Genomic DNA, 54,612 nt, shown 5'->3' with positions numbered 1-54,612 from the left:
TTTTTTGTATACGTAAGTGACTGTCTTAGTACCTTCTTCAACAGTTCCTTCCGCCGCATCTGAACTTACCAAGTGACCATCTTCTGTTGTTTCACCAACTGTGTGCGTACCTGCAACGACACGTTTGTAAGTCACGCCATCTTTTTCGATTGTTTCTGGATACTCATCTGCTGATTCTTTAGTGTTGTAAGTTGAACCAACTTCGCCGTCAGTTGTATCTTTAACAGTTGTCTTCAACTCAAGACCTTCTGTGTCAACGTAAGTGATAACAACGTTACCTGTCTTAACGACTGGTGTTTCAACTTTTTTGTATACGTAAGTGACTGTCTTAGTACCTTCTTCAACAGTTCCTTCTGCCGCATCTGAACTTACCAAGCGACCATCTTCTGTTGTTTCACCAACTGTGTGCGTACCTGCCACAACACGTTTGTAGGTTACACCATCTTTTTCGATTGTTTCTGGGTACTCATCTGCTGATTCTTTGGTGTTGTAAGTTGAACCAACTTCGCCGTCAGTTGTATCTTTAACAGTTGTCTTCAACTCAAGACCTTCTGTGTCAACGTAAGTGATGACAACGTTACCTGTCTTAGGTGTTTCAACTTTTTCTTTATAGACGTAAGTAATTTTTGTTACACCTTCAGCAACTTTACCTGTTACTGGCGCTACACCAAATGATGTTGACGTTTCAGTAAGGTTATTGTCTTCACCAACTGTACCAACTGTATAAGTACCTGCTGGAACGAGTTCATATGTTTTTCCGTTTTTTTCGATAACTGCTGGTTTTTCAGTTGTACCTGTGATTTCTTCAGTGTTATATGCCGTACCAACAGCGGTACCTTCCGGAGAATCAACATATTGTGTTTGAAGAACGTTTCCTTCTGTATCAACGTAGTCAACTACGACTGATCCAGTTTTAACTTCTTCATAGACATAAGTCACTTTCTTCGTACCTTCTGCAACTTCGCCTGATGCAGCATCAACACCCCAATCAGTAGTTGTCTCTGTCAAGTTTCCGTCCGTTCCAACAGTACCGACAGTGTAAGTACCTTGAGCAACCAACTTGTATGTCTTACCGTCTTTGGTAATGACTGATGGACGCTCAGAAGTTTCTGTTGAAGCTTTTGTTCCTGTATCGTTTGCTGTATTGTATGCTGTACCAAGCGATACGTTAGCAGTGTCAACAAATTGTGTACCAATTTTGTTTCCTTCAGTATCAACGTAATCAACGATAACAGAACCTTTCACTTCTTCATAAACATAAGTGATTGATTTAGTACCTTCAGCAACTGTACCAGAAACTGCATCTGTACCGAAGCTAAAGTTTGTACCATTTGTAGCCAAGCTACCGTCAGCGTTTACTGTACCAACTGTTGCTGTTGTTTCTTTAGCAACCAATTTGTACGTCTTACCGTCTTTGGTAATTACTGCTGGGCGCTCAGTTGTTGCATCTGATGCAGCTGTTCCTGTATCAACTGCAGTATTGTACTCAGTTCCAACAACTTGGTCAGTTGTATCTTTGTACTCAGTTCCGATTACATTACCTTCAGTATCAACATAGTTAACGATAACTGAACCATACTTGGTATTACTCAAACGAACTGAGAAACGAAGAAGGTCAGCGTTTGTTGTTGAATCACTTACATCTTGAACCTTTTCTGTCCAGAATTTGTTCAAACCATTAACACCATCTCCATAGCTAGTACTATTGAAGAATACTGGGTCAGTTTTGTAAGTTTCTGTTGAGTACTCTGTAAATGGAGTTGATTGGTGATAAAGCTTGAAGGTTACTTGTTTAAATGTACCTACCAATCGGATTGAACCAGTACCAGCCGGTACCAAGTTAGGAAGACGGTAATTCCATAGATACATATCATCGTTACCAACGACTGCTTTATCATAGGTGTTCTTTTCAGTTACATTAATAGTTGTATCTGTAACTGTCAAGTTTGTTCCTGTTAATTTTTCTAACTTAACATCAGGTGTGACAAGTTTAAAATTGGTGCTGTTAAACGATCCTCTAGCAAGGAATACTTGACCTGTATTGACGTCATCAACAATTGCCTTACCACTACCACCGATACCTGAAAGGTCGATGATTGGGTTAGTTACTTCTTCACTAAAAGTCAACGTCAACTCAGCATTCTCAACTTCACCGCTATAGTTCAGTTTTTCAGAAAGATCCGCAGCTGGAGTTGAAGGTGATGGCTGAAGGTAAATCCCCATCGCTGGAATAGATGCAGGTTCAGGAGTTCCTGCCAACATATCTGGTGTAGCGCTGTAAGCTGCTTGGTTCTCACCAGGCACTAGGTAGCTGACACCAACTTCATTACCATTTGTCGGTGTGATAGTTGCAGTTACAGTTACAGTTGAACCATCTTGTTCAGTAATAGTTGATTCAGCAGTTGTATGTGGTGTGTAGGCCCACTCTGTCATTTGTGGGTTCACATTTGGATTGTCTGATGGAATCGTATCTGTAAATGTCCAGTTTCCATTTGCAGAATAAGTTTCCTCCGCTGCATAAACAACTACTTGCGGTGCAATAAATGATTCCACCGCTGCGCCTGCCATAAATAGCGTCGCACCTACAGTAACAGAAGCAAGTCCACGCTTAAATTTGCGCAACGAGAAATACTCCTGCTTCTTGATCATCTTTTTTGATTGATCTTTAAACATATAAAAATTCCCCTATATTTTTTTAGACACACACCTGAGTTATGTCCATACTCAAAATTATAGCTACAATGTTTTCATTCGTCAACAAAAATGGCACGAAACTGTTTGTTTTTTCTGTGTATATTTTTGACAAAAAAACGGGTAAAATTTTCCTTTTTTGAACATTTGTATTTAAAATTGGAAATTATATTCGATTTTTCTGTTTTTTCATCCGATTTTTTTGAAAAGGAATTTTCTTATTTCACATATCTATATATTGTTTATTTATTGGATTTTTCAATACTTTTTTCCTATATATAAGTTTTTTTACAGTAAATATTAAGATTTTTTGCATATTTCCTGCATATTCCACATTTTGCTTTTTCTATCCTATATGAAGTAGCTCATGCTATAAGCTTGAATATCATGAACGTATTTCTTAGAAAAACTACAGATAAAAAACACATCTATATTTCCACTTTCTCGATTTTTCTATCTTTTATTCCAAAAGAAATCGTTCTCTAGATGGTCATTTTGGTCATTTTGTCTGGTAATTTGGTTTTTTCTCTAGATTTGCTTACACAAAAAATAGATTTACAAATAAAAAACTCCCTCAGTAGTATTGAGGAAGTCTGTTGAAAAGTTTTTTTCTATTAAAAATTTCTGCCGTTTTTGCCGTAGCCGTATTTTTCCATAAAGTCTTGACGGAACTCTAGCAAGTTATCATCCATGATGGCCTGACGGACATTTTTCATCAGGTTGATGAGGAAGAAGAGGTTGTGGTAGCTGGTCAAGCGGATACCAAAGGTTTCATCTGCCTTGAGCAAGTGACGGAGATAAGCACGAGTGTAGTTTTTACATGTGTAGCAATCACAGTTTGGATCAAGCGGTGTAAAGTCTTCTGCAAACTGGGCATTTTTCACTACCAAGCGACCTTGGCTAGTCATGCAGGTTCCGTTACGTGCGATACGGGTTGGCAAAACACAGTCAAACATATCGACACCACGGATGACGGCATCAATCAAACTGTCTGGTGCCCCAACCCCCATGAGGTAACGTGGCTTGTTCTCAGGCAAAAGCGGTGTTGTAAAGTCCAGGACGGCATTCATTTCGTCATGGGTTTCCCCAACAGCTAGACCGCCGATTGAATATCCTGGGAAATCCATGCTGACCAAATCATGGGCTGATTGGCGACGGAGATCTTCAAAACCTGCACCTTGCACGATACCAAATAATCCTTGGTCATGCGGACGTCGGTGGGCCTTGAGTCCACGTTCTGCCCAACGGCTAGTACGTTCGATGGATTTTTTTACATAATCATAAGGCTGATAGAACTGCGGACACTCATCAAAACTCATCATGATGTCTGAACCCAAATTGTTTTGAATAGAAATAGCCTTCTCAGGTGACAGGAACATCTTGCTACCGTTGAGGTGGTTCTTGAAGGTCACCCCTTCTTCTGAGATATTGCGGCTATCTGCTAAGGAATAAACCTGGAAACCACCTGAGTCTGTCAGGATTGGCTGGTCCCAGTTCATGAACTTGTGCAAGCCACCTGCCTGGGCAATCAATTCATCACCCGGACGGAGCCAGAGATGATAGGTATTGGACAGGATAATGCCTGAGCCCATTTCTTTCAATTCTTCAGGCGACATGGTTTTAACCGTTGCCTGAGTTCCTACGGGCATAAACATAGGGGTTGGGAAAGTCCCGTGGGGTGTGATAATCTCCCCTAAACGTGCACCTGTGTGCTTTTCTTTCTTAATCAAGCGGTACTTGATTGGAACATCTGTCATGGTTACCTCCAACTAGGAAAAACAGTCCTAGGAATTTTTTCTGCTGTTCACAGCAAGCATTTCCAGTCTATCAAAAAAAGCCTAGCTTGTCACTAAATTCTATGCTAAAATGTCAGAAGGAGGACTTCTATGCACAGTTTATTTTCCCTAACACGTATTCGTGCCAAGGCACGCCAAACTTTACAAGAGACGGCTGGTATCTTTTTCTTGCCTCTTATGGCTGTTTTCTTAGGTTTAACCATTCAATTTATCAGCTCACGTAGCCAGGATCCTGCAACGATTGTCGCGGTTGCCAATCAAGATGGTGCCACTTGGCAATACCTTTCGGCTTCCATTGGTTTTCCGATTTTCTCTGGAATCCTACTAAGCTTTCTCTACCTGTCCATCTCTTATACCCTTTTTCAGATCTTGTATAAGGGCAAGACTCAAACAGGCTTTAGGGATGGCTTGGCGATTTTTCAACATCCTGAGTTTGGCAAGATTGTCACAACCTATTTCACCAAGACCTTTTTCCTCTTTCTCTGGGGTCTGCCACTTTTGATTGGTAGCTTCTTATTGATAGGCGCATCGGTCTTTGTTGTCTTTTATATGGTGTCAAATAATATCAGTCAGCCAGAATTGATTCCTGACGCAGTCCTTGCGACCTTTGGTCTTGGATTTTTTGGTGGCCTCTTTCTCAGTTTGATTGGTTTTGCCCTGTATTTACCCCAATATTATGCCTATTCCTTGGTGGATATTCTACTCTTTCAGGCACTAGACCAAGGTCACTATACGGGTGCTAGAAAACTGCTTAAACAATCCCGTTTATTCATGCGTGGTTACAAGGTCAAACGCTTCTTGCTAGACCTTTCCTTTGTAGGCTGGTTTATCCTGATTTCCTTGACCCTTGGTATGGTGGGCGTTTATGTGCTACCTTACTATTATGCAAGTCAATGGCATTTCTACCAGACTATCCTTGAAACCAATAGCATCCTTTCTCAATTCATCGAAAAAAATACCTTGGCTTAGCCAAGGTATTTTTTTACCAACCAAATTCTTCGTAAAAAATTTGGCCTTTTGGTACACCATTTTTTTGCAGGTTTTTCATCCAATAACGGGCCATGGCAGGTGGTCCACTTACTAAGACAGTTAAACCGGTCAAGTCATTGGGAAGGCTAGATAGAATCTCTTTTTCTTCAAATGGACCAATTTTGCGATAAACCTTAAACTGTTCCCGTTCTTGACTCCATTTTTCAAATCGGTCTCCATAAATCAGAGCTGCTTCAGTTGTCGCACCTGAAATGGCATTGACATCTGCTGATTGAGATTCCAAAGCTTCTGCTTCATAGGTTGGGAGGGCATCGGCATTGATTGACTCTGAAGTTGGGTTATCACTTGGGTATTCCAAGATAGTGATATCCGTCATCACACCACCAGATACGGTGATTTGCACTTGGTAATCACCACGGTTGGTTGAAGTCACTGCACCCGTGTAGGTGCCGTCTGTCAGGCTACGAGTGCTTGTTGCTGAAGAACTGCTGGCTGCACTGCTACTTGCTGCTGATGTTGATGCAGTTGATGCAGTTGCTGTTGAAGAGCTTGTTTGCTGGCTGGTACTTGTTCCTGTAGCATCCTGGCTATTGGATTGGAAAAAGAGTAAAAATCCGCTATATGCTGCTGTGATGAATGCTACATGTGAGATAGCAAGGGCTGTGATTTTTTTCTTCATGTAAGACCTCATTTCTTTATTGAAAAACACCATTTCTTTCATTAAGTTTTCAAATAGTGATTTCCAATTATAGCATGCAGAAAGTTTCCAATGCATGTAATGTATCTTCAATTATCGCTAATTTAAATATGTTTTAAGAATTGATTAAGAAAGGGAGTGGGAAAGAACTCGATTGGTCTAAAAAAGAGTTCTCCTCACTTCCAAACAGTAGGTTCGGGCTAAAATAGTCCACTGGACTATTTTACTCCCACCCCCGCACAGCTCCAACAGTCAGAGTAGTGACTGTTGGAGCTTGGAAATGAAGCGAACTCTGTTCGCATCAGTCGTAGAGGTCAGATTTGGAGTGCAAAGCACGAATTGCTGAGATTTGCTTCGCAAATCTTATCTCCAACCTTTAACAGTCCACTGGACTGTTAAACCCAATCAACCACTGCGCTGAGATGTTGACACGAACTCTGAGAAGCGAGGCTGGACTTTCTGCCCAGCCTCTAATTATCTTACAAAGTGGAATTGGATACTTTCAGCATATCAAGGTACTCAATCTTAATACACTTATTCATGACAATGTCATTGCGACCAGCCTGACGCAAGAGTTCTTCTGCTTCTTGGCTTTCCAAACCAAGTTGCGCCCAAAAAACCTTGGCTTCTGTCTGGACAAACTCACGCGCCACATCTGCCAAAAACTCAGAGCGGCGGAAGACATCAACAATATCGATAGCTTGGTCAATATCCAAAAGGCTAGCATAAACTTTTTCTCCGAGAATGGTTTCACCTACTGCTCTTGGATTGACTGGGATAATCTGATATCCCGCTTCTTGCATAAGCTTAGACACGCGATAGGCAGCTGTTTCTTCACGGCTGGAAAGTCCTACTACGGCAATCGTTTTCGCTTCTTTCAGATAATCGAAAATAACTTCTTGACTGGGATTTTGAAATGAATAGGTCATAGTTTTCTCCTTTACGAACCTGTATTTACAAGTGAGGTGCTGTATATAAGAGACAGTTCTTCACTAATCAAGGCAGGTTTTTGTGGGAATACTGACTGTATTTTGAAAAAACTAACGATGAGTAGCTGAAAAACTAGTCTTAGATGGAAGTGCAGAATTGTGACTATCGGTTATATGATAAATCAAATCGAAATACAAATAGAAATAACAATAGAGCAAGGATGGCAACCAATCGAATGGTCTTTTCTTCTCTCTCTGTCAATCGTGTCCGATTGGGCATTTTTGGAAAAGCCAACATCAACATGGCATAAGAGGCACAGCCGAGGTTTGCCAAATAATTGATCTTAGTTAGCCAAGCTAGAATCATTCCTAACAAACAAGATGCAAAGCCCAACCACCACTGTTCTCCAAAGGTTCTTGTCTTCAACCAGCTCATCGTCTGCTTACTCCTTTTGGTTTTCAGGTCTTATTTTTTAGAAACTTGATAAAGAACATCCTTAAGTTGTCCGATTGTCTTCTTCAAGACAGCTCGATCGCTATCATAGACAGCTTCCAATGGATAGACAACCGTACCAACCACAACGGAATCATCGTATCCGCCAGTATTTTCCAAACGGTAGAAAGTGATTCGACCCACTTTCTTATCGGCTAGAATTTGACGCCCAACCTTCCATTCCTGTCCTTGAATAGTTACAGTGCCAGTCTCTGTAAAGGTATGGTTGGTTTCCGTCATACGAGCAGCCCACTGGTCGTCTGTCATAATGGTTCCACCATCTAAAGGAGAAGCCTGGAAGGCATTCAGAGTATAAAGCTGGATGATAAATTGGTTTTGACCATCCTTGACATCATAGACGGCTGCCAAAGTTTCATCTTCCGTATTTTCCTGACTAATTGTCCAGCTTGCAGGTACATCATAGTAACGGTAATGGTAGATAATCTCACCATTTTCATCTTTTTCTGCCACCCAGTTATTGGCTGAAAGAAGCTTATGCCCTTTTTGAGTCTCATCTGCAGGGGGATTTTCATTGACCACTTGGTATTCCGCATTGGCAAGGACATCAAAAGTTTCATTAGTTGTGTCTTTCTTTTCTTCCAAAATCGGCAAAGTCGTGGATAGGGCTTCGCTGCTTGAACTAGTTGTCGCATCTGGTGCTTTGTCTGTTGACCCACATGCAGCCAAGAGGAGACTAGTCAATCCTAGGGCTAAAATCGTTTTTTTCATGGAACTCCTTTCCTTTTCTTCCATTGTTCAGTGACTATTTTGCTTCATACCAGGTTTGGCCATCATTTTCATCGGCAATCAATGGGACTGACAAGGCGATGGCTGATTCCATGGTTTCTTTAACGAGGGCTTTTACTGTTTCCAATTCTGCTTTCGGCACTTCCAAGACAATTTCGTCATGGACTTGCAGGAGCAAGCGAGCTGTCAAACCTGCTTCTTCAATGGCCTTGTCCAAGTTAATCATGGCCACCTTGAGGATATCAGCAGCTGATCCTTGGATAGGAGAGTTGATGGCTGTTCGCTCGGCAAAATTTCGGACATTGAAATTGCGGGAATTGATTTCTGGCAATTCACGGCGACGTTTGTAAATAGTTTCTACAAAGCCCTTATCTCGTGCCTCACGGACGATGGTTTCCATGTAATTCTTGATACCTGGGAAACGTTCAAAATAGGTATCGATATAGTCCTTGGCTTCCTTACGGGTAATGCCCAAGTTATTGGACAAGCCAAAGTCAGAGATACCATAAACCACTCCAAAGTTTACTGCCTTGGCATTGCGGCGGTCATTTGCTGTCACATCTTCTGCTTTTTCAATGCCGAAGACCCGCATGGCTGTAGAGGTATGGATATCATCGCCTCGTTTGAAGGCTTCAATCAAATGCTCATCTTGAGAAATATGCGCCAAGACGCGCAATTCAATCTGTGAATAATCCGAAGCCAGAAGAACACTGTCTTCAAGCGAAGGTACAAAAGCCTTACGAATCAAGCGACCTTGTTCCAATCGGACAGGGATATTTTGCAGGTTAGGATCTGTAGAAGACAGACGACCTGTCTGAGTCAAATCCTGTACATAACGAGTATGGATTTTGCCGTCTTCTAAAATGGCATCCTGCAAGCCAATCACATAGGTTGATTGGAGCTTGGTAATCTGACGGTAGTCCAAAATCTTGGAGACGACTGGGGCAATTGGGGCCAAGCGTTCTAGAACATCCACTGCAGTTGAGTAGCCTGTTTTGGTTTTCTTGGTGTATTCCAAAGGCAAGCCCATGTCTTCAAAAAGAATAGTTCCCAGTTGTTTCGGCGAATTGATATTAAACTCCTGACCCGCCAATTCATAGATTTCCTTGGTCAACTGTTCGATCAAGACTTCATTTTCAGCCTGCATGGTCTGCAAGGTTTCTTTTTGAACCTTGATGCCTGTGATTTCCATCTTGGCTAGGACATTTGCTAGGGGCAATTCCATGTCAAAAAGAAGGGAAACTTGCTGGTTTTCTTCCAGTTTTTCTAGCATGACTGCTTCTGTTTCGATAAGAACCTGTAGCTTGTTGGCAAGATGTGGGAAGTATTCTGCTCGTTCTGGGAGAGCCAATTTTGCACCCTTGCCATAGACTACTTCGTCGGGAACTAAACGAGTTTGACCATAAAGGTTGGCAATAGTGGTGATGGCATTGTCTTCGACTGTTGACAGGAGGTACTTTGCCAGACGGCTGTCAAAGCTAGCCAATGGCAGATCCAAGCCGTGACGGGCTAGGAGGACTTTTCCACGCTTGAAGTCATAGGTCTTAATAGTCTGCTTCTCTAGGAAATCACGCAAGATTGGACTGTCCAGCAGCTCTGGACCTCCGACATAAATCTGTTCTTTGTCTCCCCAAGCTAGTCCTACCAAGTCTTCTCGGTGGTAGTTTTCACCCAAGATTTCAAAATAGAAAAATTGATCTGCCTGCAGCATGTCCTCAGTCAATTCGGTGACTGTTTGAAACTCGACTGCAGGAAGTTCTTCCTCAGCACTAGTTCCCAACTGAGCCCGCAACTGCTTGAAGCCCATGTCATCGTAGAATTGACCGAGTTCTTCTACCTTGGGACCTTCATAGATCAGGTCATCCAGTCCGATTTCAATAGGAGCATTGGTATCAATGGTGGCAAGAGTGCGCGATAGGAAGGCCTGTTCCCTATCCGCAATCAGGTTTTCTTTCATCTTGGACGCTTTCATGCTGTCGATGTTTTCGTAAATGCCGTCTAGTGACCCGTGTTCAATCAGGAGTTTGAGACCTGTCTTTTCACCGATTTTGGTCACGCCAGGGATGTTATCGGACTTATCGCCCATGAGGGCCTTGAGGTCGATAAACTGAGCAGGAGTGATACCCATTTTTTCCATGAGGTAGGCTGGGGTAAATTCTTCGAATTCGGCAACGCCTTTCTTGGAAATCTCGACAACGGTATTTTCGTCTGTCAGCTGAATCAAGTCCTTGTCACCGCTGACAATGGTCACATCGAAAGGAATGTCTGTCCGCTCTGCCATTTTGTCCAAGGTACCGATAATATCGTCTGCCTCGTACTGAGCTAGCTCATAGTACTTGACCCCCATAGCATCCAGCATCTGACGGATAAAAGGAAACTGTTCGCGGAACTCGTCGGGCGTCTTGGCACGGCCCGCCTTGTAATCGGCGTACATCTCGGTACGGAAGGTGGTCTTGCCGGCGTCAAAAGCCACGAGGATGTGGGTCGGCTCAATCCGCTTCATCATGTGGTCCAGCATGAGGTTGAAGCCGTAAATGGCGTTGGTATGGAGACCATTGGCATTCTTGAAGCGGTCAATTTGGTTATAAAGTGCAAAGAAGGCACGGAAGGCTACCGAAGAGCCATCGATAAGTAGTAATTTATTTTTTTTCATAGGTCTATTATAGCATGGATGGGTATAATCCAGCTGGCTTTGAATTGAAAATCACAAAAAAGCTTGCGAATTTGCATGGGTTTGTCTATGACAAAAACATCTCCTTGCGGAGATGCTCTTGCCTATTCAAAAATAGAGGTTCTGAAATCATTAGTCTGCCGTAGCAAGGCATTGTAAACACGTTCTTTGAGCAGGTTGACCCAGCTATGTTTTGGATCTGCTTCTACTTTTTCACGGTTTGCATAGTCATAATCTACTGCAGCATTCATCAGACTTTCTAGTTGTTCAAAGGTTTGAATGTGAACTCTTTCAGATGAATAACGGTCTCCCAACTTGTATTCGATTGTGATGTCGATGAGTTTATCTTTCTGATCGATTCGGCGTTGGTACATAGCTTTCTTGAAGGAAGCCCAGTCTTGGTAACCGTCCTTTTCAAAAACATGGTCAAAGACAATCTTATCCGTTACCAAACCAACTTCTCTTCCATACCAAGAGTCAAAATACTTGTAGCCCTTGTCAGCAGCCGTTTGACTCAATTGGTTACTTACATAAGGAATAAAGCCGTGTACATAGCCTTTTTCAGCCAGCAGTTCAAAGGCCATCCGTTTGAACATGATATCACCCGGTGCACCTGATTCGTTAGATAGGGCTGCATAAATCGGCGAGAATAGTTTGATAGTGTAGTAAGAATTCCGTGCCAATTTATCTTCTTGATTCCAATAGTCACGACGGTTAATGATATTGTTGTCAACCAAATCACTGATTGATTGCAAGCGATTTGCAACCTCATCTGTCAGTGGTTGAATGGAATTTCCAGCCAAAGCAGTTGTTTCTTTCTGATCCTTGTCTAGATCATACCAGTTTCCGATTTGGCGGTACCAATCCTGCTTGACTTTAGCATCCTTCTTAAGCACACTGTTAGCTTCCAGGTAATCCAAGAAGTAAACCGTATCCATCATACCACGCATGTATTGTTCCAAATCTTCTACCGACTTAAAGCGATTAGTTGGATCGGCGGTGTGGAAGCGGTCTGTCGCATTGGAATCACCTGTGAACATGGTATTAATTCCCAAGATAGCAGAGTTCAATGCGGTTGGGTTTTGCAACAAGCCTTCGGAGAAGACTTCCGCCCCTTCACCAACACGGCGACCGTGGCCCATTAGATAGATATTGCCATCAAAGTTGTGGACCATTTCGTGGGTGAAGATAGAACTACCATACTGGTCAAGAATTCGGTCCACTTCAAAGTGGGTAAAGATGCCTGTTGCATAAGCACCAGATCCCATGAAGTCATACCATTTTCCAACTGGTCCAAAGAAATCCTTGATAGACTTATGCTGGGTATCTTTCAATCTTGTCCAAGCAACACCTTTTCCGTTTGTTTGGAAGTTAAAGCCGTCATAGTTGATAAAGCTTTGGAAGAGTTTTTCTCTATTTTCCCTGTCTAAAACGCGGTACCAGAAGTCAAAGTAATTTGCCTGCCAACGGCCTGCCTGAGCGACTTTCTGATTCATGTATTCCTCAACGGTCATCTCCTTGTCCATAGAGTCATTGTGGTAGCGTTCAAAGGCTCCAAAGGAAAGGGTGGACATAGTTGATAGGACATAGACACTTGGGTCCTTCATGGTCAGAAGTGGGAGGACCATGTTTCGGTACTGCCATTTTGGATTGGTGATGCGGTCATATACACCAAGATTGTACTTGCTGTGTTTTTCCGCATTTCGTTGCAATTGAGCAACTTCATCAATGCCTGATTCCACTTCTTCAATCTTAGCTCGAGTAGTCTGTTTGAACCAATCATTATTGGACAAGCCTGGTAAGAAGAGTTGGCGATAGGATTCAAGGTAGGTAAAGAGGTCCAGCTGTGCTTTGGCGTCAGCCAAGAAACCTGCAAAGGTCGTCACGTTATTTTTAGGTCTCAGGTTATCATAGCCTGACTGTCCTAGGGCGATGATGGTATCGAGGGCAGAAGCTTCTGTATTTCCAAAGAAATCTAACTTAAAAATGGACAAATCTTTAATGTTGAGTTTGTCGTAATTGATGTCATACCAACGGTTTAGGTAGGCTAAGCCAAGCAAGAGAGCTTCTTTATTTCTAGAAATCTTATCCACCACATAATTTTCAACCGAGAGCCCGACAGAGTTTATGGCCTTGTCCGAACTCAAAAGCTTCCGCAATTGCTCTCCGATGCTGGACTGTACCTGGTTGAAGCTATCTTCCAAATACAAGGCCCATAGCGGTCGTTGTTCATCCGTCTGCTTGACACCCAAATCCATAGCCCAGCGTGAGGAATTGTCATCTTCTGGCTTGGTCGTCACGCTGACTGATGTCCGATCTGTTCCCAGCACTCTGCGTACTGCATCGGATTGGAAGCTAACACGGCTCAATTCGTTGATCAACTGGGAAAGTGGCTTGGTAAAGGCAGACAGGAAGGATTCCGGGGTATAGATGAGCCCTGTATTGCCTAGCTGGTATTCAGCAATCTGTCTATTGGCAAAATCTTGCTTAAAGCGTAGGGTTTCATAGGCTACACTCTTATCTGCAAAATGCAACATGAGGCGGTTGATAGCTGTTTTTTGACTGTTCAAATCGGTCACAACCTGTTCACCAACCATTGGCACCACATCCACCAATAGGCTACTATTGAGTTTGTGGTTGGCTGGCAGGTATTTTGCCATCTCAAGGATGTACTCCTTGTTGTAGAATGGCATGAGTTTTTCCAAGTTTGCATAAGCAACTGCCTTGTTGCTGTCAGCCTTGGACAAACGGCGGTAATCTACACTGTACTTGTTACCTTCATGCTTGACTTGGCTATCAGACGTTGTCGCAGAAATGCCATAGCTTGTCAAACGGTTCGTGAATTCTGAACCTTGTAAAATACTAGTCCATTGATCTGTACGACCCTTGGATTGGCTAGTCACTGCTGCTCTTGGAATGCTAGCTTGAACATGATTGGTATCCCCATGAACCAGGTTACCATTTGTCACGACTACATCTGCTAGCAGATCCTGGGCTCGACCATTGCTCCAGGTTGAGCCAATGATTCCTCCTGTTTGCCCACTATTGCCAAAATTGGTTACCTTGCCTTGAACAAAGGCTTTTTCAATGAGTGCCCGATCCGTCACCATACCGACCAAACCACCTGTTCTGTGGGATGGATTTGATGATGCAACTGTTAAATCAACTACAGCTTTAGACTGACGAATTTGGCTACTATTTCCTGTCAAATGACCGACAAGACCACCGACATTGGATAAGGCAACAGCTGGATTGGTGGCTGTAATACTTCCTTCGAAGCTGGTATTTTGAAGAGTGCTACCTGCACTTGCTTCATAGACCAAACCACCGATGTTGGCAGCCGCCGTAATCGACCCTTGAACTGCTACGTCAGTCAAACTTGTATTAACTGCTGATTTTGCCAGAGCTCCTACACGGTCTTGCTCTGACTTAATTTTCACATCTACTAGGTCCAATTTTTGAATAGTTGCTCCACTCAGGGTATCAAACAATGGATTGGTTAGATGATGGATGGCATATTTTTTACCATTATGTTCCGCTGTCAGACTACCTTTAAATTCTCCTGCCAGATAAGCTGTTGCACCTGCATCCAATTGCACTTCATCTGCAGTCAAATCTGCACCAATGATAAAATGCCCGTTGCGGTTGTTCTGCATGGCTGTCAACAAGGTCTTGAAGGAGGTGTAAATCCCTGCTTGACTAGTTGGTACCTTGTCAATAAAGAAGCTAAAGTTTTCTTGGTAGCCAGTTTGACTATCTTGAACCAACTGATCCAAATTGGCGGTTAGTTTGAATTTCTCCTGTCCATCAACTGTGACCTCTTCGATAGACGCGATTGGCAAGAGGATTTCCTTGAAGCGGTCGGACTTGATTTTCACAAAGTAATCTTCTGGCCGCTCTGGTCGATCAGAAAGTGACAAATAACGACGATAACGACGATCTTCTACACCGTATAATTCAACTGTATCGACATCTTTGATTTCAATTTTCTTGAGTTCAAGGATAAAGTTCTTGGTTGCTTCTTCTAGCTTGGTCTGATTACCTTGACCAATGTCATAGGTAATCTCTGTCCGCACTTGATAATCGGTAAAGTGTTCCAAGCCCATCACTGTAACAGCCTGACTCGGGTCTGTAATGACAACCTCTTTTACTTTTTGACCATTTTTATAGATGAAAGCCTTGGCAGAACGGAAGGTGGAACTACTGTCTGTCAGAGAAAAATGCAGGTCTGCATCTCTTCCAAGTGCATCTGGTCGAACTTCTGTAATGGTTAAACTTGGAACGGTCAAAACACCTGTTCCTACAAGGTCAATCTGCTTGGTTGGAGCGGTTACCAATTCTGGTGCTAGGTCTTGACGCTTGATTTCTTGACCATTTACGGTGTAAATTTTAGTGCGGATCCGTTGTTGACCGTTGACACCTTGACGTTGGGTCCGGCGTTGACCAGCTGGAAGGCTAGTATCCTGTACCAGCTCGATAGTGAATGGTACAGACTCCAAACGACTAGTTTCCGTTTCCACTATTTCAAGGCTCGGTTTCGAATGGTAAATCGACTTGTCCGGCTTGGAATAAACAGGTTCTGCTTCAGCAACTGGATTGGCAGGTTGACTCGGTGAAATTTCACCAACGACTGGCTGGTCTGGCTCAACTGGTTCAGTAACCGTTCCTGGATCCACTGGCTGAACTGGAGGAGTTTCTTCCTCTGGCGCTGGTTTTGGCACCTCTGGGACAGGTGGGGTCTCTGTCGTTTCTGGTTGAACAGGTTGAACAACCTCTCCTGGCACTGGAATTGGAGTCGTTGACTCTGGTTGACTCGGGCTAGTCTCTGTTGTAGCTGGTTGGCTAGGAGTTTCTTCCACCACATCCTCTACTTTGGATGGATCTGGTTCGATGCCCACAGGTTCATCAACTGGTTTTTCTACGGGCAGTTCTTGAGCTGTGTCTGGAGCCCCTTCCGTACCACTGGTGTCAGGACTTGTCTGGTCTCCTGCGACAGGAGGAAGCTGCTGATTCTCAGTGCCCACAGGTTGGGCAGGAATTTCCTCCACTACATCCTCTACCTTAGATGGATCTGGTTCGATGCCCACAGGCTCATCCGCTGGTTTTTCTACTGGTAAAACCGGTGGTACTGACGGAGTGGTTTCAGGCTTGGTTTCCTGTTTTTCTTCTGTCGGAGTCGTTGGTTGCTCCTCTTCAAGCACCACTTCCCCAGTCTCTTGACCAGGAGTTGAAGCTGTTTCTTGTGGTAGCACTGCTTCCTCAGTCTGACCCTCTTTTTCTGGTAGTACTACATCTTTTGCCGAGTTTTCCACAGACTGCCCAGTTGATGGTGACGCTACTTCCTCTTCTATGTAACCTAAATAGCTATATCCAGCAATCTCCAATGGTTTTGGCAATTCTTGACCCTGACTGACAGATAAAGTTTGGTTGTAATGGGAAAGAATCTGGTTAGTAATAGCAAGCCCAGATGGCGACACTGCTACCGCACCTGTCGCTGTTAAGATAAAGAAGCCTAACAAGGCCTTCTTGCCATTGCGCCCTGTTTTTACCGCATAGACCAAGAGGCTGGCTCCTGCCAGGACCAATCCGCTGGCAAGTAAACCATTCTGTCCAGTCTTTGGTAGGCTTTGGGCTGTTGGACGATAGATGAGGTAGTAAACCCTATCTCCTTCCTTAGCCAAGCCTGGTAAGGATTCTGTCACCAGTTTCTTCTCTTGACTGGTTAGCTCTGCTTCCGTTACATAGCGGTAGTCTACTTGAACCTCACTACCTTGGGCAGTGACGCTCGGGTGAGGTAGGAATGGACTTGCCATAAACAAGCAGGCAACCGTAGCAGAAACAAGGCCCCAAGACGACTTCCGAAACGAGAAGCGCTGGACCTTTTCTTTGGATGGATGTGGACCCATATTGTCCTCCTTTTTACAGTATATCATTATACTAATTTTACATGTTTTAACTTAAAAACTCAAGCAATTTCTTGAATTCTCAACAAAAAAATCACCCACATTTGGGGTGATTCTTCTTGGATCTAATGCTCAATTTGAATCTTGACTTGTAGACATTTCTAGGACCATTGGAAACTTATTCAGAACTTCTGATATCTATCGCTATGTTGATTAGTCAGCCCATCCCAAGGCTGCCTAACTTTCCCATTTCTAGGCTTGGGTTAAAACAGCCTATCCCCAGGCTGCCTCGCTTTCCCATTTCTAGGCTCGGGTTAAAACAGCCTATCCCCAGGCTGCCTCGCTTTCCCATTTCTAGGCTCGGGTTAAAACAGCCTATCCCCAGGCTGCCTCGCTTTCCCATTTCTAGGCTCGGGTTAAAACAGCCTATCCCCAGGCTGTTTTAATCAACTGACTTTAGGGCTTCAAGCATATCCACCTTGCGCAAGCTGCGGTTGACATACCAGCCCAGACCCGTCAGGATAGCTGCGATTGCTAGGATTGGAATCAGATAGACTTCCAGACTAACCTGGGGATTGAAGATAATAGAGTTGGAACCGATCATCTCCAGCAAGACTCGGTGGAGGAGGATGCCGCCGCCCAGTCCCAGCACTACGCCAATCAGCGACAGGACTATGGTTTCACGATAGATATAAAGGGTCACCTCGCGGTTATGGAAGCCCAGCACCTTAATGGTCGACAGCTCCCGAATCCGCTCCGCCACATTGATATTGGTCAGATTATAAAGAATGACCAAGCCCAGCAGAATGGACAGGACCACCAGAATAATCATAATAGACTGGAGGGAGCTGGCCACCGTCTCCAGCATGGCAATCAAGGAGCGATTTTGCACCAGGGCTGCGACGCCTTTTTGGGACAATAGCTGAGCTGCTAAGTCTTGACTCTGGCTGGTAGAAGACTGTAAGACCTTAACCAAGCTGGCATTGGCTTGATGGGCCTGCCCTGTTACTTCCTCATAATAAGCAGCAGTCATGTAGATAAAATGACCTGCGTAAAGTTCTGATACTCCTGCTACCTTGACCGTGACTGGCTGCTGGTCAATGGTCAAGGTCAGACTATCCCCTGCTCTGACACCATAAAGACTGGCTAATTTCTTAGACAGGATAATGCCTGTATCTGTCAGGCTTAAGAGGTCGCCACTCCCTGCCTGACGGAGTTGGATATAGTCGGACAGGTCCATTTTCTCGGTGACTAAAAGACTGATTGTTAAGGCTTGATTGAGCCCGTCTATCTCTTCTGTCAGCTGCTCATAGGCGATAGGGAGGTAGGAGGCAACTGACTGAGAAGTGAGAATGTCGTCAACTACTTTCTTTTCTGCCTCAGAAGCTCTGCTATTGTCCACCACAATCATATCGTACTGCATGATGTCGCCAAACTGCCTGTCCACCACGCCTGATATGGAGGAGCGAATGCCTAGACCGCCAAAGAGGAGGGCGACGGAACCCGCCACGCCAAAAATGGTCATGAACATCCGCTTCTTGTAGCGAAAGATGTTACGGGCGGTCACCTTGTGGGTGAAGCTGAGACGGTTCCAGATGAAGGGCAGTCTTTCCAAGAGAATAGTGGAGCCTTGAACGGGAGGTTTGGGAAGGAGGAGGCTGGCAGGCTTTTCTTTGAGTTCCTTGCGGGCGACCAGATAGGCTGGCAGGACCGCAGAGAGCAGGGCAAAGACCAGAGCCAGCAGAATCCAGATGGGATAAAAGTGAAGCTGGGCATCGCCGATAACGGTACTTTCAGTGATAATGGCAGCAATCATGGGCGAGAGGATGAAGTTCCCAGCCAGAATGCCTACCAGTGTCCCAGCTAGACCAGCCCCTAGTCCGTAGAGGACGAACTTGGTCATAATCTGGCGGTCGGTGTAGCCTAGAGCCTTGAAAAGACCTGCTCTAGTCCGTTCTTCGTCAACGAAGCGGGTCATGGTGGTGAAGGTGACGAGGGCTGCGACCAGATAGAGTACGACTGGAAAGATGTTGCCAACTGCTGCGATACTGCCAGTGGCATTCTTGTAGGTAGTGTAGCCTTCTCCACCTGGCAGGGTCGAGCGGGTGTAGGTCTGGTAGATAGGTTCTTCTAGACTCTTTAATTCAGACTGGGCTTGGCTGAGATCTGTTTGGGCTTGGGTAATTTCTGTTTCTGCTGTTGCTTTTTGCTTGTCAAAGTCTGACTGGGCCTGAGCTAGTTGGCTCTCCGCTTGGGAAATATGAGCCGATTCGACCTTTAACTGGTTTTTACCTGCTGTCAGCTGTTCTTGACCTGCTTGATATTGGGCTAAGCCTACTTCATATTGGGCAAGTCCTGCTTGGTATTGAGCTAAGCCTTCATCATATTTACTGCGACCTGTTTGGTAGTGAGTCAAACCTGTTTGATAATCTTGTAAACCTGTCTGGTACTTTGTTTCTTTTTCTTGCAGTAGCTTTCTTGCTGCCTGATAGTCCGACTGGGCCTGATTATAGGCTTGAAGTTCTTGGTCAATACCAGCCTTGACCTGGTCCAAGCTGGTCTGCTGGGCTAGTAAATCTGGATAGTCCGCTAAAGACTGACTTGGGCCCAATGTTTGGGAAATAATTTGCTTCAAACTTTCCTGTTTTTGGAACCAGTCTGCTTGCACTTGATTGATTTTGCTAGCCCATTGGTCAAGTTCAGTCTGTTTGGATGCCAGAATGGATTTGGCTTGCTCTAACTCGCTTGCTGCTTGATCGAGCTCTGCTTTGCTGGCTTCTAAGAAGGCCCTTGATCGCTCTAATTCAGCAAGGCTTGTATCTAATCGAGACTTGGTCTGGTTAAGACTTTCCTTTGTCTGGTCCAAGGTATACTTTGCCTGAGCTAATTCGACTTCTTTTTCTTGTAGCTGGATGCGAGCTTCTTCCAACTGCTCCTGGCCTGACTGGATGTCTGCTCTGCTTTTTTCCAACTGAGCAGCTCCAGCTGCTAGGTCATCCTTAACTGTGTCTAATTCCTCCTGACCTATCGCAATCTCTTCCTGTCCTTGGGCTTGGATACGAGCCAGACGATCTTGTCCATTATCCGCCAAGAACTTGTCCAGCTCCTGCTGATAGCTGGCGACCTTAGCTTCATAGCTGTCTTGGTAGTAGGCGAGGTCGTCCAAATCATCGTAGGACAGGCGGGCAATCATATAGACCTCGGAGTCAAAGACGGAAGGCTCTACTAAAGCATAGCCAGCCAGCTGACCATTGCCACTGGAAGCCAGCCCCATAGTGACATTGTCCCAGATTTCTGGCGAGGTGACGATACCGACCAGGGTAAAACTGGTCTTGGTCAAGACTGTCCCATTCCTATCTGGCTCGGTCAGCTTGACCTGATCCCCCAGTTTGTAGCCCTTAGCCAAAGAAGGTGAGAGGGCGATTTCATCATCTGATTGGGGAAGGTGACCTGACTGGACTTGGTAGAGGGAGATTGTACTTGGTTTTGAAAAAACTCGAACGGCTTGCTGGTCGCTGTCTAGGGTCACATCTTTGAAGAAGCCCATTTCTAGCTGAGCCCCCTCAATGGTTTCCAGCTCTGCTATGTCCGCCTCATCCAAGCCCATGTCTGACATGACCGCCAAATCCATGGTCTGAGCCTGTTCCAGATAGACCTGGGCCGTTTTTTCCATATTAGGCGAAGTGACTTTCAGTCCAATAAGAGCAATGGCTCCAATCATCATCAGATTGAAAATGGAGAGGAAACGTCCCTTGGAAGACAGGAGGGCCTGACCTACATCTTTCCAGTAGATTTTTTGCTTCATAGGCTCCTCCTAGTATTCCAGACTGGCAATGTCCTGCGGTGCTAGATTGAGCTCAACTGAATGCACACGGGCATCCCGCATCCGAATCACTCGGTCTGCAATGGGAGCCAGGGCGCTATTGTGGGTCACGATAATGACGGTAGCACCATTTTTTCTAGACATATCCTGCAGGATTTTCAAGACCTGCTTGCCAGTTTGGTAGTCCAAGGCACCTGTTGGCTCGTCGCAGAGGAGGATTTTAGGCTTTTTGGCAACTGCTCTGGCAATAGAAACCCGCTGCTGCTCTCCACCAGAAAGCTGGGCAGGGAAATTATGGAGGCGGTGACCAAGCCCGACTTGTTTCAAGACTTCTTCGGCATCCATGGCATCCTTGACGATTTCTGCTGCCAGTTCTACATTTTCCTTGGCAGTCAAATTGGCAACCAAATTATAAAACTGGAAAACAAAGCCCACATCGTCTCGGCGATAGTTGGTCAGTTCATTGCTGGACAGCTTAGCAATGTCCACACCTTCAACCCAGACTTCCCCCTCATCATTGCTGTCCATACCTCCCAAGATATTGAGTAGGGTGGACTTGCCCGCACCAGATGAGCCAAGAATGATGACCAGCTCCCCCTTTTCAATCTCAAAGGACACGCTGTCATTGGCCACAATGGTCGCATCACCCATGCGGTAATATTTCGAAGACTGATTGACTTGGATATAGGACATGGCACACCTCTCTTTTCTAGGATTATTATAGCATAAAAGAGGGTTTCTCACCCCCTCTTACATCTTTTATACTTGGGCAATAGCAGAGCCACCATAGAGCTTCAATTCTTCTCTGATCGTTTGGTAGTAGTAGCGATCAAAGGCCTTCCAAGCTTGTCGACATTCTTGGCTCAAACGCACATCACCTAGACCAACTAAAAAACTGGTCGCACGGTAGAATTTTTCAATCGCAATTAGTTCTTTATTGGTGACCGTCTCGATTCCCGACAAAATGCTTATCGTTTCCGTCAGATTATGCTGGAACCGCTGCTCATCTGCCGTTCCTATTTTTTCTGTTTGAAAGGCCCGATCCAATTCTTGAATGAGGGCCAAACTGTCTTGAATGATTTTTGTCTTTTCCATAAAAGACCCTCCTATTGTGTTAATGTACTCAGTATATCAAATTCACCAACAATATTCAAGCAAAATACAGTCTGCTTTTCTTGAAATTTCTAAGCCCCTATGATACAATGCCTTGGTTTGCAAACGTTAGCATAAGAAAGTCATTAAAAAGTGAAAAATTATCCCTATCTCCATTTGTTTGGAGTTCCATCTATCTGACTCTGTCTTGGTTGATTTTCTTCTTCCAAGTACCATTTTTAAACAAGCTTATTCAAGGCCTCTTCCAACTAGACCTAGAAAACATCAGCGATCTGATTCAAGACCAGCTAATCCAGGGATGGTTGCGTCGGGCAATCCTGCTCCTACTTGACATGGTCCTCATCTGCCTGGTCGAAATCATTCTCTTCTACTTCTTAACCGGCAAGCTCATCAAGGCCTTCAAGATCATGGATGGCAAGGTTAACAAGCTCATTCTTTGGGGATACCGCCTCTTGTTCTGGGGCTCAATCGGCTTAATTGTCTTTGGTTTTGTGACTAGTCTCTCGACTGGACTGGACTTATGGAAAAATGTCCTATCCCTACAAGAACTGGATGTTCAGGCGATTGGGACGGACATTCAGACCTTGGTCGCTGAAACTACTCTGACGAAAATTGGTGATGTGGAAACCTTACTTGACAGCATCAAAGACTACATTCGTGATAAGAGCATCCTTTTGGCAACCAAGGAATCACTGGTGCTCCAAGTCTCAAAACTCCATACACTTATCAGTGTCTGGTCAACTGCCTACCCAATCCTGCTTGCCCTGCTCAGCTATTTCCACATAAAAGACTGGTGAACTAAGCGGACGCCAGGCAAACCGATCGTCAAGATTAGCCTGACCATCGAGCGTCAGTAATACTCAATGAAAATCGAAAACAGACTAGCACCAAAGGTTTGGGGAACCTTTGGTGGTTGGAAATAAAGCGAACAAAGTTCGCTACAAAAGGTTTGGGGAACCTTTGGAGGTTGGAAATAGGCGAACGTAGTTCGTTTCTACTTATGCAGATAGAACCCTGTTACTATTTTGTTTCAAGGTAACAGGCTGAAAGGCTCCACTGGAGCCTTTCACTCATCAAATCAAGTCAACAACGTCTGATTTTGATTTTCGAAGAGTATAAATGTGTAGCCACTCTGAATAGGGTGGCTTTTTGAAAGCAAAAAAACGATACCTTTTCAGGCACCGTTCTATCTTTATTTAACAGCTTCTAAAGCCGCATCATAGTCGGGATGTTCGTTGACATTGTCCAGGTATTCTACATAGGTGATTTCATTGTCGGCATTGAGGACAAAGACCGCACGCGCCAGCAAATTCCACTCTCGCATGAGCAGACCATAGGATTTACCAAAGGCATGATCATAGTAATCAGACAGGGTGACAGCGTCTTCCAGACCTGCAGCACCGCACCAGCGTTTTTGGGCAAAAGGTAGGTCTGCTGAAATCGTCACGACAACTGTATTGTCACGGTCAGCCAGTTCCTGATTGAAACGACGGGTCTGGGTATCGCAAATCCCTGTGTCAATAGAAGGTACCACACTGATCACTTTGGTTTGCTTGCCAAAGTCCTTCAAACTTTTCAGGCTCAAGTCATTTGCCATGAGAACAAAATCAGGGGCCACATCACCCACCTGCAAACGTGGACCTACCAAGGTCACTGGTTTTCCAATAAAAGTTGTCATAAACATCTCCCTTGCACTTAATATATCTATTGTAAGCGTTTAGGAACAAAAATACCAGTTTTTTGACTGGTATTTCTAAATCGGTTTAATACTTTTCAATCGCAGAGCGTTTAAGAGGACGGATACTGAACTCAAGCTCATGGCTGCTCCTGCTAGCATAGGATTGAGCAGGGGACCGCCAAACAAGTGCAGTAGTCCCATGGCAACTGGAATGCCCAAAACATTGTAGGCAAAGGCCCAGAAGAGATTTTGTTTAATGGTCCGCATGGTTGCTCGACTAAGTGTCAAGGCTCGCGGTAGGTCCAACAAGTCACTCCGCATCAAGACCACATCTGCTGATTCAATAGCTACATCAGTACCAGAGCCAATGGCCAGTCCCAAGTCTGCCTGTGCCAAAGCTGGTGCGTCATTGATACCGTCACCAACCATAGCTACTCGCTTGCCTTCTGCCTGCAAGATTTGGACCTGACGGGCCTTGTCTTCTGGCAGGACATCGCTAATCACGCGGTCAATCCCGACTTCCTTGGCAATGGCTTGGGCCGTTTTTTCATTATCCCCTGTCAGCATGACCACTTCCACACCTTGCTGACGCAGTTTGGCGATAGCCTGGCCACTGGTTTCTTTTACGGTATCAGCTACGGCGATGAGGGCCAAAAGCTGACCTGCTTCTGCTAGATACATGGGAGTCTTGCCCTGACTGGCTAGTCGCTCTGCCTGCTGGCTGGCAACTGCCACATCGACACCTGCATCCTGCATCAGCTTGGCATTGCCAAAGTAAATGGTCCGCTCTGCTATGGTCACTGACAAGCCCTTACCGGCATGGGCCTGGAAGTTGGTCGTAGGCAAGAGTTCTAGACCAGCCTCCTTGGCGGCATCCAGAATGGCCTGACCCAGCGGATGCTCCGAATCCTGCTCACTGCTGGCTGCCAGCTGAAGCAGTTCCTGATCCGTCTGGTCAGTGAAAGCAATCAGGTCGGTCACCTGGGGCTGCCCTTGGGTAATGGTACCGGTCTTGTCAAAGACCATGACCTCAATCTTGGGCAGGATTTCCAGTGCCTGACCTGACTTGAAGAGGACGCCGTTCTCCGCCCCCTTGCCAGTCCCGACCATGATAGCCGTTGGCGTCGCCAAACCCAGTGCACAAGGACAGGCGATAACCAAGACCGAAATGGTAATGGAGAGGGAGAAAATCCAGGAGTGCTGACCTAGGACCAGCCAAGCCAGACCTGAGAGGGCCGCAAGCCCCATGACAATAGGCACAAAGACAGCTGACACTTGATCAGCTAGCTTGGCAATGGGTGCCTTGGAGCCTTGAGCCGCCTCGACCAGCTGGATAATCTGAGCCAGACTGGTATCCTGACCCACGCGGGTCACCTTGAAGCGAAAGGCACCGGTCTTATTGAGGGAGGCTCCGACCACCTGATCCCCGACGGACTTGCTGATGGGCAGACTCTCTCCTGTCAGCATGGACTCATCGACAGTCGATTGTCCCTCGACCACAACACCGTCCACCGCAATTTTTTCACCTGGTCGGACGACGACAATATCGCCCACCACCACATCTTCTAAGGCCACCTGGACTTCCTCCCCATTTCGCAGGACCTGAGCCGTCTTGGGTGCCAAGTCCATGAGGTGCTTAATGGCCTCGGACGTTCTCCCCTTAGACACTGCCTCCAGATACTTGCCCAGCGTAATCAGGGTCAGGATGACCGCCCCCGACTCAAAGTAAAGTTCGGGATGTCCACCATGCGTCATATCGACTGCATCTTGAGCGATAAGGACCAGCATGATGAGGCCTTGGGCAATAGCAGAGCTGGTACCCAGGGCAATCAGAGAGTCCATATTGGGATGACCTGCTAGCAGGGTCTGAAAGCCCTTGGTAAAGAAACTCCGTCCAAGATAAACAATCGGTAGGAGCAAGAATAGTTGAGCCAAGGCAAAAGTCATGGGCTCATGCAACCACTGGGGTAAAGGCAAATTCACCATAGGCCCCATAGCAATATAGAGCAGTGGAAGAGTAAAGACTGCCGACCAGATAAAGCGAGTCCAGAGGCTGGCAATCTTGTCCCCCTGCCTGTCTCTCAGGTCTGTTTCTGCCTTAACTTCTGGCTTGATAGCCTTGTAGCCTGACTTTTCAACTGCTGATAGGATTTCTCTTGCACTCAGGCGGTCCTTGTCATAGGTGAGGCTTGCCTTTTCTGTCGCCAGATTAACCGCTACTTCTTCTACACCGGCCAGTTTTCCCAGGGCCTTTTCAACCGTCATGGCACAGGAGGCACAGGTCATGCCTTCAATAGCATAGGTTTCCGTCACAAGATTGCGGACCATACTATATCCAGCCTTTTCCACCGCCGCCTCAATCTCTGCCAAGCTGAGAAGGTCTGGATTATAGCTGACACTTAGTTTTTCCGTTGCCAGATTGACACTGGCTTCTTCGATTCCTGTCAATTTCCCGACAGCTTTTTCAACTGTCATGGCACAGGAAGCACAGGTCATTCCTGCTATTCTGACACTTTCTTTTTGCATAGTTTCTCCTTTGACTACATCTGTAATCCTATTATACACATTTTGACTACATTTGTAAACGAATTTGTTTTTTAAAAAAGAGAGGTTTCCCTCTACTTCTTCCTTGCTAGCATGGTCGCAAACCGCATCTTGAGGAAATTACCATCTTCATCACGCTTATGGAGTTGACCAAAATCTTCATTATACTTGACCAATTCCCAGTCACGATAGTATTCCTTCAACTCACCTTCGCCGAAAGTAAAGGAAAAATTCATCGGACAGGGTGCATCTTCCGTATCCATAGCCGCCACAATCAAGTTATAGCCACCCGGCCGTGTCTGTTCCTGCATATTGCGGATAATGGCTGGCACCCGATCCCGCTCCAAGAACATAAAGACCACCGTTGAGATAATCCAATCGTAGTCCTGCTCTAGACTGGCTGAGTTGATGTCATAGGTCCCAGCTTGCAAGTCCAAATCCTCCATCTCCTTTATATGATGTAAGATTTGAAGACTTTGCTCATCCTTATCTACCGCAATCACCTCAAAACCTCTTTGGGCCAGATAGAGACTATTTCGCCCCCGACCAGAACCCAAGTCCAAGACCTTGCATGGCTCAATCATTGTCAAAGCTTCTAAAACCTCTGAGTGCGTTCGACTCAGGTTGTATTTTTTAGCAAAAAAATCCTCTGGTTGACAGAAAAATTCCAGGAAAAATTCCGTATCTTCTGTCAATAAGGCTACTCGATGCCAAACCTCTGGTTCCACAAAAGGGATATCATCTGCTGGACCATAGACAAAACTAGACAAAATCTCATCTAGCTCCGAAAGAAATTCAAAGCGAACCTGTCCTTTTACCACACGCAATTTGGCCCAGGTTGCAGGCTTAGTCGTGTGTCTGTTCAAAAATTCTTTGGGAACTGTCTTCTGGTTCCAATTCGGCATGCGTTTGTAAGGAACTAAAACTGTCATATTCTCTCCTCATCTTTCTACTCTCCTTAGTCTATCACAAAGAAATCTCCCAATCAAACCTATTTTTACTTGACTTGGAGTGAACTCTAAGGTGTATAATATTTCATATCAATCAGAAAGGATATTTACTTGCAAAGTAAAAATGTGTTAAATATGAAAGCAGCTATTTATGAAAAAGCCGGTAAGATGACCGTTACAGAAATCGAAAAACCAAGCCTTCAAGCTAAGGATGATGTCATTATCAAGGTCGTACGGGCCTGTGTCTGTGGCTCAGACCTCTGGCGTTATGATGAAAATGTTCCCCACGAACATGGTGATGTCAACTCCGGTCATGAAGCAATCGGAATCGTTGAGGCGGTCGGTGAAGACATTACAACCCTTGTTCCTGGTGACTTTGTGATTGTTCCCTTTACCCACGGTTGCGGTCATTGCGATGCCTGTCGTACAGGCTTTGACGGTACCTGTGACAACCACCCAGGCTACCAAAACTTTGGTAACAACTACCAATCACAGTACATCCGTTTCCACTATGGTAATTGGGCCCTAGTCAAAGTTCCTGGTCAGCCAAGCGACTACTCAGAAGGCATGATTAAATCTCTTCTAACATTGGCAGATGTTATGCCAACTGGCTACCACGCAGCACGCGTAGCAGATGTCAAACCAGGCGACAAGGTCGTCGTCATCGGTGACGGAGCGGTTGGTCAATGTGCCGTTATTGCTGCAAAAATGCGCGGAGCTTCTCAGATTATCATGATGAGCCGCCACGCAGACCGTCAGCAAATGGCTTTGGAATCTGGTGCTACTGCCATCGTAGCAGAACGTGGCGAGGAAGGCATTGCCAAAGTTCGTGAAATCCTAGGTGGTGGAGCGGATGCTGCTCTCGAATGTGTCGGAACAGAAGCATCTATCGACCAAGCCCTCGGCGTCCTTCACAATGGCGGTCGCATCGGTTTTGTCGGCGTACCGCATTACAGCAACCACGCCCTCGGCTCCACCTTCTCTACTAACATTATCATCGGTGGCGGAGCGGCCTCTGTCACAACCTATGTCAAAGACATTCTGCTCGATGCTGTTCTCAAAGGACAGATTAATCCAGGTCGAGTTTTCACCCAAACTTACAGCCTAGACAATATCGACCAAGCCTACAAAGACATGGCCAACCGTAAAACGATTAAAGCCATGGTGACGGTGGATTAAAATAAAAATAAACCCCAGACAGTCCATGAACCGCACCCCAAAAGTTAGAATGAAAAAATCTAACTTATGAGGTGCGGTTCATCAGACTGCTGGGATTTTGTTTTCCGATAACAGAAAAGACCAGGATTTCTCCCAGTCTTAGCGACTATTGATTGCCTTCATGGTCCGCTTAATATCGCGGTCTTGCTCACGGCGTTTGATGGACTCTCGCTTATCGTAATCGTGCTTCCCTTTAGCAAGTCCAATCAAAACCTTGGCAAAGCCGTCCTTGATATAGACCTTGAGGGGCACCAGAGTCATCCCTGTTCCCTTGACTTCATTGCCCAAGGACTCGATCTGCTTCTTCCGCAAGAGCAGTTTGCGGGTCCGCGTCGGCTCCTGGTTCCAGATATTGCCCTCATCATAGGGAGCGATATGGACATTGACCAACCAAGCCTCACCCTGCTTGATCTGGGCAAAGCCGTCCTTAAGGTTGATCCGCCCCGCACGAATAGACTTAATCTCCGTCCCCGTCAGGACCATCCCCGCCTCCACTGTATCGACAATGGTATAGTCGTGGCGGGCCTTTTTATTCTGTGCAATCACATTGCCCTCACCCTTGGCCATGCCTATCTCCTTTTCTTCTTGTTCTTTTTAGCCACTTCTTTGTAAAATGGTTTCTTTTTCTTGTCTTTTTTGCCACTTTTTGACTTGTGGTCTTTTCCAGACTTGTGACGTCCGCTGTCGCGACCAGCAGCTTCTTGTTTGTGGTGCTTGCCCCGTCCTCGCCCTGACCGATCATCGCGGTCACGGTTAGAGTGACTAGCAGTTCTCCGCTTGGCTTTCAAAGCCTTTTCTACGATATCCAGCTCGGACGGCACGTGGGCAAAATCGATTTCCCCTGTCATCTTGTCCGCCCGCGTTAGTTTGATACGGATTGGCTGACCGACACGGAAGACCCGACCAGATTTCTCACCCTGCAAGGTCAGAGTCCGCTCGTGGAACTGGTAGTATTCGTTGAGGTTGGTGACATGGATCAGACCTTCAACCGTATTTGGCAACTCTACAAAGAGTCCAAACTTGACCACGCTAGACACGACACCGTCAAACTCTTGCCCAACAAATTCTTGCATGAACTCTGCCTTCTTCATGGCTTCGACTTCCCGCTCTGCCTCAATGGCACGGCGTTCTAAACTGGACGAAGACTTGGCAAGCTCAGGAATGACCTGCTCAAAATGCTCTGCTTTTTCCGCAGGATTGTGACCATATTCCCGCACCATACGGTGAACCAGCAGGTCAGGATAGCGGCGGATAGGACTGGTGAAGTGGGTGTAAAACTCCGCACCCAGTCCGTAGTGGCCGTGGTTGTGCTCCGAGTAGCGTGCCTGCTGCATGGAACGGAGCAACATCATATTGAGGACATCCGCATAGGGTTCATCCTTGACCCGCTCCATGAGATCCTGAAGGGCATCCTGACTAATAGAGCTAGCCGTACCGTAGACCGTCAGACCAAAGCTGGTCGCATAGTCGATGAACTTCTGCAACTTGTCTGACTTAGGCTCCTCGTGGATCCGATAGATGAAAGGCAGTTCCAACTTGGCAAAATGCTCGGCAACGCACTCATTGGCCGCCAGCATGAAGGACTCAATCATCCGCTCGGCAATGCCTCGCTGGCGCAGTTGAATATCGACTGGCAGACCGTCCTTGTTGACGATGATTTTGGCTTCAGCTGTATCAAAGTTGAGAGCCCCACGCTTGTACCGCATGGTTTCCAGGGTTTTATGGAGTTTGACCATGAGGTCCACACTTGGCACGATTGCCTTGTATTTGTCCAACTTTTCCTGGTTGCCCGCAATCATATCATTGACATCGGAATAGGTCATACGGAAGGTGGTTTTGATGACCGTCTGGCCAATCCAGTGCTTGACGACCTTGCCCTTACGGTCAATTTCCATAATAGCCGACTGGGTCAGGCGATCCACATTTGGATTAAGGGAACAGATACCGTTTGACAGGCGTTCTGGCAGCATCGGCACCACACGGTCGGTCACATAGACAGAAGTCCCACGCTTGACAGCTTCCTGGTCCAAGGCAGAGCCTTCGGTCACATAATAGCTGACATCAGCGATATGAACACCCAGTTCCAGATTGCCATTCTTGAGTTGCTTGATATGGACCGCATCGTCCAAGTCCTTAGCATCAGCACCGTCAATAGTGAAGATGATTTCATCTCGCAGGTCCAAGCGTCCTTCAAAGTCCTTCTCAGACGGACTTTCTGGCACCCGATTGGCCTCCGCCAAGACTTCATCAGGGAATTCCGACACAATGTCCATGGATTCCAAAACTTCCAAGACATCGATGCCCACATCGTCCTTGTGGCCCACCACGTCCCGAATGGTCGCAACAAAGTGGTCCCGTTTCTTGTTGGGATAGGCTTCAATGTCGACTTTGAGGATTTCCGTTCCGGTCAATACCAGAGGTGACTTCTTGATGTAAATCTTCTGAGCGATTTTCTGATTTTTAGACTTGATATAGCCTGCATATTCTGGTTTATCTTCGTCAAAAATGATCAAGCCTACCGCAGTTTTCAGGCTATGTTCCAAAATATCAATGACTTCCGCTTCCGCAGCCGTCCCCTTGAGCCTGTCCGCTACTTTCTTGATAGCCACTTCCACTCGGTCGCCCTCAATGGCAAAATTAACATCGTCACGACTGACAAAGAGATCATCTTCCTCCTCGTCAATGGTGACAAAGCCAAAGCCTGACTTGTGGGCACGAAAAATGCCCTGCAAGGTCACCTTGTTTTTGGAGATTTTTGGAGCTGGAAGAGCAATCCGCCCAGCATTGTCAAAGACAAGTTGACGACTGCCTTCCATGCTAGAAACCAGCTTGACCAAGTCTGTGAAGCTCTTAGCAGAACTGGCTCCAAACTGATCTGCCAGCTGGTCCATGGTCACAGGACCAACTTCTTTAATATAGTTAATAATTTCGTTTTTCATGTTGTAATTACCAGAGTGCAGGATAAAAACCTAGCACTATTTCTCTTAGTTTGCGTCATCATCAAGACGCAGTGGTTGATTGACAGATTTGTACGTGTTTCACACTCCAAATCTGATCTAATCAACTGTGCGGGGGTGGGCAGACGAACTCCTTTGCATTTGTCGAGTTCTGGCCCACTCCCAAAAAAATAGACCAAGAACAAGTTCCCAGTCTTTTTTTATCTTACATACCTGTACTTGAAATAACAACCAAGGCTAGGGCAACTAACATCCAAATTGCTACCAGAATAGCGGTAATACGTTGCATCACTGCTTCGAAACCACGCGCCTTAGAACGTTCAAATAGTGCACCTGTCCCAGCATCAAAAACGTTGCTAGACTGGTTTTTTGCTGGCTGAATAAAAATCACCGCAATCAAAATAACAGATAAAATCAAAAGAATGGCTAATAATACTTGATACATATTTTTTTCTCTTTCTTCAATAACTTCTGCCATTATACCATAAAAACTATTTAGTTTCAATATGAAGGGTTACTTTTCTCTCCTTTGGGCAGTATTTAAGGACTTCTATCTTTCCTGGATGGGTTTTGGAGTTCTTACTAGTCAGGTAATTTTTACTACCACACTCCGAACATTGCAAATTGATTTTAACTCTCACTAGATCTCCCTTACTTTCAAATAGTTTCTAAAATTGATGACAGACCAAACCAGATTGAAGAGGACAAGGCCACTGGACAAATAAAATACCCAATCATAACCCAGTTGAGCTGCTACACTTGATCCAAGCATGGGCCCGATAACAGACCCCATATTGTTAAAAATCTGATTATAAGAAAATATCCTGGAAATCCCCTCCTTAGGCGTCAGCTTTGTCAAAAGGGAATTGACCGAAGGCAATAGGGCCCCTGTTCCAAATCCATAGAGGAACCGCAAAAGACCAAGTTGGAAGGGATTTTGAGCAAAAACACAGAGGACGTTGATGAGCAGGCTATAGACCAAGGCCATTAGCAATAGTCTATGATTACCAATCTTATCACCTATTTTCCCAAGATATCCTGATGTCACTAGCGATGCCATACCAGGCAAGGAAATGATAAATCCAGCTACAAAAAGGAGATTGTCCGTCTGTCCCAAATGCCGTACATAGAGGGTCAAAATTGGCACCACAGCCTGAGCCGCTGCGATGATGACCATCGAGGTCACAAAGAGTCCAACCAACATCTGCCTATCTTTGACCTGTGCAAAGACCTCCTTGACCGACAGGGCCTCTTCTTTCTTGACAGGAGTGAAATCCTCTCGAATGTAGAAAACAGTCAGCACAACCACTAAGGCATAGAGCAAGCCGACTAAAAGAAAGACCGTATGCACACCAACCATTTCCGCCAGAATCCCTCCCAGCGTTGGGCCAATCAAGTTTCCAGCAACCGCACCCGTTGACAAGGTTCCCAGAGCATAGCCTGTCTTGTCCTTAGGTACCTGACTGGCAATCAAGGCCGTTGCATTAGGAATATAACCTGTAAACATTCCGTTCAGAACACGCAGCACAATCAACCAAAAAACATTGGGCACAAAGGCCATACCACCCATGGTAAAAATCATGGCAAAGGCCGCTCTTACCATCATGGGCTTACGTCCATAGCGGTCTGCCAAACTTCCCCAGATTGGTGCCATGACTGCTGCTGCCAAGGCATTGGCCGACACCGCCAGCCCTGCATAGTATTCCACCTGACCTGCTCCCACTCCCAACTCCTCGACAAAGACCGAGATAAAGGGCATGACCAAGGTAAAGCTGACACCCGTTAAGAAGTTGCCCAACCAAGCTACCTTCAAATTTCGCTGCCAGTAATGACTAGCCTCGTCCATCTTTCATTTCCTCCAAAAGTTGCGCAACCTGTGCTAAGGTCGCCTCAACCGCACCGCTATTGTCAATAACCACCTGGGCTTGCGACCGTTTTTCCTCTAAAGAAAGCTGAGCTTCCAGCCGATTTTCCGCATCTTGAACAGCTAAGCTATTTCGTTTCATGAGCCGTTCCAACTGCTGCGCTCTATCGACATAGACCAGCCAGACTTCATCCACCTCTCCGCTATAATCAGCCTCGTAGAGCAGGGGGATATCCATGAAAACCACTGGATCAGTCTGCTTGAGGGCGTCCCTTCTGGCCAGCAATTCTTGCCTGATAATCTGGTCCTGTAGGTCAGACAGACGAGCCCGCAGTTTGCTATCCGCAAAAACAGCCTGACCCAGCTTGGCTCTATCCAAGTTCCCGTCTGCTGACAAGATGTCCTGACCGAACTCTTCCAGTAGGATTTGGTAGAGTTTACCGCCCTTGGCCTGCAATTCATGCACGACCGCATCCGCATCGATGACTGGATAGCCCTGTTCTCGCAAAAAAGCTGTAACCGTTGATTTTCCTGAAGCGATACCGCCTGTTAATCCGATAACTTTAGTCATGTTTCACCTGACACTGAGGACAGAAATGTGTCCCCCGGCCGCCCAGCTGGATTTTGACAATCTCTGTCTGGCAACGGGGACAGGCCTGCCCTGTCTTTCCATAAACTTGTAAATAATCCTGCATGGTCCCGTCCATGCCCAAAGCATTTTTGTAGGTCCGAATGGTTGAGCCACCTTTTTCGATACCCAGTTGCAGGACTTCTATGGTGGCTTGACGGAGGTCTGCCACCTGCTCTGCCGATAGCTGATTACTTGCTTGAGCAGGATGAACTTGTGCTCTAAACAGAGCCTCATCGACATAGATATTTCCCAAACCAGCCACCAAAGACTGGTCCAAAAGATGTGACTTAATAGGTTTTTTCGACTTAGCTAACTTTTTGGCAAATTCTTCTAAGTCAAAATCTTCCTCCGTCGGCTCAGGTCCAATTTTTCGACTGATAAAATAGGCATCCACATCTGCCATTCCCAGCAGTTCCATTGTGCCAAACTTGCGGACATCCTGATAAACCAAGGTCGAGCCGTCCGTGAAAGTAAAAAAGGCATGGAAATGTTTGTTGGCAGGCACCTGGTCAGGAAAGAAATTGTACTTACCTTCCATCCGCAAATGAGAAATGAGGACATGGTCCGTCAGGTAAATCAAGAGATACTTGCCACGCCGATCCACATCTAAAATCTCCTGACCAATCAAGTCCTGACAGAAGGTATCCATACCAGTCTTAACCATAGGAGCATAGGTCACCTCGACCTTTTCGATGACCTTTCCCTTGACCAACCGATTCAAACCACGACGAACCGTCTCAACCTCAGGCAATTCGGGCATACTAAGATACTGAGCCGTTAAGCGACTCACAGAAAAATAGTAACCTGACCGACGGTGCTTCGACACCTAGGTCACGGTTGTCTTTTTTCAAAGAGTCGTAGGCGTGTTCAATTCCATCACCTAATCGGCTTTCCTTTCTAAATAATGATAACAAGATAAAAGGAGAGCGACGCTGTGTGACTTGCACACAAGGAGCTCTATCTATTTTCCGAGCTTTTAGCTCGGGTTCAAGTACGCTAACACTCGTCCTTTCTAATAAAATTACAAAGCAAATAGTAACCTGACCGACGGTGCTTCGGCACCTAGGTCACGGTTATCTTTTTTCAAAGAGTCGTAGGCGAGTTCAATTACAACACCTAACCGGCTTTCCTTTCTAAATAATGATAACAAGATAAAAGGAGAGCGACGCTGTGTGACTTGCATACAAGGAGCTCTATCTATTTGGGAGAGGGAAAGAACTTGAACAATCCTAGAAGAACTTACCTCATATCCTTAAATCTAAGTTCGGGCTAAAATAGTCCACTGGACTATTTTACTCCCACCCCCACACAGCTCCAAAGGTTTGGGGAACCTTTGGAGGTTGGAAATAGTGCGAACAGGGTTCGCTTCCTTAGTATAGGCCAGATTTGGAGTGTGAGCACGAACAAATCTGCCAATCAACCACTGTGCTGAGATGTTGACACTAGCCTTAAATAGTGCAACAAACCACCTTTTCAAGTACGCTAACACTCGTCCTTTCTAATAAAATTACAAAGCAAATAGAAACCTGACCGACGGTGCTTAGGCACCTAGGTCACGGTTGTCTTTTTTCAAAGAGTCGTAGGCGTGTTCAATTCCATCACCTAACCGGCTTTCCTTTCTTGTTTACTAAAAAGATTTCTCCATAACGCAGTAAAAGCCTTTCGGCTTTTCTGCTAACTATTTCTAAGTGATTGACTTAGACAGCCTATCCCCCGGACTACCTCGCTTTTCAATTTCTTGGCTCGGGTTTTCAAATGGTCACTTTCACATTTCTAGGTGACCAGCTGAAACAGTCTATTCACAGACTGTTTCACTCCCCCGGACCTTCCTCGCTCTCTAATTTCTAGGCTCGGGTTCAACTCGCCAAAGTTGAGTGCTTTGAAAAGCTACTCAACTTACGGCAATTCTCAGCAGAATTGCCTAGGCGACTTACTAGTTTCTCACATCATTATGGTCGAATGATGTGAGAAACGTCGAACACGTCCCCTGGACGTTGTACCGCCTCTTTCTTGTTTTTAGATCGGCGGGCTATTAGAGCCTATCCCCAGGCTCTAATACTCTTTCTCATTATAGCCAAAGTCGGCGAGGTCGAGTTTTTTGTCTCGCCAGTTTTTCTTGACCTTGACCCAGGTTTCGAGGAAGACTTTGTCGCCCAACATCAATTCAATATCACGACGGGCCATGGAGCCAATTTTCTTGAGCATGGCTCCTTGCTTGCCTATGATGATGCCTTTCTGGCTATCACGCTCAACCATAATCGTCGCTCGGATATGGACCTTTTCGGTAAATTCATCGCGTTTCATGGACTCGATGACAACGGCAACAGAGTGCGGAATTTCCTCACGAGTCAGGTGCAAAACCTTCTCCCGAATCATCTCAGATACCAAGAAACGTTCTGGGTGGTCAGTGATTTGGTCCGCAGGGAAATATTGGAAACCTTCATCTAGATTTTCTTTAAGAATTTCCATGAGTCGGTTGACATTGTTCCCTTGGGTAGCAGAAATTGGCACAATTTCCTTGAAGTCCATCTGTTGACGGAAATCATCAATCTGTTCCAAAAGCTGGTCTGGATGGACCTTGTCAATCTTGTTAACCACTAAAATGACTGGAACCTTGGCCTGTTTAAGGCGTTCCATAATCATGTCGTCACCCTTGCCTCGCTTCTCATCGGCTGGCACCATAAAGAGGACCGTATCCACTTCACGAAGAGTGCTGTAAGCAGACTCCACCATGAAATCCCCCAAAGCTGTCTTTGGCTTGTGGATTCCTGGTGTGTCAATGAAGACAATCTGCTCTTCTTCAGTCGTATAAATCCCCATAATCTTGTTACGGGTTGTTTGAGCCTTATCGCTCATGATGGCAATTTTTTGCCCCATTACATAGTTGAGAAAGGTTGATTTCCCAACGTTTGGACGACCTAAAATCGCCACAAATCCTGACTTAAATGCCATGATTTCTCCTTAACTCTTTAAAAAATCAATTCCCAAATTTTGGGAAGAAAAATCAACAATCCAACTATAACAGCAAAACCTGACACAAACAAAACAGCCCCAGCCGCCATGTCCTTAGCATTTTTTGCCAACATGGAAAAATGATAGTCCGAAGCCAAGTCCACTACATTTTCAATGGCGGAGTTGACGATTTCAAATGCGATAACCAGGCAGACACTGAGGAGTAAAAAGAGCCACTCCGTAATGGAAACCTGGAAAATCAGACCGGCAAGGATGACCAAAACAGCGGACACAAGATGTTTGCGCATGTTTCTTTCTTCCTTGAATGCCGTAAACAGACCGGTTGTAGCGAATTCTAAACTGGCCACCAAGTCCCGATTCTTCCATTTTTTCTGTGATTTATTCTCTTGTAAGTCCATAAGCTGTTAAAATTTCTTCTTGCAAACCAAACATTTCTGCTTCTTCTTCTGGCGTATAGTGATCATAGCCATTGATATGCAGAAAACCATGTACTGCCAAAAAGCCCATTTCCCGCTCAAAACTATGGCCGTAATCAGCAGCCTGTTCTTGCGCCTTTTCAATGGAAATGAATAACTCACCGATATAAGCATCAAAGTCTTCCATCATTTCAGCCAAATCAGGATCATCCAATAAGTCTTCTTCATCGAAGAAAATCTCATTTTCAGGCTTATACTCAAGGCTGACCACATCAGTTGGGCGATCAATCCCACGGTATTCCAAGTTGACCTCATGAACACGCGCGTTATCCACAAAAGTCACAGCCATTTCCTTATTTTCTTTTCCGATTTTTTTAGCGGCGTATTGGAGCAAGTCTTGAATCTGTTCTTGCATCTCAGCGGATACTTGACCCGTCTCATCCGTCATTTCGATAAACATTGCGTCACCCTACTTTCTGGCTCTATTATAACACAAATTACCAAAAAGAGGCGAAATGCTCCACCAGCACATAGGCAATCCTCGAAATTTATGGTAGACTTTTAGTATACTAACAGAAGGAGTTGAGGGATTTGTCCAACCACCAGCACATCAGTTCATTAATTGAAAGCAAACTCGACAGCATGACCAAGCTTGAAAAGATGATTGCTTCCTATTTTATCAGCCTCGAAGAAAGCCCTGATCTTTCCTTGGAAAAAGTCCGTAGGGACCTTCATGTCTCTGCTTCTGCCCTAACCCGCTTTGCAAAAAAATGCGGTTTTTCAGGCTACCGTGAATTCGTCTTTGAATACCAAAACAATCAGCAATACCTTGTGGAAAACTTTGAACATATCCAACGAAGCCTCACCAAGCGAGTCTTGATAGACTATGAGGAAATCCTCCACCTCACCAATAGCCTGGTAGATGAGGACCGATTGGAAGAAATTGCGACTCTGATTGACAAGAGCAAACGGGTTTATTTTTACGGAATCGGTAGCTCTGGCTTGGTTGCTATGGAAACCAAGACACGTTTTATGCGCTTGGGAGTGGTTTGTGATGCTGTGACAGATAGCAACAATCTCAAATGGACTACCAATATTTTAGACCCATCTTGTCTAGTGATTGGCTTGTCCCTTTCTGGTCAAACAGATGAAATCATTGACAATCTCCGGATTGCTGCCCAAAAAGGAGTCCCCACTGCCCTCCTTACCTCCCAGGCAGTCAAGATGGATCCTCCTATCGAACAAATTCCGGTTGCTTCCGTTCGGCACCTTAATTACGGCAACCGTATTTCCCCCCAAGTTCCGCTCCTCATCATGCTTGACATCCTCTATGCCTACTTTCATGCTATGGACAAGGATAAAAAAGAAACCATTTTCCAGCATACGATTGTTGAATAAAAAAATCCCCGACTCATCATCTGATGAGCCGGGAATTTTTTTAGGAGAAGTTGGCTAATCTGTAAAAAACTGCGTTCCAAGTAAGTAATCAAAGACATAGTCATTGACTTTCACATGCATGGCATCATGACCATAGTCAGGCATGATTTTCATTTCTCTTGGACCTGCAAGTCGGTTGTAAATGGCAAATTGAGTAGAAGGTGGGCAGACACTGTCCTCCAAGCCTGTCACCATAGCAACAGGACAGGAAATCAAATGCGCCAAGTTTTTCACATCGATATAAGACAAGGTCTGTAAAACTGCATCTTCTGTCTCGTGAAATGGATCAGAAAACTTGAAATATCGGAAGAGTTCATCATAGGCCTCGCTAGTGTTTCCTAGTTCCAACACCCGTTTAAAATCGGAAAGGAATGGGTAGATAGCCACCGTTTTTCCAATCCGTTGGTTGAGAGCTGCCGCAACCAAGGCCAAGGCTCCGCCTTGGGATCCTCCGTAAGAAACCAGACGCTTCTTGTCCACAAAGTCAAGGCTGGCAATAATTTCCACCAGTTGATAAACATCCAAGTAAACATCCTTGTAAAAGAGGTGGTCAGGACCCTGCAACATCCCACGAATAACCTGGCCTTTGACAGTCATCCCATCAAAGCGACCGTGGTCTTGAGAATGCCCCGCCTGACCTCGAACATCCATGGCAACAACTCCAAATCCCGCTGCGACAAACTTGAGTAACTCTGTCCAATCAGGACCTTGTCCTTGGTAACCATGAAAGTAAAAGAGAACGGGAACAGACTGATTAGACTTGGGAAAGAGGCATTTAGCAAATACCTTGGAACCATTGGTCCCTTCAAACCATAAGCTAGAACAAGTTACCTGATCCAGGCCACACTCCTTGTCCACAAATTGATGAACAGGCAAGCCTTCTAGCTTTTCTTTTTCAGCCCGCCAAAATTGATCAAAATCTTCTGGCACCTCATGGCGACCTCGGTAGTCCTGCATCTCCTGCAGAGACATTGTATCAATCATAGCTCCACCTATCTCAGACCTTGTTTTTGTTGGAAGTGATAAAATGCACCCAGCATGCCAGCTGCATTCTCATGCTCTGCAAAGGCAAGTCTGGTCTTGTCTGCTAGGCTAGAAACCAAGTTTTCTTTAAGGGCTGCCTGGATTTTCTCAAAGAGATAATCCTTTTGCGCCATAATGCCACCACCAAGAATAACTACTTCTGGATTGGCTACATAGCAGATGTTGGCAATGCCTTGGCCGAGATAGTTGACCATGCGGTCAATAGCCGCAATACAGTGGGCATCTCCAGCCTTGGCTTCTTGGAAAATCTTATAGCCGTTCCAGTCTGCCGGATTCTGACCATGCAGGCGAGCCACTTCTTGGACAAGAGCCGTCGTTGAAGCCAGGTCTTGGAAGGCGCCATCAGAAAGATGAAGGTAGCCGACCTCACAGGCCGAATTGCTAAATCCGTGGAAGATTTGACCGTCCACCAGCAAGCAGCCACCAATGCCCGTTCCAATGGTCAAGCAAATGGAAATCCGACTACCTTGACCAGCGCCTGAAATCCCTTCTGCCAATCCTGCACAGTTAACATCATTTTCAATCTCACAAGGAAGTCCGAAACTTGTTTCAATTTCAGACTTGAATTGGGTTCCAGCATAGTTTGGAATCTGCGGTCCCGAATAGAAAATCTCTCCCTTATCAGGATCGACCATCCCTGCTGAGGAAATGGCTACACCTGAAAGTGGGGATTGGGCATGAAAGTTTGCTACTAGATTTTTGACTGTCGCAAGGATATGGGCACCGCCCTTGTGAGCTTCCGTATCCATCTTGTAACTTTCTAGAATCTGACCTGCTGCATCTAGGCGGCCATATTTTATCTGGGTTCCGCCGATATCAATAGCAAGATAGGTTTTCATAGACACCTCCTAGGCACCAAATCTTTCCTTGGCATCCCGAATCAACTGAGCTGCTTCTTGAGCGATGGAAAGGTCTGCTTCTGTTAAGGCAGTTAGAGGTTCCCGAACAGAGCCAATGTCCAAGCCATCATTGATACGGATAACTTCCTTGATGACAGCATACATATGACCATGACCAGACACCAATTTACCAATGATAGTATTAATGGTTGCCTGTAATTGACGGGCTGTTTCCAAGTCCTTGTCAGCGATCAACTGATTGAGCCGTAGGAAGAGTTCTGGCATTGAGCCATAGGTACCACCAATTCCTCCTTTAGCCCCCATGAGGCGACCGCCGAGAAATTGCTCATCTGGACCATTGAAGACCACATAATCTTCACCACCTAGACTAACAAAGGTATCAATATCCTGAACTGGCATAGAAGAATTCTTCACCCCTACCACTCGTGGATTTTTCAACATTTCCTTGTACAGACTAGGCGTCAAAGCCACACCTGCCAGTTGCGGAATGTTGTAGATGATGAAATCTGTATTTGGTGCAGCTGCACTAATGCCGTTCCAATAAGCAGCGATGCTGTACTCAGGCAAACGGAAATAGATCGGTGGAATAGCTGCAATAGCATCGACACCCAATTCTTCCGAATGGCGCGCTAGTTCCAAACTGTCCTTCAAATTATTGCAGGCCACATGGTTAATGATGGTCAATTTGCCCTTGGCAACCTCCATAACCGCTTCAAGAATTTGCTTGCGATCTGCCACACTTTGGTAAATGCATTCACCAGACGAACCATTGACATAAAGCCCTTGAACTCCCTTGTCAATGAAATACTGAGTCAAAGCCCGAACACGTTCCGAAGAGATTTCTCCATTTTCATCATAACAAGCATAAAACGCTGGGATGATTCCATGATATTTTTCTAAGTTTTTCATTCAAAAACCTTTCATTCAACTATTTTTTATGCAAAGCAAGTAAGAAGAGATATAGTAAACCAGCATAGCCAATGGTTGCCAATAAGGATAGGACCAGCAAGAGACTAAATCCAGACCACAAAGCCAGAAGGACCAGAATAACTTGAACCAGAACAACTAACAGAGTCAAGGATAGACGGACCCCAACCAGCAAGCCAGCATGCACCAAGATTTCTTTCAGAGACCGATTCATTTCCACAGCCAAAGGATAGGCATAGAGAAAGAGCAGGCGACTGAAAACAAACACTGCAACACAGATGACTTTAAAGACTTCGAAAACTGGTGCTTGCATGTCCCGAACCAGATAGAAATCACCGAGACTAAAGAAAAGCAAAGCCAGGTCCATCCCACCAAGCAATAACCCTTGTTTCCACTTGGTTTTGGCATGGCTCATAAATGTCTGGACAGCAGCAATCTTCCCCTCCAGTCTCAACTGATTGAGACTGGCAACTAGGCTGATTTGGGCAATCCCAAAGGTAACAATTGGAAGAGCCGTCAGGACAAACAGCAGGTTCAAGACTAGAACAGTCCATACCTTTTCAGCCAACTGCCAGACTGGATGTTCCACATCAAATAAAGATTTCCATGCTGTTTGAACCTGTTTGTGCATGACCGAGCTCCTTTTACTTACTTCATTAAAATTTTAAACACTAATTTTTTGACCTCTTGGCCCTGACCCATAAATTGATTGGGTTGATGTAGTTCCTGTGGAAAACACAGGAGAAAATGATGACCATTCAAGATGAAATCCACCCTGTCTTCAACAACAGTAAAACCGATATCTCCCTCTTCTTTAAAGGTTGGATCAAGCGCTTCTTCAGAAGAATAAGATATTTTTTCACTCCCCTCCAAAATCACATGCAAATCTGCATAGCGCTTGTGGTATTCAAAAATCGGGCTAGATTCTAAGGCTAACTGATTGTCCTGAAGAAAGAAAAACACCTGGTCTCCTTGACAATCATGCCGCCCTGCTACTAATTGGTCAAAACCACCTTCCGCCAATCGCTCCAAGGCCATATCCAAATTTGGATCTAATCCTTTGTAGCGCAGGGCTTGATCGATTCGATCATAAATCATAGGCTTTCTCCATTCACTCTTCGGTTTTCCTAACCCTTCACCGCACCCATGGTAATACCTTGCGTAAAGGATTTCTGGAAGACAAGGAAGACTGTAACAATTGGCACCGCAGCAAGGGCTGCACCCGCCATGATGACTCCATAGTTGGTCGCCATCTCAGCCTGCATGGTTGCAACACCCAGCGAAATGGTCAAATTCTGACGTGATGTCAACATAACCAACTGCATGAAGTAGTCATTCCAAGAGTTGATAAACGTAAAGATGGCCAGGGCTGCAAAACCAGGTTTTACGATTGGGAAAGCAACATTCCAGAAGGTTGATACTTCACCACAACCGTCAATCTTCGCAGATTCCAAGAGCTCTGTTGGGATATTTTCAGAGAATTGTTTCATCAAGAAAACACCGAATGGCCAACCAACTAGTGGCAGGATAACCGCTGCCAAGGTATCGTGAATGCCCATGAAGTTGATAATCCGTACCAGCGGAACCAAGACAACCTGTTTAGGCAAAGCCATGGCTGCAATAAAGATTGAGAATAAAATCCGCTGGCCATAGAATCGTTTCTTAGCTAAGACATAACCTGCTAGAGAAGATGTTGAACAAACTAAGACCATGGTTGCTAGTGAAATAAAGACTGAGTTCCCCAACCACTGCCAAGCAGGGTTTTGAACGGTCAATTTGGTGAAGTTTTCAAGCGTTGGCTGAGTTGGCCACCATTGCGGTGGAATGACAATTGTATGCGGTTGGGATTTGAATGCCCCCGTCATAATCCAATAAAATGGGAAAATGAATAGAATGGTCAAGAGGAGCAAGATGATGGTTGTCAAAATCGAAAAGATAGAAATTGGTTTCTTCTTCATAGCCTCCTCCTTTCTAATATTCTACATCGTTGCCCAAAATCTTAAACTGGGCAAAGGAAATCAATGCAATCATGACTGCCAAGAAGACACCCATGGTATTGGCATAACCATACTCCGATAGTTTAAAGGCCTTTTCATACAAGTAGTACATGAGGGTTGACGTTGAATAGTTTGGCCCACCAGAGGTCAAGAGCTGAATCAAGGCAAAACATTGGAAGGAGTTGATGGTTGTAATAATCGCAATGTAAAGGGTTGTTGGCAAGAGACTAGGCCACTTGATTTTCCAGAAGACCTGGTTCTCTGTCGCCCCATCTACACGCGCTGCTTCCACTAGGGAATTATCAATATTTCCCATAGCTGCTATATATAGAATAATCGGCTGACCAACTGATGTTGTCAACAAGATGATAATAATGGCTAACAAGGCCCACTGTTTGTCCCCAAGCCAGCTGATGTTTTGCTCGATAACACCACCTGATTTCAGGACAAAGTTCAAGATACCAGATAGGGGATCATAGATCCATTTCCACACGACTGTAACGGCAACCGAACCTGTAACTACTGGGAGGAAGAAGACCGCCCGATAGAAGGAACGCGCAATCACATTTTTCTCATAGGTTTGAGAAGCGATAAAAACAGAGAACAAGACCACGACTGGCACTGAGCCAACTACAATGATGACTGTATTGATCAGGGACTTGATGAAAATCGGATCATTGAACATCCGAATGTAGTTATCCAATCCAACGAAGGTGAAATCTGTCATAGTGTAGTTGAAGAAACTAGTGACGAATCCCATGATCATTGGTGCTAGGACAAAGATAGTAAAGAAGACCAGAATTGGGGCCAAAAATGTGTAGGACACAATGGTCTCCCGCATTCTAATTTTATTAATCCTCACGATGAACACCTCTAATTCTGAACAGAAAATGCTCCCTTTCGACATCCATTATTTTGACGGTGAAAAGGAGCATCAAATTCTTTAATTATTTAATGGTTGCATTTGCTTGCTCTGTAAATTCTTTCAAAGCAGGCTCAGCTTCTTTTTCGCCATTTGATACAGCTTGCAACATTGGGAACCAAAGTGTTCTCATTTCAGCAAAACCGTCAATGGTGTTGTAGTATGGAGAGTAGTATTGAGTCCACTCTTCAATCATTGCCATACGCTCATCATCATAGAGTGCTCCAAATGATGTGCGAACTGGGAAGGCACCTGTACGAACAACGTTCTTAGGACCCCATTCAGTATCATCTGCAATGAACTGGATGAATTTCTTAGCTGCCGCTACGCGTGCTTCGTCGCCATTGTTGAAGACTGCAAATCCGTTTACAAGGTACTCAAGGGCTGCTTTACCATCTTCAGATGGGAATGGTACTTCAAGCACTTCTACTTTAGATGCTTCTAACAATTGTCCTTGGATACCATTTTGCGCAGGGCCCCAAAGGATGGTGTAAGATGTTTGGCCATTTGCAAAGTTTTGGATGTCGTCGCCACCTGCATATTGTGAACCATTCATCATGTAGCCGTCTTTAATCCAGCCAGCTGCCTTATCCAAGGCTTTGATCATTTGCTCTGAATCAGTTGTATATTTGGTTACACCTTCATCGGTGATGCTTCCGCTGTAGAGGTTTGCCAAGAAGGCACGAGTACCTTGGTCGCCACCTTGACCGTTAGAGAAGAGGGAACCAGGGTTATAACCCTTGTCTTTCAAAGCTTTGATAACTTTTTCAAAGTCGTCAGTTGTCCAGCCATCTTTGACAAGATCAAGAACACCTGCATCTTTCAACATCGCTTTGTTAAAGGCCATGTAGAAAGGTGCAGAGCTGAGTGGGTACATATAGGCAGTATCACCAGCTTTAGATGCTTGGATAATGTTTTGGTTGGCTACATCTTTGACAAAATCATCTGTGAAGAGGTCATTCAACTCAGCCAATTTACCATTTTTTCCGTAAGTGATGATACGGCCTGGTGCGTCAAAGAGGACATCTGGAGCAGTTCCTGCTTCAATAGCGGTTGTAATTTTTTCAGGACCAGATGTAAAGTCGATGGTTTCGAGTTTTACAGTGATATCTGGGTTTGCTTCCTCAAAAGCAGCAATAATTTTTTGCTCATAGGTACCAACACCATCTTCTGTATTTTCTTGAGTGAAGACTGGGAAGGCCCACCATGTAATCTCTGTCTTCTCTGTGCTTGCAGCCTCAGATGAAGACGTTGCAGTCGAGTCACTAGAGCTTGATCCACAAGCTGCCAGCGATAGAACTGCAGCACCTGCCAACAATGAATGGATGATTTTTTTCATCATTCTTCTCCTTTTTCTTTTTTTGTTTCCCGATTGGGAATGATTTGATACCACATTAAAGTAGGGATAACTGTTGATCAATCGAGGGCACGAATGAAACGCTCAGCGATTTCTTTAGGACGGGTGATCGCACCACCGACGACAATCCCAGCCACCCCTAAATCATTGATAAGTCTTGCTTCTGCTGGATAATGAATCTTCCCTTCCGCAATGACATCAATTCCTTTTTTAACGAGCTGGTCAATCAGCTCAACATCTGGACCTGCTTCCTGACGGCTGTATGAGGTGTAGCCTGACAAGGTCGTCCCAACAAAATCAATTCCAGCTTCATGGGCTACTAAGCCTTCTTCATAGGTAGAGATGTCTGCCATGAAAAGTTGGTCTGGATATTTTTCTCGAATTTGATGAATGAAGTCTTGAATCTCCAAGCCATCATAGCGCTCACGTTTGGTACAATCCAAGGCGATAACCGCAATGTCTAGGGCTGCCAGTTCATCGATTTCCTTCATCGTTGCGGTGATAAAAGGCTCCTGAGGCGGATAGTCCCGCTTGATAATGCCAATAATCGGCAACTGGGTTACTTCTTTTATCTCCTGGATATCTCGCACACTGTTGGCCCGAATACCAACCGCACCTGCTTCTTCTGCTGCTCGTACCAAGAGGGGGATGACACCACCTTCTTCTCGATAGAGAGGCTCGCCTGGCAAGGCTTGACAGGAAACAATAATACCGTTTTTAATTTGTTTCTTTAATTCTTCCTTGCTGATCTTTGTCATTCTTTCACTCCTTTTTATTTGTGTTGCAACAGTCAAAGATAGCGCTTACATTAATTATTATATTGTATTATCTAATTTTTTCAAGACTTATTTTCAATTTAGAATGTAATTTCCAAAAAACTTTATATACTAACTTTTCTGAAACTAGTTTCAGAATTCAGACGATTTTTCGGAACTAGTTTTACAGCAATAAAAAATCAGTCAGAGCTAAGTCTAACTGATTTTTTTTCAATACAGTACCTTATAACGCATATGGTTGCAATTCTGGATTAATCGGTGTATTAATTAAATTATTGGCATAATTACACAAAGTCGCTAGGCTCACACCAAGTACCACATCCAAGGCACTCTCAGCTGTATAGCCAGCTTGGAAGAATTCCTCGAGCAACTGGTCCCCAACCTTACCTTTTTCTTGAATTACCGCTAGTGTAAAATGAGCTAGGGTATCCAATTTTTCATCCGTGTCAATCGGCGTCCCTTGACGGAGAGCCTGTAAAATCTCATCAGGCATTTTAATTTGCTTGATAGAGATGGCTGTATGCCCCGCTACACAGAAGCCACATCCATTAGCAACCGCTGCTGTGATTTGCACAACTTCACGTTCAGTCGGTGTCAGGCTGTTGCGGCGGTTAATTCCTCCGACAGTCTGATAAGTTTCCAAAGCGGCTGGAGAATTAGCCAGAAGTCCAATTAGGTTTGGAATGTAGCCGCCATTATTTTTCTTGACCGTTTCCAAATTTTCTCTCAAATCAGGTCTAACAGTGTCCAAGGTATGAATAGGGAAAATTGCTTGTGTCATAGGAAACTCCATTTCATGCTTTTTTACATCAAGTCATCAATCATGACTTCCATGATATAGCACTATCCTATCATACCTCTAAAAGGTTTGCTAATATATTTTAACTATCATTCCAATAAAGAAAAACTATAATTTATTGTTTCCTAAACCCTAGATTGTATGTCATGCATCTGGGCATAGACACCGCCCTGCTCAATCAGGTCCTCATGTCTGCCACGTTCGATGATGCGTCCTTGGTCCAAGACCAAAATCTGATCTGCGTTTTGAATGGTAGAGAGGCGGTGGGCGATGATAAAGGTGGTCCGCCCTTCCTTGACCACTTCCATAGCGTGTTGGATGATCTCTTCTGTCTCCGTATCGATATGAGAAGTCGCCTCATCCAGTATCAAGATTTTTGGATCGGAGTAAAGGGTGCGGGCAAAGGCAATCAACTGCCGCTCACCGCTAGAGAAGGATGCACCTTTTTCGACAACGGGCTCATCCATGCCTTTTTCTAATCGAGCCAGCATGGGTCCTGCACCAACTTTTTCAAGCGACTGGGCAATCTTCTCCCTATCCGCTTCTTCCTCGTTCATGGCTACGTTGCTGGCGATTGTGCCGGTGAAGAGATACGGATCTTGTAGGACAATCCCCATGTGACTACGCAGGCTTTCCCTTGAATAGTCACGGATGTTTTTCCCGTCAATCAAAACCCGACCTTCTTGGGGATCGTAGAAACGATAGAGCAGGTTCATAATGGACGACTTGCCAGAGCCTGTGTGGCCGACCAGGGCAATGGTTTCCCCCTTGTCTGCCTGAATGACAATGTCCTTGAGAATAGGCTTACCAACTTCATAGGCAAAGGTGACCTGGTCAAAGACCACCTGACCGTCTGTCACTGTCAGCTCAGCACTGCTATCTGTCTCTGTTGCTTCTTCCAAGAGGCCCTTGACCCGCTTACCTGTTTCTAAGGAACGCAGGAGGTTGGGGAATTGCTGAACGAGGGCACCGAGGGCGATAAAGACCCCTTCAATATAGTTGATATAAACGAAGAGACGACCAGGCGACAGGTCCAACTGACCCTTGAGGAATTGGTAGCCCACAATGGTCAAAATCCCTGTGATGACCAGATATTTCAAGAACTCGGTCAAGTTCCAAGTCGCAATGGACTGGGCCCAGATAATCTTGTTGTCCGCCCGCCGCATCTTGTCTGCCGTCGCTTCAAACTCCTCCATAACCCGCTGTTCCTGACCAAAAAGCTGAATCAGGCTGGCACCGTTCATGGTTTCATTGACCTGGGTATTGACATCACTTCTGGCATCATAGAAGTCCTTCATCGGCTTGTCGGTCATCTTCTTATAGGCATACTGAATCCCGATATAGAGGGGAATCAGCACGAGAAGGACAAAGCCCAAGGTCGCATTCATATAGAAAAGAATGCCATAGGTGAAGATCAGGCGGACAATGTTGTTAAAAGCATAGACCAAGGTCCCATAAAACTGGGTCCGCAAGGTCTCCGTATCATTGACAATCCGTGTGGCAATCTTACCCGCTGGCTTGTCATCAAAGTAGGAAATCGGCAGCCGCTGCATGACATCATAGGCCCGATTCCGTAACTGCTCCGCAATACCGTTGGCACAGAACATGAGCAGACGCATAGAAGCATAAAAACCAAGGGCACCAAAGGCATTCATGAGCATATATACGCCCAATTCCCTCAGAAAGACAGCCTGATCCAAGGTCGTTCCCTTACTGATTGCTGTCAGAGGCCCGTCAATCAAGCCCTGCAAGATCAGGGGAGCAAAGCGGACCAGGGTAGAGGCTAGCAGATAGACAGCCACCGCCGCCAGAAAGAGCCACTTGACCCGCTTGATTTCTTTTAATAAATAACCGATAACGCTCATTCTTCCCCTCCTTCCTGACTTTGTTGGCGTTGGTATTGTTCATAGTACCAGCCCTCTTGTGCAAGCAAGTCGGCCGGCCGCCCTTCCTCGACGATCCGCCCCTCATCTAAAACCAGCACCCAGTCCGCATGGTTGACAGCAGACAGGCGGTGAGTCACGATGACATTAGTCTTGCCCGCACGCTCTTTTTGAATGTTTTGGATAATCTGGCGTTCTGTCCGAGCATCGACTGCCGACAGAGAATCGTCTAGGATCAGCAAGTCTGGCTCTCGCAGGAAAGCACGGGCAATGGAAATCCGTTGCTTCTGACCGCCAGAAATGGACACCCCCCGCTCACCAATCATGGTATCCAGTCCGTCACTCATCCGCTCCAAGTCCTTGGTAAAGGCTGCTGTGGCAATGGCTTGCTGGATTTCCTCAGGACTGCTATCCAGCTTGCCCAAAGCAATGTTTTCGCCCACAGACTTGGAAAAGAGGATATGCTCTTGGGGAACGTAGCCGATTTTTTCCTCGATTGAAGCACGTTCTATCTCTAAAATAGGTTGACCGTTGATGACAAATTCTCCCTGGCCGACTGGATACTGACGGAGCAGCTGACGGACCAAGGTGGTCTTGCCTGAGCCGGTCTTTCCAACGATACCAACTGTCTGACCTGCCGTCAGGGTCCAGTTAATGTCTGAAATGCTAGCCCGTTCTGCCTGTGGATAGCTAAAGCTATAATTCTTGAAGGAAATGCTAGCCAGCTCTGCTATTGAACTAGAGCCGTCCACCTCCAAGTCGTCCCCTGTGTCGATGAGTTCCTGCAACTTCTCAAAGGAGGTCTTGCCTGTCTGATAAACCAGGATGAAGTCGGCCAGGGTCCAGAAGGGCTCAAGGAGAGAGCTGACATAGAGCTGGAGGGCGATGACCTGACCAAGACTGAGGTCTCCATTTTGCAGGGCCTGGGCTCCTAAGAGGAGGACCGCCGCATTGGACAGGGCCAGAAAGACCGTGGCTAGCGGATTGTAGAGGGACTGGAGGGAGGTGATGCGGTTACCACCTTGGGCCAGTCGTCTAGTCTTTTCTTGGAACTTAGCCTCCTGACTAGCCTTTTTGCTATAAGCTCTGGTCACGCGAATGCCCTCGACTACTTCCAAGACTTCGGTATTGAGGGCCGCAACAGCCTCACGGTTTTCCTCAATAGCCTGGTCCTGTTTGCGACCGATAAAGAAGATACAAACCGTCATGGCCAGCATGGGCAAAATCGCCCAGAAGGAAATCTTCCAGTCAATCAAGAACATGGTCGGGATGATGAAGGCCAGCATACCACCTGCATAGACCACAATCATGAGGCCGTAGCCCACCATTTCCATAAGGCCGTCCACGTCCGTTGAAAAGCGGGTCATGATGTCGCCTGAGCGGAATTTTTCATAGAAAGGGGTCCGCATAACCACCATTTTACGAAAGGCCCGCTGCTGCATCTCAAACTTGAAATTGACCGAAGCCTGAAAGAGCTTGAGGTGCCAGATAAAAGCCATAGCATAGTTGAGCAAGGTCACCAAGAAAAGCAGGGTCATATCTTGGACCAAGCGGGACTCTGTCAAGCCCTGACTGGTCAAGGTATCCACCATACGCTGAATAATCTGAGTCGGCACCAAAAGCGTGGCATCGTAAATAATCAAAGTCACAGCAACCAGCAAGTAGAGCCACTTGTGCTGCTTGACATAGTCAAAAATTAGTCGAAACATATAATCTCCTTCTCCTTTTATCCTTTCTTCACCAAGAATGTCCTAGTCCCAAGCCTTGCAACCCTCAAATAAATAAGCCCAAGACACACAAAAAAGCCGAGACAGAATACACTCCGTCCCGGGCCCCTCAAGTCCACAAAAAGAAACTAAGGTCTTGGCTTAGAAAGGAGAGTCTGGTAATGTAATACAGTAGTTGTCAAACTTACGAATGTATTCATGATGTTCTCCTTTCATTTCTAGTTATTACCTTGCCCCTATTCTAACATACTGAAACCATCTGTCAAGCTATTTTTCCATTTTTAGAAAACTTTGTTTTATCAAACTATCTCAACACTCATTCGCTCACATCCGACCAACTTTCTGCCTTTGCTAAATAGGAACCATCCATCAGCTACATCAAGAGGAATATTTTTTTAAATTTCTGGAAAACTGCTTGGTAAAATAAAAACAAAACCCCTTGTTTAGCAAGGGGTTTTGACGTTATACTATGCTAGTTGCCGGGATTGAACCGGCGACCTCATCCTTACCATGGATGCGCTCTACCGACTGAGCTAAACCAGCAGTACTTTTATATTCTAACAAATCATATTCAGACTTGTCAATACCCAATTCAGATATTTTCAATAGAAAGTTGCCAGTTTATCCTAGAATTTTCTGACATTTTTAATGGTTTGTGATATAATGAACATAGTTTAGTGACAGAAAAGGAATGAAACGATGGATTTTACAGACTTACAAGTTGGCTCATCCTATCGGCTAGTGGGCATGCATTTCCCGGATAGCCTCAGTAAACACCTGCAACAACTGGGTTTTCTAGTGGGACAGGATATTCGGATTATTTCCAAGACTAAGGCCAATATCATTGTGCAAGTCAAGGCTAGCCGTTTGGCTTTGGACAAGGATTTGATGGAGGGGATGGACTTGGTGGCCAGCCCCAGCCAAAAAAAACTCATCCCTCTCTCTCAGGTTGCCATAGGTAGTCAGGTTGTTTTGGAGCAAATCTGTGCAACTGGTGCCCTTAAGAGACGCTTGATGGACATGGGATTGACCAAAGGAACAGCAATCTATCTTAAAAAACTGGCGCCTTTAGGGGACCCTCTTGAAATTACCATTCGTGGTTATCAACTCAGTCTGCGTAAGTCAGAAGCCCAGCTTCTCTTTGTCTCCCTACAAGATGAGGTTTTTGAATGAAAAAAGAAATCGCCTTAATCGGCAATCCAAACAGCGGTAAAACCAGTCTCTTCAACCAATTGACTGGCTCTAACCAACGGGTGGGGAATTGGCCTGGTGTCACGGTTGAAAAAAAATCGGGCTGGCTCAAACAAGATAAGGAAATCCTCCTCCAAGATTTACCAGGCATTTACTCCCTTTCTCCTTACAGTCCTGATGAAACTGTGGCACGCCACTATCTCTTACAAGACCAGCCTGATATGATCTTAAATGTTCTGGATGCGACCAATCTCGAGCGCAATCTCTACCTCACTCTTCAATTAGTAGAGTTGGGACTGCCTATGGTCATTGCCCTAAATATGAACGATCAGCTAGTGGCAGCTGGAAAAAGCATCCAAATTGACCACCTTTCTCACCTCCTGGGACACCCAGTGGTGGCTATTTCTGCCCTGAAAAAAACGGGGCTTACACAGCTAGTCAAGGCCCTCCGTCAGCCAATATCTGCCCAATCCTCTCTCTTTTTCCCAGAATATGATCCTCAGCTAGAAGCTGCTGTGGTTCAAGTCCAAGAGGTGCTACCTGATTCGCTCTCGGAGCGCCACAAACGCTTCTACGCCCTGCGTTGCCTTGAAGGTGATGCGCTGGTCATGGACCAATTGGACTTACCAGAAGAGGCTGTCACCATTATCCAAGAAATTGCCTCCATCCTCGAAAAAATCTATCAGGATGAAATCGATGCTATCGTAATCAATCAACGCTATCAGGCTATTGAAAGGATGGCTACTGCCGTTCAAAGCCAGGGTGAAACTATTGCAGCTCTTTCTGATCGCATCGACCAAGTCGTGACCAACCGCTGGTTGGGACTGCCTATCTTCGCCTTGGTCATGTGGCTAGTTTACTTTTTCTCAATCCAAACCATTGGTACTATGGGAACCGACTGGGTCAACGATATTCTCTTTGGTGAACTTGTCCCCAACTGGGTGCAGGCTGGTCTAACAACTTGGGGAATTGAGGAGTGGCTTCAAGCCTTGGTTTTGGATGGGATAGTGGCAGGCTGCGGGGCCATTCTGGGCTTTGTCCCACAGATTTTCGTCCTCTTCTTCTGTCTGGGCTTGTTAGAAGACATAGGCTACATGAGTCGTGTTGCCTTTGTCATGGACCGATTGTTTCGACGCTTTGGTCTTTCAGGCAAATCCTTCATTCCCATGCTCATTTCTACCGGGTGCGGGGTGCCAGGGGTCATGGCAAGTCGGACCATAGAAAATGAGGCTGACCGAAAAATCACCATCATGACCGCAACCTTTATGCCCTGCTCTGCCAAACTACCTATTATTTCACTAGTAGCAGGTGCCTTCTTTCCAAACAATCCATGGATTGCACCATCTGCCTATTTTCTTGGAATGGGAGCGATTATTCTCTCAGGAATCGGTCTCAAAAAGACCAAACAGTTGAGCGGTCAAGCTAGTCCTTTTATCATGGAGCTTCCCAACTACCATCTGCCTGTCCTGCTCAATACTGTACGCTATGCTTCTTCAAAAGCATGGAGTTTTATCAAGCGTGCAGGAAGTATTATTTTTGTGACCAATCTCTTCATCTGGTTTACCAGTTCCTATAATTGGTCCTTAGAATCAGTAGAGACAGAAGCCAGCATCTTAGCTAGTCTTGGCAATCTGCTCGCTCCGCTATTTTCCCCTTTGGGCTTTGGAAATTGGCGAGCCAGCATCGCCGCTCTAACAGGGTTGCTTGCCAAAGAGACTGTGATTTCTACCTTTGGTGTTCTGTACCGACTTGGTGAAACCAGCGAATCTAATCCTGATTTGTGGACCAATTTACAGGCGGACTACACAGCCCTTTCCGCCTACTCCTTCCTTGTCTTCAACCTCCTATGTGCTCCCTGTTTTGCAGCAATTGGTGCCATCCATCGTGAAATGGGCCAGGCAAAATGGACCTGGATTGCCATCGGTTATCAAACAGGGTTGGCATACTTAATCAGCTTTGTTATCTTTCAGTTTGGGCAGGTTCTACTCTATCAAGAGCCTCTTAGTCTGGCTAGCTACCTCGCCCTTGCCATCCTTGCACTTCTATTATTCTTCCTCTTTCGAAGACCACAAGAACAAGTTCCCCATCTTACTGTTCATTCCATGCCGAAAGGAGATGCTTCATGCCGACACTTATCTTAGCTAGTCTAATTTTCCTACTATTCGTGGTCTCCCTTATCAGTATTTTCAGAAAAAAAGGCGCGTGTTCGGACTGCTCTTGTAGCTGCTCCATCAAAGAAGCCATGAAAGAGTCGAAACCTCATTCCCAAGACTAAGGCTATCTCTGCTTTTAGTTCAGCAAGCCTGTAGATGTTTCGTAACTTCTGCTAGTTGCTAGATTATCAAGCATTTACCAAGCAAAAACCTCTCTGAATCCATTCAGAGAGGTTTGTTTTTTTCAAGCTAGGAAATTCCTAAAGCTTATTTTTTGCGTCGGCGTCCGACTAGACCTAGACTAGAAAGAAGCGTCATGCCACCAATCATCGAAAGGGCAACTGAGCTGTAACTTCCTGTGTTTGGAAGTGTTTTGCTATCAGACTTACTGCTTTCTTTTTGACTGGTTGGTAAGCTAGCTGCTGGCAAGGCTACCTGTTTAGGCGCTTGGTTTG

The 54,612-nt window shown here is 45.5% G+C and carries 43 protein-coding genes and 1 tRNA gene; 6 read left to right on the top strand and 38 right to left on the bottom strand.

All coding sequences use genetic code 11. The features are described from left to right. Positions 1–2,673: MucBP domain-containing protein (locus JNG37_RS08940; RefSeq protein WP_202848290.1), on the bottom strand; the 2,673-nt coding region annotated here is incomplete at its 3' end. 632 nt (positions 2,674–3,305) lie between these two features. Beyond that, positions 3,306–4,448 (bottom strand): tRNA guanosine(34) transglycosylase Tgt, encoded by a 1,143-nt coding sequence (tgt, locus tag JNG37_RS08935; protein WP_202848289.1) that lies wholly within the window; start codon positions 4,446–4,448, stop codon positions 3,306–3,308. Between the two features lie 129 nt (positions 4,449–4,577). Here tgt and JNG37_RS08930 point away from each other — a divergent pair, with 129 nt between their 5' ends. Continuing rightward, positions 4,578–5,456 (top strand): DUF975 family protein, encoded by an 879-nt coding sequence (locus JNG37_RS08930; RefSeq protein WP_202848288.1) that lies wholly within the window; start codon positions 4,578–4,580, stop codon positions 5,454–5,456. A gap of 13 nt (positions 5,457–5,469) precedes the next feature. Here JNG37_RS08930 and JNG37_RS08925 read toward each other — a convergent pair whose 3' ends face one another. The 9 genes from JNG37_RS08925 to JNG37_RS08885 all read right to left on the bottom strand — a co-directional run bounded on the left by JNG37_RS08925 (position 5,470) and on the right by JNG37_RS08885 (position 21,835). Beyond that, complete coding sequence (locus tag JNG37_RS08925) at positions 5,470–6,156, bottom strand: hypothetical protein (protein WP_202848287.1); 687 nt, start codon at positions 6,154–6,156, stop codon at positions 5,470–5,472. A 497-nt stretch (positions 6,157–6,653) separates the two neighbouring features. Further along, a complete protein-coding gene (locus JNG37_RS08920) occupies positions 6,654–7,103 on the bottom strand; it encodes a CoA-binding protein (RefSeq protein WP_202848286.1) in 450 nt (149 codons plus the stop codon). Positions 7,104–7,266: 163 nt separating this feature from the next. Continuing rightward, positions 7,267–7,539, bottom strand: coding sequence for a hypothetical protein (locus tag JNG37_RS08915; RefSeq protein WP_202848285.1), 273 nt, complete (start codon positions 7,537–7,539; stop codon positions 7,267–7,269). Positions 7,540–7,569: 30 nt separating this feature from the next. Further along, positions 7,570–8,325, bottom strand: coding sequence for a glucose-6-phosphate isomerase (locus tag JNG37_RS08910; protein ID WP_238336313.1), 756 nt, complete (start codon positions 8,323–8,325; stop codon positions 7,570–7,572). A 34-nt stretch (positions 8,326–8,359) separates the two neighbouring features. Beyond that, a complete protein-coding gene (polA, locus tag JNG37_RS08905) occupies positions 8,360–10,996 on the bottom strand; it encodes a DNA polymerase I (RefSeq protein ID WP_202848283.1) in 2,637 nt (878 codons plus the stop codon). A gap of 122 nt (positions 10,997–11,118) precedes the next feature. Then, positions 11,119–16,920, bottom strand: a complete 5,802-nt coding sequence (locus JNG37_RS08900; RefSeq protein ID WP_202848282.1) for a ZmpA/ZmpB/ZmpC family metallo-endopeptidase — start codon at positions 16,918–16,920, stop codon at positions 11,119–11,121. Between the two features lie 439 nt (positions 16,921–17,359). Next, positions 17,360–20,722 carry an FtsX-like permease family protein gene (locus JNG37_RS08895; RefSeq protein ID WP_202848281.1) on the bottom strand — a complete coding sequence of 1,121 codons (3,363 nt, stop codon included), beginning with the start codon at positions 20,720–20,722 and terminating at the stop codon, positions 17,360–17,362. Between the two features lie 9 nt (positions 20,723–20,731). Next, entirely contained in the window at positions 20,732–21,433 is a 702-nt protein-coding gene (locus JNG37_RS08890) for an ABC transporter ATP-binding protein (RefSeq protein WP_202848280.1), read from the bottom strand. A gap of 66 nt (positions 21,434–21,499) precedes the next feature. Continuing rightward, positions 21,500–21,835, bottom strand: coding sequence for a helicase BlpT (locus JNG37_RS08885; protein WP_202848279.1), 336 nt, complete (start codon positions 21,833–21,835; stop codon positions 21,500–21,502). A gap of 80 nt (positions 21,836–21,915) precedes the next feature. Here JNG37_RS08885 and JNG37_RS08880 point away from each other — a divergent pair, with 80 nt between their 5' ends. After that, positions 21,916–22,650 (top strand): hypothetical protein, encoded by a 735-nt coding sequence (locus JNG37_RS08880; protein WP_202848278.1) that lies wholly within the window; start codon positions 21,916–21,918, stop codon positions 22,648–22,650. Positions 22,651–23,045: 395 nt separating this feature from the next. On the opposite strand, the gene tpx is transcribed toward JNG37_RS08880, so the two are convergent. The 3 genes from tpx to tehB form a co-directional block, all read right to left on the bottom strand. Beyond that, on the bottom strand, positions 23,046–23,531 hold the full coding sequence (gene tpx, locus JNG37_RS08875) for a thiol peroxidase (protein WP_202848277.1): 486 nt from the start codon (positions 23,529–23,531) through the stop codon (positions 23,046–23,048). A gap of 75 nt (positions 23,532–23,606) precedes the next feature. Further along, a complete protein-coding gene (locus JNG37_RS08870; protein ID WP_202848276.1) occupies positions 23,607–26,057 on the bottom strand; it encodes a heavy metal translocating P-type ATPase in 2,451 nt (816 codons plus the stop codon). A gap of 92 nt (positions 26,058–26,149) precedes the next feature. Further along, positions 26,150–27,007: an SAM-dependent methyltransferase TehB gene (tehB, locus tag JNG37_RS08865; RefSeq protein WP_202848275.1), complete on the bottom strand. Its 858-nt coding sequence runs from the start codon at positions 27,005–27,007 to the stop codon at positions 26,150–26,152. A 153-nt stretch (positions 27,008–27,160) separates the two neighbouring features. Between tehB and JNG37_RS08860 the strand changes: the two genes are divergently transcribed. Further along, positions 27,161–28,204 carry a zinc-binding dehydrogenase gene (locus tag JNG37_RS08860; RefSeq protein ID WP_202848274.1) on the top strand — a complete coding sequence of 348 codons (1,044 nt, stop codon included), beginning with the start codon at positions 27,161–27,163 and terminating at the stop codon, positions 28,202–28,204. A gap of 138 nt (positions 28,205–28,342) precedes the next feature. Here the strand turns inward: JNG37_RS08860 and smpB are convergent, their stop codons facing one another. From smpB to ybeY, 10 genes are all read right to left on the bottom strand, one after another. After that, on the bottom strand, positions 28,343–28,810 hold the full coding sequence (smpB, locus tag JNG37_RS08855) for an SsrA-binding protein SmpB (RefSeq protein ID WP_002935771.1): 468 nt from the start codon (positions 28,808–28,810) through the stop codon (positions 28,343–28,345). A 2-nt stretch (positions 28,811–28,812) separates the two neighbouring features. After that, a complete protein-coding gene (gene rnr, locus JNG37_RS08850; protein WP_202848273.1) occupies positions 28,813–31,182 on the bottom strand; it encodes a ribonuclease R in 2,370 nt (789 codons plus the stop codon). A 223-nt stretch (positions 31,183–31,405) separates the two neighbouring features. Continuing rightward, entirely contained in the window at positions 31,406–31,645 is a 240-nt protein-coding gene (secG, locus tag JNG37_RS08845) for a preprotein translocase subunit SecG (protein ID WP_172043893.1), read from the bottom strand. 46 nt (positions 31,646–31,691) lie between these two features. After that, positions 31,692–31,841: a 50S ribosomal protein L33 gene (gene rpmG, locus JNG37_RS08840; protein WP_172043894.1), complete on the bottom strand. Its 150-nt coding sequence runs from the start codon at positions 31,839–31,841 to the stop codon at positions 31,692–31,694. Beyond that, positions 31,841–33,046, bottom strand: coding sequence for a multidrug efflux MFS transporter (locus JNG37_RS08835; RefSeq protein WP_202848272.1), 1,206 nt, complete (start codon positions 33,044–33,046; stop codon positions 31,841–31,843). The genes rpmG and JNG37_RS08835 overlap by 1 nt, the downstream gene beginning before the upstream one ends. Beyond that, positions 33,033–33,635, bottom strand: coding sequence for a dephospho-CoA kinase (gene coaE, locus JNG37_RS08830; RefSeq protein WP_202848271.1), 603 nt, complete (start codon positions 33,633–33,635; stop codon positions 33,033–33,035). Before coaE ends, JNG37_RS08835 begins: the two co-directional genes overlap by 14 nt. Then, a complete protein-coding gene (gene mutM / locus JNG37_RS08825; protein WP_202848270.1) occupies positions 33,628–34,455 on the bottom strand; it encodes a DNA-formamidopyrimidine glycosylase in 828 nt (275 codons plus the stop codon). The genes coaE and mutM overlap by 8 nt, the downstream gene beginning before the upstream one ends. A 1,292-nt stretch (positions 34,456–35,747) precedes the next feature. Next, on the bottom strand, positions 35,748–36,647 hold the full coding sequence (era, locus tag JNG37_RS08820) for a GTPase Era (protein WP_202848269.1): 900 nt from the start codon (positions 36,645–36,647) through the stop codon (positions 35,748–35,750). A gap of 17 nt (positions 36,648–36,664) precedes the next feature. After that, positions 36,665–37,066: a diacylglycerol kinase family protein gene (locus tag JNG37_RS08815; RefSeq protein ID WP_202848268.1), complete on the bottom strand. Its 402-nt coding sequence runs from the start codon at positions 37,064–37,066 to the stop codon at positions 36,665–36,667. Further along, entirely contained in the window at positions 37,047–37,544 is a 498-nt protein-coding gene (gene ybeY / locus JNG37_RS08810) for an rRNA maturation RNase YbeY (RefSeq protein ID WP_202848267.1), read from the bottom strand. Before ybeY ends, JNG37_RS08815 begins: the two co-directional genes overlap by 20 nt. Before the next feature lie 131 nt (positions 37,545–37,675). Here ybeY and JNG37_RS08805 point away from each other — a divergent pair, with 131 nt between their 5' ends. Continuing rightward, positions 37,676–38,482: a MurR/RpiR family transcriptional regulator gene (locus JNG37_RS08805; RefSeq protein ID WP_202848266.1), complete on the top strand. Its 807-nt coding sequence runs from the start codon at positions 37,676–37,678 to the stop codon at positions 38,480–38,482. A gap of 54 nt (positions 38,483–38,536) precedes the next feature. Here JNG37_RS08805 and JNG37_RS08800 read toward each other — a convergent pair whose 3' ends face one another. The 13 genes from JNG37_RS08800 to JNG37_RS08740 form a co-directional block, all read right to left on the bottom strand. Continuing rightward, on the bottom strand, positions 38,537–39,505 hold the full coding sequence (locus tag JNG37_RS08800; RefSeq protein WP_202848265.1) for an alpha/beta fold hydrolase: 969 nt from the start codon (positions 39,503–39,505) through the stop codon (positions 38,537–38,539). An 8-nt stretch (positions 39,506–39,513) separates the two neighbouring features. Continuing rightward, positions 39,514–40,404, bottom strand: a complete 891-nt coding sequence (locus tag JNG37_RS08795) for an ROK family protein (RefSeq protein ID WP_202848264.1) — start codon at positions 40,402–40,404, stop codon at positions 39,514–39,516. Positions 40,405–40,413: 9 nt separating this feature from the next. Next, positions 40,414–41,334 (bottom strand): dihydrodipicolinate synthase family protein, encoded by a 921-nt coding sequence (locus tag JNG37_RS08790; protein ID WP_202848263.1) that lies wholly within the window; start codon positions 41,332–41,334, stop codon positions 40,414–40,416. Positions 41,335–41,353: 19 nt separating this feature from the next. Further along, positions 41,354–41,983, bottom strand: coding sequence for a DUF624 domain-containing protein (locus JNG37_RS08785; RefSeq protein WP_202848262.1), 630 nt, complete (start codon positions 41,981–41,983; stop codon positions 41,354–41,356). A 17-nt stretch (positions 41,984–42,000) separates the two neighbouring features. Further along, positions 42,001–42,450: a YhcH/YjgK/YiaL family protein gene (locus JNG37_RS08780; protein ID WP_202848261.1), complete on the bottom strand. Its 450-nt coding sequence runs from the start codon at positions 42,448–42,450 to the stop codon at positions 42,001–42,003. Positions 42,451–42,479: 29 nt separating this feature from the next. Continuing rightward, positions 42,480–43,310: a carbohydrate ABC transporter permease gene (locus JNG37_RS08775; RefSeq protein WP_202848260.1), complete on the bottom strand. Its 831-nt coding sequence runs from the start codon at positions 43,308–43,310 to the stop codon at positions 42,480–42,482. A 13-nt stretch (positions 43,311–43,323) separates the two neighbouring features. Next, on the bottom strand, positions 43,324–44,211 hold the full coding sequence (locus tag JNG37_RS08770; RefSeq protein ID WP_202848259.1) for a carbohydrate ABC transporter permease: 888 nt from the start codon (positions 44,209–44,211) through the stop codon (positions 43,324–43,326). An 85-nt stretch (positions 44,212–44,296) separates the two neighbouring features. Continuing rightward, positions 44,297–45,610 (bottom strand): ABC transporter substrate-binding protein, encoded by a 1,314-nt coding sequence (locus JNG37_RS08765; RefSeq protein ID WP_202848296.1) that lies wholly within the window; start codon positions 45,608–45,610, stop codon positions 44,297–44,299. A 77-nt stretch (positions 45,611–45,687) separates the two neighbouring features. Further along, a complete protein-coding gene (locus tag JNG37_RS08760; RefSeq protein WP_202848258.1) occupies positions 45,688–46,386 on the bottom strand; it encodes an N-acetylmannosamine-6-phosphate 2-epimerase in 699 nt (232 codons plus the stop codon). 241 nt (positions 46,387–46,627) lie between these two features. After that, positions 46,628–47,197 carry a carboxymuconolactone decarboxylase family protein gene (locus JNG37_RS08755; protein WP_202848257.1) on the bottom strand — a complete coding sequence of 190 codons (570 nt, stop codon included), beginning with the start codon at positions 47,195–47,197 and terminating at the stop codon, positions 46,628–46,630. Between the two features lie 131 nt (positions 47,198–47,328). Further along, complete coding sequence (locus JNG37_RS08750; RefSeq protein WP_202848256.1) at positions 47,329–49,068, bottom strand: ABC transporter ATP-binding protein; 1,740 nt, start codon at positions 49,066–49,068, stop codon at positions 47,329–47,331. Next, complete coding sequence (locus JNG37_RS08745) at positions 49,065–50,795, bottom strand: ABC transporter ATP-binding protein (protein ID WP_202848255.1); 1,731 nt, start codon at positions 50,793–50,795, stop codon at positions 49,065–49,067. Before JNG37_RS08745 ends, JNG37_RS08750 begins: the two co-directional genes overlap by 4 nt. A 488-nt stretch (positions 50,796–51,283) precedes the next feature. Next, positions 51,284–51,356: transfer RNA gene (locus tag JNG37_RS08740), tRNA-Thr, on the bottom strand. A 156-nt stretch (positions 51,357–51,512) separates the two neighbouring features. On the opposite strand from JNG37_RS08740, the gene JNG37_RS08735 reads away from it, so the two are divergent. Then, positions 51,513–51,986, top strand: coding sequence for a ferrous iron transport protein A (locus tag JNG37_RS08735; RefSeq protein ID WP_202848254.1), 474 nt, complete (start codon positions 51,513–51,515; stop codon positions 51,984–51,986). Further along, a complete protein-coding gene (gene feoB, locus JNG37_RS08730; protein ID WP_202848253.1) occupies positions 51,983–54,145 on the top strand; it encodes a ferrous iron transport protein B in 2,163 nt (720 codons plus the stop codon). Before JNG37_RS08735 ends, feoB begins: the two co-directional genes overlap by 4 nt. A 279-nt stretch (positions 54,146–54,424) precedes the next feature. Here feoB and JNG37_RS08725 read toward each other — a convergent pair. Beyond that, positions 54,425–54,612 (bottom strand): LPXTG cell wall anchor domain-containing protein (locus JNG37_RS08725; protein WP_202848252.1); only part of this gene is annotated, 188 nt, incomplete at its 5' end.

This window comes from Streptococcus suis (assembly GCF_016775005.1).
In the GTDB taxonomy this organism is placed as follows: Bacteria; Bacillota; Bacilli; order Lactobacillales; family Streptococcaceae; genus Streptococcus; species Streptococcus suivaginalis.
This window is presented reverse-complemented; position numbering and strand designations above follow the sequence as displayed.

What these genes read in the sequence shown, in the direction of transcription:
- JNG37_RS08835 (WP_202848272.1), bottom strand. Translation starts at nt 33,046, where the DNA reads ATGGACGAGGCTAGTCATTACTGGCAGCGAAATTTGAAGGTAGCTTGG.
- JNG37_RS08870 (WP_202848276.1), bottom strand. Translation starts at nt 26,057, where the DNA reads ATGCAAAAAGAAAGTGTCAGAATAGCAGGAATGACCTGTGCTTCCTGT.
- tgt (WP_202848289.1), bottom strand. Translation starts at nt 4,448, where the DNA reads ATGACAGATGTTCCAATCAAGTACCGCTTGATTAAGAAAGAAAAGCAC.
- JNG37_RS08735 (WP_202848254.1), top strand. Translation starts at nt 51,513, where the DNA reads ATGGATTTTACAGACTTACAAGTTGGCTCATCCTATCGGCTAGTGGGC.
- rnr (WP_202848273.1), bottom strand. Translation starts at nt 31,182, where the DNA reads ATGAAAAACGAAATTATTAACTATATTAAAGAAGTTGGTCCTGTGACC.
- JNG37_RS08925 (WP_202848287.1), bottom strand. Translation starts at nt 6,156, where the DNA reads ATGAAGAAAAAAATCACAGCCCTTGCTATCTCACATGTAGCATTCATC.
- JNG37_RS08930 (WP_202848288.1), top strand. Translation starts at nt 4,578, where the DNA reads ATGCACAGTTTATTTTCCCTAACACGTATTCGTGCCAAGGCACGCCAA.
- tehB (WP_202848275.1), bottom strand. Translation starts at nt 27,007, where the DNA reads ATGACAGTTTTAGTTCCTTACAAACGCATGCCGAATTGGAACCAGAAG.
- JNG37_RS08780 (WP_202848261.1), bottom strand. Translation starts at nt 42,450, where the DNA reads ATGATTTATGATCGAATCGATCAAGCCCTGCGCTACAAAGGATTAGAT.
- JNG37_RS08760 (WP_202848258.1), bottom strand. Translation starts at nt 46,386, where the DNA reads ATGACAAAGATCAGCAAGGAAGAATTAAAGAAACAAATTAAAAACGGT.
- JNG37_RS08895 (WP_202848281.1), bottom strand. Translation starts at nt 20,722, where the DNA reads ATGAAGCAAAAAATCTACTGGAAAGATGTAGGTCAGGCCCTCCTGTCT.
- JNG37_RS08915 (WP_202848285.1), bottom strand. Translation starts at nt 7,539, where the DNA reads ATGAGCTGGTTGAAGACAAGAACCTTTGGAGAACAGTGGTGGTTGGGC.
- JNG37_RS08795 (WP_202848264.1), bottom strand. Translation starts at nt 40,404, where the DNA reads ATGAAAACCTATCTTGCTATTGATATCGGCGGAACCCAGATAAAATAT.
- JNG37_RS08890 (WP_202848280.1), bottom strand. Translation starts at nt 21,433, where the DNA reads ATGTCCTATATCCAAGTCAATCAGTCTTCGAAATATTACCGCATGGGT.
- coaE (WP_202848271.1), bottom strand. Translation starts at nt 33,635, where the DNA reads ATGACTAAAGTTATCGGATTAACAGGCGGTATCGCTTCAGGAAAATCA.
- tpx (WP_202848277.1), bottom strand. Translation starts at nt 23,531, where the DNA reads ATGACAACTTTTATTGGAAAACCAGTGACCTTGGTAGGTCCACGTTTG.
- mutM (WP_202848270.1), bottom strand. Translation starts at nt 34,455, where the DNA reads ATGCCCGAATTGCCTGAGGTTGAGACGGTTCGTCGTGGTTTGAATCGG.
- JNG37_RS08785 (WP_202848262.1), bottom strand. Translation starts at nt 41,983, where the DNA reads ATGCACAAACAGGTTCAAACAGCATGGAAATCTTTATTTGATGTGGAA.
- polA (WP_202848283.1), bottom strand. Translation starts at nt 10,996, where the DNA reads ATGAAAAAAAATAAATTACTACTTATCGATGGCTCTTCGGTAGCCTTC.
- JNG37_RS08775 (WP_202848260.1), bottom strand. Translation starts at nt 43,310, where the DNA reads ATGAAGAAGAAACCAATTTCTATCTTTTCGATTTTGACAACCATCATC.
- JNG37_RS08815 (WP_202848268.1), bottom strand. Translation starts at nt 37,066, where the DNA reads ATGGACTTACAAGAGAATAAATCACAGAAAAAATGGAAGAATCGGGAC.
- JNG37_RS08910 (WP_238336313.1), bottom strand. Translation starts at nt 8,325, where the DNA reads ATGAAAAAAACGATTTTAGCCCTAGGATTGACTAGTCTCCTCTTGGCT.
- JNG37_RS08900 (WP_202848282.1), bottom strand. Translation starts at nt 16,920, where the DNA reads ATGGGTCCACATCCATCCAAAGAAAAGGTCCAGCGCTTCTCGTTTCGG.
- JNG37_RS08750 (WP_202848256.1), bottom strand. Translation starts at nt 49,068, where the DNA reads ATGAGCGTTATCGGTTATTTATTAAAAGAAATCAAGCGGGTCAAGTGG.
- JNG37_RS08885 (WP_202848279.1), bottom strand. Translation starts at nt 21,835, where the DNA reads ATGGAAAAGACAAAAATCATTCAAGACAGTTTGGCCCTCATTCAAGAA.
- JNG37_RS08920 (WP_202848286.1), bottom strand. Translation starts at nt 7,103, where the DNA reads ATGACCTATTCATTTCAAAATCCCAGTCAAGAAGTTATTTTCGATTAT.
- JNG37_RS08800 (WP_202848265.1), bottom strand. Translation starts at nt 39,505, where the DNA reads ATGATTGATACAATGTCTCTGCAGGAGATGCAGGACTACCGAGGTCGC.
- ybeY (WP_202848267.1), bottom strand. Translation starts at nt 37,544, where the DNA reads ATGTTTATCGAAATGACGGATGAGACGGGTCAAGTATCCGCTGAGATG.
- feoB (WP_202848253.1), top strand. Translation starts at nt 51,983, where the DNA reads ATGAAAAAAGAAATCGCCTTAATCGGCAATCCAAACAGCGGTAAAACC.
- JNG37_RS08790 (WP_202848263.1), bottom strand. Translation starts at nt 41,334, where the DNA reads ATGAAAAACTTAGAAAAATATCATGGAATCATCCCAGCGTTTTATGCT.
- JNG37_RS08755 (WP_202848257.1), bottom strand. Translation starts at nt 47,197, where the DNA reads ATGGAGTTTCCTATGACACAAGCAATTTTCCCTATTCATACCTTGGAC.
- JNG37_RS08765 (WP_202848296.1), bottom strand. Translation starts at nt 45,610, where the DNA reads ATGAAAAAAATCATCCATTCATTGTTGGCAGGTGCTGCAGTTCTATCG.
- era (WP_202848269.1), bottom strand. Translation starts at nt 36,647, where the DNA reads ATGGCATTTAAGTCAGGATTTGTGGCGATTTTAGGTCGTCCAAACGTT.
- JNG37_RS08745 (WP_202848255.1), bottom strand. Translation starts at nt 50,795, where the DNA reads ATGTTTCGACTAATTTTTGACTATGTCAAGCAGCACAAGTGGCTCTAC.
- smpB (WP_002935771.1), bottom strand. Translation starts at nt 28,810, where the DNA reads ATGGCCAAGGGTGAGGGCAATGTGATTGCACAGAATAAAAAGGCCCGC.
- JNG37_RS08860 (WP_202848274.1), top strand. Translation starts at nt 27,161, where the DNA reads ATGAAAGCAGCTATTTATGAAAAAGCCGGTAAGATGACCGTTACAGAA.
- secG (WP_172043893.1), bottom strand. Translation starts at nt 31,645, where the DNA reads ATGTATCAAGTATTATTAGCCATTCTTTTGATTTTATCTGTTATTTTG.